This is a genomic window from Nonomuraea sp. NPDC049784 (genome assembly GCF_040659615.1).
Taxonomy (GTDB): domain Bacteria; phylum Actinomycetota; class Actinomycetes; order Streptosporangiales; family Streptosporangiaceae; genus Nonomuraea.
This window is the reverse complement of sequence record NZ_JBFAMX010000021.1, coordinates 1-50,668: the sequence shown is the minus strand read 5'-3', so window position 1 is coordinate 50,668 and position 50,668 is coordinate 1. Positions and strand designations below refer to the sequence as shown.

Sequence of the window (50,668 nt, the reverse complement as noted above, 5' to 3'; positions counted from 1 at the left end):
GCACCGAGCAGCAACTGAGCGATCACCTCGGCCCTGATCGAGCGTTCGCGGCCCCAGGTGTGGCCGTCCGCGGGTGCGTTCGCCCCGGCAGTGCGGCTGGTCCCGATCTGGAACGGGCCCAGCTCGACGGTTTCGCCGGTGGGGAACGCGTTCCAGAGCCTCCGCTCCGCCTTGGTTAATCGGCGCATGTGATCAGCGGCGGTAGCCGGCCATGCGCTCGAGGCGGGCGACCCGCTCGGACGTGGGCGGGTGCGTGGAGAACAGGCGGCCGAAGCCGGAGCCGCTGAACGGGTTCGCGATCATCATGTGGGAGGCGGAGGTCAGGCGGCTGTTCTCGGGGAGCGGAAGCCTGCGGGCGCCCATCTCGATCTTGCGGAGCGCCGAGGCCAGGGCGAGCGGGTCGCCGGTGAGCCTGGCACCCGATTCGTCGGCCTGGAACTCCCTTGTCCGGGAGATCGCCATCTGCACCATCCCAGCCGCCACCGGTCCGAGCACCATCATCAGCAGCGCACCCACGAACCCTGGACCCTCGTCGTCGTCCGAGCCGCCGAAGAACACGGCCACGTAGCTGAGCCAGGTGATCATCGTAGCCAGCGCGCCGGCCACAGAGGAGACGAGGATATCCCGGTTGTATACGTGTGACAGCTCGTGCCCGATCACTCCGCGCAGCTCCGCCTCGTCGAGCAGCTTGGTCAGGCCGTACGTCACGCACACCGCGGCCTGGCGAGGGCTTCTACCCGTCGCGAACGCGTTCGGCTGCACCGTCGGCGAGATGTACAGGCGTGGCATCGGCTGGCGTGCCTCGGTGGAGAGCTCTCGCACGATCCGGTAGAGCATGGGCTGCTCGACCTCGCTGACCGGCCTGGCACGCATGGCCGAAAGAGCGATGCGGTCGGAGAAGAAGTAGGCGATGCCGTTGCTCGCCAGAGCCAGCACGAGCGCGATCTGCACACCGGCGCCGCCGCCCAACCACGCGCCCGCCGCGACAATCAGCGCCGACAGGCCGCCGAGCAGAACGGCGGTGCGCAGACCGTTGTGGTGCAAGGCTCCCCCCTTCGTGGTCTGGGTTCACCTGGTCCAACGATGATGACCCGGTCCTTCGTTCCCCAACCGTCCCTCGCTCGTATCGCGCCGTGCTCGATCGGGGGCGCAGCGCGACCTCCGAGGCTCGGTTTCTCTTCCTGCTCAGGGGTCCCAGACGGGTGCGGCTTTCTCCTGCGTCTGGTTCGGGCCCTAACCGAAGGCTGAGAAGGAGGTCATGTCCAGGACCAGCTGTGGGGCGATCGAGAACAGGACTGCCGCCACCAGGGCGAGGCCTATGGCCAGCCACGTCGCCGGAGGCGGCCGGTGCTGGGTTGGTGCCGTCGCTCCTGCCGGGGTGAAGAGGCGTGCCGTCCAGACGGCGTAGTAGTAGAGGCCGATCACGGTGTTGACGGCCATGATCAGTGCCAGCCAGCCCGAGCCACCTTCGATGATCTCGCGGAAGACGAACACCTTCGCGAAGAGCCCGGCCAGGCCCGGTGGGAGACCTGCCAGGCAGACCAGGCAGAACGCGAGCGCAAGCCCTGCCGCCGGGCGCCGGAACGCCAGGCCGCGGTAGTCGTCGAGCTCGTTGCGGGTGGCGGTTCTGGAGACGAGCATGACCACCGCGAACGCACCGAGGTTCATGGCGGCGTAGATGACCAGGTACGCCATGGAGGCGCCGATCGCCCCCGTGGCCACGGTCTCCGGGGGCACGGCCGAGGTGACCGCGGCGGCGGGCCCGGCCTGCGCCGTGGCCGTCACTGCCAGGGGCGCCAGGATGTAGCCGGACTGCGCGACGGAGGACCAGGCCAGCAGGCGTACGGCGGAGCGTTGGCGCATGGCGAGCAGATTGCCTGCGGTCATGGTCAACGCGGCGATGATCCCCACGATGGGCGCCCAGGTGGCGGCCTGCCCGGACAGTCCGGTGACCAGCACGAGAATCAGCCCCGCGAACCCGGCCGCCTTGGAGATCACCGAGAGCAGCGCGGCCACCGGGACGGGAGCACCCTGGTAGACGTCGGCTGCCCAGGAGTGGAACGGCACCGCGGCGATCTTGAAGGCGAACCCCGCCACCACCAGAACGACGCCGACCGTGCCGACGGCGGGGAGGTCCTGGCCGGTCGCCAGCGCCGCACTCTCCGCCACGCCGGGCGCCGGGGCCTGGCCGCTGAACACGGCCGCCAGGCGGGACAGGTAGACCGTGCCCGCGATGCCGTACAGAAGCGACACGCCGAACAGCATGACGGCCGTCGACACGACGGACACGACGAAGAGCTTCACGGCGGCCTCGGAGGAGCGGCCGTCGTACCGCTTCATCGCGGTGAGGGCGAAGACCGGGAGCGAGACCAGTTCGAGCGCCACCACGAGCATGATCAAGTCTCGGGACGCGGGCAGTGTCACCGCGCCGACGAGGGTGCAGAGGAGCAGGAAGTACCACTCTCCGACCGGGATGCCGCCGGCCACCAGCTCGGTCATCGACATCAGTACGATCACCACGGCCGCGACGAGCACCATGCCCGCGAACACCAGCGTGAACCGGTCCGCCACGAAGGAGCACAGCCGGGCAGGTCCAGCGAGGTCGGGTGGAACGCAGAAAGTCGACTGCGGCCGGCCACCCTTGATCGCCTGGGTGACGACGAGGCCCAAAGAGACTAGGACGCCTGCCAGCGTGACCAGTCCCAGCACGGTCTTCGTGCGGGGGCGAGCCGGGAGGAACGCGTCCAGCATCAGCACCAGCCCGGCCACCAGCGCGAGCGCCAACGGAGGCGCGATCACGAAATAATCGATCTGCTGGATCATGAGGCGGCTCCCAGCAGGGTCTGGACGGCCGGTGTGGTGAGCGACAGGAGGAGCCCGGGCCAGAGCCCGAAGAGCAGGATCAGGACCACCAGCGGCGTCCATGCCAGCAGCTCGTAGCTCCTGATGTCATCCATCACCCGTCGGGCGCCGCCCAAGGGCCCGCCATCCCTCCCGGACCCGGTATCGCCCGAAAGAGCGCCGCCGCGCGCGGATCCGGCATCGCCTAGGGGCTCGCCGCCGGCTGCCGGCTCGTGCACGTCGCCCGAGGGCACCGGCGCCGGGCTCGGCTCCAGGGTGGCCGTCGCAGAGCGCTTCTCCGGCGAGCCGAGAGGTACGACGGGGCGTTCGTCGGGGGTGATGCCCTCCCACGGCCCCCCGTCCGGCAGGACGTCCGCGCCTCCGCCAGGCGTTCGCACGCCGGCGTGTCCCCTGGTGACTTCCTGGGGCCGGCCATGGGTGACGCGGGACAGCATGACGACGAAGTACGCGGCCGTCAGGACCGCGCCCAGTCCCCCGATCACCATGTACGTCAGGAACAGCGCGCGCGGCAGTCCGTTCGCCGGTTGGAACGCCCCGAACAGCGCCAGCATCTCGCCCCAGAACCCGGCCAGCCCCGGCAGCCCCAGCGAGGCGATCGCCGCGAACGTGAGCACCGACCCCAGGCGCGGCAGCGTCCCCAGCATGCCGCCACCCAGCGAAGGCATGTCGGCGGTATGGTAGCGGTCCTTGATCGCGCCGGCCAGGAAGAACAGCAGGCCGGTGATCAGGCCGTGGGCGACGTTCGCGAAGAGGGCGCCGTTGATGCCCACCGGGGTCAGCGTGGCGAACCCCAGCAGGACGAAGCCCATGTGACCGACCGACGAGTAGGCGATCATGCGTTTGAGGTCGCGCTGGGCGAGGCAGGCCAGAGCGCCGTAGACGATGCCCACCACGGCGAACGCACCCAGCCACGGTGCCACCACCGCCGCCCCCTCGGGGAGGATGGGGATGGCGATCCTGGCGAAGCCGTACGTGCCCATCTTCAGCAGGACCCCGGCGAGCAGCACCGAGCCCGCGGTGGGGGCCTCCGTGTGGGCGTCGGGCAGCCATGTGTGCAGCGGCCACATGGGGGTCTTCACCGCCAGGCCGATGCCGATCGCCACGAACGCCAGGACCTGCACGGATCTGGGCATACCGGCGCCGTGGGCCGCGCTCAGCGCCTCGATGTCGAGCGTGCCGGTCTGTGCCCACACGAGCAGTAGGCCGAGGAGCATCACGACCGAGCCGAGCAGCGTGTACAGGATGAACTTGATCGACGCCGCCCTGCGCCCCTCGCCGCCCCAGATGCCGATCAGGAAGTACATCGGGACGAGGACGATCTCGAAGAACACGAAGAAGAGCAGCAGGTCGAGGGCGAGGAACGTACCGATCATGCCTACTTCGAGCACGAGCAGCGTGAACACCAGCGCCCTCGGCCTCGCCCTCACGAACTCCCGCCGCGCGCCGCCCCAGCACAGATAGACGAAGCACAGGAACGTCAGCAGGGCCGTCAGTGTGATCAGCGGCAGGGAGATCCCGTCGACGCCGAGGTGGAAGCGCAGGCCCAGTCCCGGGATCCACGGCCGGTCCACCTCGAACTGCAGCCGTGCGCCCTGGCCGTAGTCGAACGTCGCCGCCAGCAGGACGGCGAGCGCCAGCGTGAGGCCCGACAGGGCCAGCCCGTACGTGTGCAGCAGGGGGCGGAGCCGGTGCGGCGCGAGGAGGAGCAGGAGCGCCCCGAGCAACGGCACGGCCAGCAGCGCGACAGTAAGCCAGCCCATCATGCGAACACCACCGCCCCCACCGCGATCAGCAGGACACCGGCCAGCACGCCGCTCACGTAGAGCTGGACGTTGCCGTTCTGGGCCAGTCGTAGCACTCCGGACAATCCGCGCGCCGACTTGCCGGACCCGCGCACCGCCCCGTCCACGACCACGTCGTCCGTTCTGACCACGAGCCTGGACAGCGCCAGGATCGGGCGTACGAACAGCGTGGCGTAAAGGCCGTCCACGTAGAACGCTCGCTCGCACGGCGCCCTCAGCGGCCCCAGCAGCCGGGCCGGGTCCGCGACGGGGTCGCTGCGCCAGAACGCGTACACGATCCCGGCGCCCAGCACGGCCAGCACGACGCTGATGGCCGCCACACCGAGGTCCAGGTGCAGCTCCCCGGCGAAGCCCAGCAGCAGGGCGGGGACGGCGAGGATGATGACGGGCACGAGCATCGTGCGTGGGGCCTCGGTGACGTCCATGACGTGGGCCATGCCTGGCGCCGGCTCCGGGAGCGCCACGGCCCGCGCCTCGCCGAAGAACGTGCGCAGCCATGCCCTGGTGGCGTACGCGCCGGTGACGGCCACGGTGGCGAGCGCGCTCCCGTACAGGAGGAGGGCGGCCGCGTCCGTCAGGCTCCCCTTGGACAGGGCGCCGTCCATGGCCAGCAGGATGCCGTCCTTGCTGAAGAAACCGCTGGCCGGAGGGATGCCCATCAACGCGGCGAAACCTATCGTCATCGTCACGAACGTCACCGGCAGCTCGCGGCGCAGGCCCCCCATCTGGGTCATAAGGTTGGAGCCGACGTGGTGGATCACCGCGCCCGCGCAGAGGAACAACAGGGCCTTGAACGCGCCGTGCGTCAGCAGGTGGAAGATGGCCGCCGTGTCCGAGCCCGCGGCCAGACCGCCCGCCATGTACGCGAGCTGGCTGATCGTGGAGTAGGCGAGCACGCGTTTCAGGTCGTCCTGGGCCAGCGCGGCCAGGGCGGCGCCCAGCATGCCGAGGGCCGCGATGACGGCGAGCACGTCGAGCGTGGGCCTGGCGGCGAGGAACGCCGGGAACAGCCTGGCCACGATGAAGATTCCGGCGGCGACCATGGTGGCGGCATGGATCAGGGCGCTGATCGGCGTCGGGCCCGCCATCGCATCGGGGAGCCACGTGTGCAGCGGGACCTGCGCGCTCTTGCCGGCCACCCCGGCCAGGAGGAGCATCGTGGCGGTCACGAGCGTGGTCGTGGACATGTCCGGCACCTTCTCCAGCACGTCGCTGACGCGGAAGCTGCCCGCCGCCAGGCCGAGTACGAAGATGCCGAAGAGGAAACCGACGTCGCCCAGGCGGGTGACGAGGAACGCCTTGATCGCCGCGCGCGAATTGCTCCGGTCTTCCCACCAATGGCCGATGAGGAGGTACGAGCAGAGGCCCATGATCTCCCAGCCCACGTAGAGGACCAGGAGGTCGCCCGCGTAGACCACCAGGAGCATGGCGCTGGTGAACAGGCTGATGAACGCGCTGTAGGAGGGGTAGCGCGGGTCGTCTTTGAGGTAGCCGACCGAGTAGACCTGCACGGCCAGGGCGACGAGGGTCACCAGGACGCCGAGGATGCTCGACAGGTTGTCGGCCTGCAGGATGAGCGTGATCGGGATGCCGCCGGTGACGATCGTGCCGTACGTCTGGCCTGTGGGTGGGGAGGTGGTGACGCCGTTGAGGAAGGCGAAGCCCGGACCCCAGGCGAGCCAGGCGGCGAGGACCGCTGAAACGGCTGTCGGGAGGACGGCGATCCAGGCTGCCCTGCTGTTGGCCCGCTCGTCCGGGCCGGAGGGACGCCGGTGGGGCCGGCGGGAGAGCAGCAGGCCCGCGGCCGCGGCCACGAAGGGCAGGAGCACGGCGATGAGCGGGAACGTCGTCATAGCCTGCCACCTCGCTTGACGGGCTGCTCGCCGCCGCGGCCGCCTTCGCTTTGTGCCCGTTCTGATGGGGCTGTTCGGTCGTGGTTGTGCTCGTTGCGCTCGCCCGTGGCGCGCGGACGGCCCTCGATCGGCTCGCCCGCATCGTTGAGCAGTCTGGCAGGCTCCGACGTACGTTCCTGGGCGTCGGCGTGGCTGCGTACCGGTGCCGTCGGAGAGGACGGGGGGTCGTCGGCGGGCTCGGCGAGGTCGCGGAGGAGGTCTATGTCGACGGTGCGGCGGTTGCGGAAGAGCGCCAGCACGATCGCCAGGCCCAGACCCACTTCGGCGGCTGCAATGACGATGACGAAGAGGGTGAGGACCTGGCCGCTGTGCAGGCGGTCGCCCAGCCACACGTCGAACGCGACCAGGTTGAGGTTGACGGCGTTGAGCATCAACTCGACCGACATCAGCACGAGGATCGTGTTGCGCCGGGCGAGCACGCCGTAGACGCCGACAGAGAAGAGCAGCGCGGAGACGACCGCCGGGTAGACGATGTGCACTAATGACCCCCGGTCTGATCGGGCGGCGGATTACCCCCGGTCCCGTCGGGCACCGCGTCGCCGGATTGGCCGGCTGTCGAGCGGTGCCCTGTCTCGGGGGGTGGTGCGCTTGCTCCCGTTCGGTCGCCTGGCGAGTTGCCGCCGGTCCGGTCAGGTGGTGAGCCTCCAGGGATATCGGTGCGGGACAGTACGATGGCGCCGATCAGGGCGGCGAGCAGGAGCACCGACAGGGCCTCGAACGGCAGCACCCAGGTGGCGAACACGCTGGCGCCCAGCTCCTTTGCCGCCCCTGAGCCGGGGCGCAGCGGTGTGTACGCCGTGCGGAATCCGTCGATCACTACCGTGACGAGGGTCGCTGCCGTTGCCACTGCCACCAGGGCTGAGACGAGGCGGTTGCCGCTGTCGAGGTCTGTGGACCGGCCGATGGGAGCGCGGGTGAGCATGATGCCGAACAGCAGCAGCACGACCACCGCGCCCACGTAGATCAGCACCTGGACCCAGGCGACGAACTCGGCGGTCAGAACGAGATAGCCGCCTGCCAGGGCGCCGAAACAGACCACGAGCCAGAGGGCGGCGTGGACGAGTTGTTTGGTCGTGACGACAAGCAGCGCCGATCCAACCGCTACCGCGCCCAGCAGCAAGAACACGATCTCTTGCCCGGTGGGTGACAGGTAGGAGGGCACTGCCTCGGTCACGACTCCTCCTCGGACTCCCCTGTTTCGTCAGGACCGAGCCGCCCGGGTGGTCGGATGGACCGTGGATCGGCCATCCTGCGTCTGCGGGGGCTCGTGGCAGAAGTTTGCTGCTCCGGCTCGGGCTCCGGTTGCGCTGCGCCCGAGGCTGTGGACAACTTTTCTGGGGACGGCTGGTCTGTGGATGAAGCCGTGCCCGGGGGTGGCTGCTCGGCGGAAGGGCTGGGGGTCGGCTCGCCCGGTGAGGCGGAGCGGCTGGGCGGCCGGCCCTCGGCGGAGGATGTGGGGGTCTCGTGCTCAGAGGAGGACGGGAGGGCGCCTGGAGGACGGATTCCCCGTACGTTCTGCATCGGCCGGCGTGGGCGTCCGCGGCCGCCCTGAGGGCCTGAAGGGGTGGCAGGACCCGGTTCGGGGGCGTCTGCGGCGGGCCCCGCATCCTGGGCAGCGGTCTCGGCCGGAGAAGGGCCGGCCTTGGGCATCGTCTCACCAGTGCCTGCCGTGGGCCCCCCAGTGTCTGGAGTGGGCTGCGTGCCTGCAGTGCCTGTGGCGCCTTGCGTTTCCGGTGACGCGGTCGCGCTTTCCCGCTCTTCCGCTTCTGGCGTGGGTTCTGGTTCTCGCGTGCTGGTTGTGGGCCGCGGGGTCCTTGTGGAAGGACGGTCTGCCGTACCCGATGGTGGGGCTTGGGTGGGCTTGGCGGCTCCTGGCGTGCGGGCGGCCGCGGGGCGGCGGGGGGCGGCGGTGAGTTCCTTGGGGGGTTCGGCGCCTGGGTCGTGGGCCGGAGGTGGAGGGACCGTCTGGGTCCAGGCGGCCAGCTTGTCCTTTTCGTGGATGAGGTTGCGGATGTCGCCTTCCGCGTACTCGAACTCCGGGGACCAGAAGAGGGCGTCGAAGGGGCACACCTCGATGCAGATGCCGCAGTACATGCACAACGAGAAGTCGATGGCGAAGCGGTCGAGGACGTTGCGCTGGCGGGGGCGGCCGCCCTCAGGGGCCGGGATGGTCTCCTTGTGGGAGTCGATGTAGATGCACCAGTCGGGGCACTCTCGGGCACAGAGCATGCAAGAGGTGCAGTTTTCCTCGACCAGGGCGATGACGCCTCGGCTTCGGGGTGGGAGGGCAGGTTTGACCTCGGGATACTGCTGCGTCACAGATTTGCGCAGCATGTGGCGAAGGGTGATGGATAGCCCTTTTGCCAGTCCGACTCCCGGTATCCGCGCCATGTTCAACATCATGACCCAACTCGCCTCGCAGGTGAACGAGTGGGGGCGTTGTCCCCAGCTTTTCCACAGTCATCCACAGGTTAGCGGGAGGTTATCCACAAGCTGTGCGCATGCCCGGTATGAACCGTGGCGGGGCGATAGTCTCTCGGCCATGCAGCAGAGCCATCAGGTCCGTCCCGGTGGCGGGGCGTGGGCGGCCGCCGTCGTGTGGGCCTGCCTACCCTTGTTCACGTGCGGGCTGGCGACCCCGTTCACGATCGGGTTCGCGGCGTTCTGGCTGCGGAGCATCTGGCAGGTCTTCGCGGCTTCCGCTTATCTGGTCTGCATCGGCTCGTTCGTGATCGCGGCGCTGGCGTACGAGACCTTCGAGGACATTCCTCAGCCGCTGTCCGGGCTGGCCTCGCTCGGGCTGGTGGTCAGCTGGATCGGCGGGGTCATCCATTCGGGAATCCTGGTGCCCGCCATGGCGCGGGCGCGGCGTTGGGCGGCTCTCGGGGGGCCGATGCGCCAGCCGCACATGGATCTGCATCAGCGGACCACGGCACCCTCCAATCAGCAGCGTCATCAGCAGTTCGAGTCCTACCAGCGGCAGCCCGGAGCGCCCGCGTCCCATCCGCGGCGGGCCGGGCAACCCGAGTCCTATCGGCGGCGGCCCGGAGAGTCTGAGCCCTACCGGCGGCCTTCTGGAGAGCACGGATCTCATCAGCGGCGTCCCGGGGAGCCTGAGTGGATCGGGCATTATCGGGTGCTCCAGTCGCTCGGGCGCGGGGGCCAAGGGGCGGTTTATCTGGCTGCCGCGCCCAATGGGGCGCGGGTGGCGGTCAAGGTGCTGCACGATCTCGTCGATGAGACGGCGCGGGCCAGGTTCGCGCGGGAGGTGGACGTGGCTCGGCGAGTGGCGACGTTTTCCACAGCCCGCGTGCTCGACGTGAACATCTCCGGGCAGCATGCCTACATCGTCAGCGAATACGTGGAGGGGCCCTCGCTGGAGCAGCTCGTCAAGAAGCACGGGCCGCGCGACGAGGACAGTCTGACCCGGCTGGCGTTATCCACAGCCGGGGCGCTGGCGGCCATCCACAAGGCGGGGATCGTGCATCGTGATTTCAAGCCGAGCAATGTGCTGATCGGGAACGACGGGCCTCGCGTGATCGACTTCGGGATCGCCCGGGCGCTCGATCAGGTGACGATGATGACGTCGGGGAAGATGGTCGGGACGCCGCCGTACATGTCGCCTGAGCAGTTGACCGGGGAGGCTGTCGGTCCGGCTTCCGATGTGTTCAGCTGGGCTGTGACGATCATGTTCGCGGCCACGGGGAGGCCGGCGTTCGGGGAGGACACCGTGCCTGCCGTGTTCAACCGGGTGCTCACCTTTCACCCGGACTTATCGCCGTTGCCGCCTGCGCTGCGGGGAGTTGTGGGGACGTGCCTGAACAAGCGTCCCGAGGATCGGCCTTCTGCTTCTGATGCGATGCTGGCGATCGTGCATTGAGCGATTCCCGGAGTTCCGGAGTCGGTCCCGGGTCCTGGGGCTGGTGGGTGTTGTGAGTGAGAGGCTCCCTGCCGGCGCCGTTGTCCGAGTCGGGGCTCATGGGTTGATCGTGGCGCTGGGGTCGGTGTGAGTGGCGGTGGGGTTCGGTGAGTGGCGCTGGGGTTGCATCGGTGGCGCTTGGAACTCCTGAGAGCAATGATCAGTGCTGTGCGCTGAGGGCTCGCGCGACCGTAAGGCTGTCCTCGTAGATGTGGTAGCGGGTGATGAGCCCGTCTTCGACGGTGAGGTGTAGCGCGAACGGTGAGGTGTACGCGATACCGCCGGCTCGTACCGTCTGCACGATCTCTCCAAATACGACGGCGTGTGTCCCGTCGACCAGGATTTGCCTCACCGACGTGCCGTTCAGCTCGGGCACGTGATGGGCCTCCAGTGACCGGAAATGGTCCGTCACGTCGGCGCGGCTGGACCGGGGCCGGATCCACGGCACCGCTGGATGCCCCTCAGCGGGCCAGTCGAGCTGCCAGTCGATCGGCTCGGCGAACAACTCCGCGGTGCGACGGTGATCGCCCTCGGCCATCCTGCGCAGCAGCTCTTCCACGACGTCACGGGTGTCACTACTCATGCCGCAAACTCTTTCGGTCCGCGGCACGAGTCGTCGATTACCACCGAGGTAAGGGCAGAACCCGCCGAAGTCTTGCTTCCTGTGGTTTTCCGCAGGACGAGTGGGCGGAGCACCGCATTCTGCCATGACTTGTCCGTCCCTAGCGTTGAGCCCATGATGCAGACGCTGATGAACGTGCTGGTAGCGGTGACCGTTGCGGCGGGGGGCCAAGGAGACGGTGTACGCCCCGAACTGGAGAAGATCGTGGAGGGCAAGGGGGCGACAGCCGCTCTGGCGCGGGTCTCCGACGGCCCCCGGGCCTGGTCCGGCGCCGTGGGAGTGCGCGATCTCGAGCGCGGTGGGCGGCCCTCGCCCAACGGTTACTTCCGGATCGGGAGCGTCACCAAGACATTCGTGGCGACCGTGGTGCTCCAGCTCGTGGACGAGGGCAAGGTGCGGCTCGACGATCCCATCGACCGGCACCTGCCGGGCCTGGTACCAAATGGGGAGCGCATCACGGTACGTCAGCTCCTCAACCACACCAGCCATCTGTACGACTACATGAGTGAGCCGGGATACTCGACCAACCGGTGGCGCGGAGATGCGCGGTTTCGCTCCTATCAGCCGCGCGAACTGCTCAAAGTGGCCTTCGCCAAGAAGCTCCCCCATGACGGCACGTGGCACTACTCCAACACCAACTACGTGGTGCTCGGGCTGCTGGTTGAGAAGCTGACCGGCAGGGCCTACGGGGAGGAGGTCACGCGCCGCATTCTGCGCCCGCTGGGACTGCGCCACACGATCGTGCCGGGCGACCGGGCGGGGGTGCCGTCGCCGCATGCCAACGGGTACGAGCCGGTGCCTCACCTGGTGGATGCGACGCGGATGAACCCCTCGCTCGACTGGGCGGCGGGCGAGATGATCTCGACCACGGCGGACCTGGAGCGGTTCATGTCCGCCTTGCTGAGCGGCAAGCTGACCAGCGCCGCATCACTGCGGGCCATGCGCACGACCGTGGAGACAGGAGCCGGATTCGCCTATGGCCTCGGCCTGCAAGCGTACACGCTGCCGTGCGGCAGGGTGTGGGGGCACAGCGGTGAGCTGATCGGGTACCTGACGTTCGCGTTCCGCTCGGACTCGGGCAAGTCGATGACGATGTCGATCAACCCCTCGACCCGCAACCCGTCCACCGAGGAAGTCATGAGCATCGCCACCAAGGCGTTCTGCGGGGCGTCAGGCTGAGGACCTTCCCAGAACCGGTCCGGCGACGACCTGATCGCGTGCCGCACTACACCGGATCCCCCAGCGGCTGCGCAGCCGTCGGAAAGGTCTGCTCGACGACCTAGGCCGAACCCGTGTTCGGTGCCGCGGTGGGCGATCGGGCGGCCGGGTCCGCAGCGGGCGGTACTGACGCGTTAAGGGGTGGCCTCGGCGGCGGCCTTGGTGAGGTCGAGGTACTCCTCGCGTGACACGCTGTGTACGGCCAGGAAGAGGTCGTGACGTTCCGCGAAGCGGTGCGCGCCCTCCGGGGACCAATGGCCCGGGAAATGGTGGAGGGGGCGGCAGGGGCGGTCCAGGATGAACAGGCCGGTCAGGTCCTCATATCGGTAGATGAGGAGACCGAAGGCTTCGCCCGGGGATTCGCCCATGGGCAGGGTGGTCGCGAGGTCGAGGCCTTGGAATATCTGGAGTCTGTTGGAGGAGGCGCCTTTGAGGGCTGAACCGCTCGCTGAAAGCAGGAGCGTGCCTCTTCTTACCTGCCGGCGGTGGACCCTTGCGAAGACGGGGCGTAGGACCAGCAGCGCAGGGCTGAAGGCCACCATCAGCCATTTGGCTTCGAGAATGTCCAGCAGAAATCGGCCTATTGAGGAGAGGCCGCGCCAGGCGCTCCACATTCCCAGGGACGCCAGGTAGGCCATTAGCCCTATGCCGATGACTCCCGCGCAAATGGCCACCGGCTTGCGCCATTTGGCCGGCGAGGGCGGCGGGAGGCCGCGGACGCGCTGCCAGCCGGGGGCGCGGCCCGCCAGGACCGCACGTACGCGAGCCGGGAAGTGGGAGCGGGCGTCCACGAGCGGGATGCCGGCCACATGGGCGAAGTGCGCCAGGTCGGGGCCATACCAGTCGCCTGGCAGGTCGAGCAGGACCAGGCCGTCCGCGTCCAGGGCCGCCACGCCGTGGACGATCTGAGTTTCGCCCTTCTTGCCGCTGGTTTGCCGGTGGCAGTCGTAGCGGTAGAGGCTGGCGGGTGTCACGCGTACGGAATGGCCCGAGGCACCGTCGGTGACGGTAAGAGTTCGGCCGTCCGACGTCAGGACGGTTTGCGGGCAGCGGCCGCCTTTTGTCGCGCCTGCTAATGGAACGAGTTGATTCAACGGTCATCCCCCAGAGGCCCCCTGTGCAGGTATGACGAATAAGGGAAACGTAAAGTTTCCACACACGACGCGGGTCTAGATGAGGACTTTGATGACGCCGGTCAGCGCCAATTGAGCCAGGGCCAGGGGGACCAGGACGGCCCACGCGAGTTTCTGGAGCTGGTCCTCGCGGAGCCGGGGGTACGTGACGCGCAGCCAGATCACGACGAACGACAGCAGGAAGACCTTGACCAGGGTCCACAGCCAGCCCGGGAGGAACGGGCCGTGCCAGCCGCCCAGGAACAGGACGGTGGTCAGGAACGACAGGACCACGATCCCGACGTACTCGGAGAGCATGAACAGCGCGAAGCGCATGCCTGTGTACTCGGTCATCGGGCCCATGATGATCTCGGACTCGGCGATCGGCATGTCGAACGGAGGACGGCGCAGCTCAGCCAGCCCGGCCAGGAAGAAGACGACGCCGCCGACCGCCTGCCACGGCAACCACCACCACTGCCATGCCTCGACGATGCCGGGGATCGACAGCGTGCCCGCAGCCATCGCGACGGAGGAGGCCGCCAGCACGAGCGGCAGCTCGTACGACATGAGCTGGGCGGCCGAACGCATGCCGCCGAGCACCGAATATTTGTTGCCCGAAGCCCAGCCGGCCATGATCGAGCCCAGGACGCCGATGCCCATGACGGCGAGGACGAAGAAGAGGCCGAGGTCGAGGTTCACGGCGACGCGGCCGCGGTCGATGGGGATGGCGATCAGCACGACCAGGTACGGGACGAGCGCCACGCCGGGGGCGATCATGAAGATGCGGCGGTCGGCCGCGGCCGGGATGACATCCTCCTTCTGCGCGAACTTGACCCCGTCGGCGATGAGCTGCGCCCAGCCGTGGAAGCGCCCCGCGTACATGGGGCCCAGCCGCGACTGCATGTGAGCCATGACCTTGTGCTCGGTCTGCCCGATGATCAGCGGCAGCACCAGGAACACGATGAGGATGACGACGAAGCTCAGCACCACTTCAAGCATCGGGCGGCCCCCAGTCGGCTGGGACTCCTGGTGGAAGCGTCTTGCGGCGGCTCGGGGCGCCATGTCCCGATTCGCCGGGCTCCTTGGCGCCGGGCCACGCCTTGGCCACGCGGGCGGCGAGGATGAAATCCTTGCGGAGCGGGTGGCCCTCGAAGCCGTCAGGCAGGAGAAGCGGCACGAGGTTGGGGTGGTCGTCGAAGATCACGCCGAACATCTCGTACGTCTCGCGCTCGTGCCAGTTCGCGCCCCGGTAGACACCTACCGCGCTGGGGAGGTGGGGGTTCTCACGCGGGACGCGGGTGCGGAGCAGCAGGCGTTCGCCGGCGGCCGGGTTGTAGACGTGGGCCACGACGACGAAGGAGTCCGGTGGGTCGTCGACGCCGGTCAGCCAGTCGAAGAACGCGTAGCCGAGGTCGTCCCGGACGTAGGTCAGGAGCTCTGTCCAGTCGGTGGGCGCCACGTCGACCGTGGTGTCGCCGTACGACTCCGAGATCTCGGCGCGGTCGCCGCCGAACCGCTCCGAAAGCCGGCGGGCCGGGCGGGCGGCGGGGTCCTCCGGGTTCACGCGTCCTCCGCGTGAGAGCGGGACCACACGTAGCGGTCGCTGAGCTTCTCTCCGGCGATCTTCTCCTGGAGCTTCATGATGCCGTAAAGGAGAGCCTCGGGCCGGGGCGGGCAGCCAGGAACATAGACGTCAACCGGGATGATCTGGTCAACCCCGTTGGTCACGCAATAGGAGTCCCAGTACGGGCCGCCGGTGTTGGAGCAGGCGCCGAACGAGATGACGTACTTCGGGTCGGGCATCTGCTCGTAGAGGCGCTTCACGGCTGGGGCCATCTTGTCGGTGACCGTGCCCGAGACGATCATCAGGTCGGCCTGGCGCGGGCCGTTCGCGAACGGGATCACGCCGAACCTGATGAAGTCGTGCCTGCTCGTCGAGGTCGCGATGAACTCGATGGCGCAGCAGGCCAGCCCGAAGTTGAACACCCACAGCGAATAGCGCCTCCCCCAGTTGAGCACGAAGCGCATCGGCTTGGGCGCCAACCTGGAGACGGGGCCCACCGTGGGCATCGGGAGATTCGTTGCTGCCATACTGTCCATTCTTACGCGAATCGCAGGTCAGGCAAAGGAAAGCACGCTAGGTCCAGGTGAGTACGCGCTTGCGCCAGGCGTACAGGATGCCCAGGGCGATGAAGCCCAGGAAGACGAACATCTCCACGAGCGTCGTCAGCCCGTAGCCTGGGGCGTCGAAGACCGTGGCCCACGGGAACAGGAAGACGGCGTCCACCGCGAACACCACGTACAGGTACGTGAAGACGTAGTAGCGGACCTGCGACTGCGCCCAGCCCTCACCGACCGGGTCGACCCCGCACTCGTACGTGGTCAGCTTCTCCGGGGTCGGACGGGTCGGGCGGAGGAGGCGGTTGGCCATCAGGGCTCCGGCCACGATGGCGACGCCTATGGCGAGTAGCGCGGCGACGAGTACATATGACCCGAAATAGCCGTCCATGCCGTGATCGTAACCCGACACACCATGGGCAAACACCCCACACGGAGTTACGCCCGCAAGCTGGGGCGGAGTCGGGGTTCCCGAGCACATGACCCGGGCCGGAAGCTATGGGCGGGATGGGGCCGTGAAGTGGTCAAAGTTTGAAGGCGTCTTGGCCTCGTTACCCAGCGCAGTCAAAGCCTCGGGAGTGATCATGCCAAAACGAGGTAAACAGGAAGATCGCCGACATACCCTGACATCCATGTATAAAAAGCGATTCTTCTCCGGAATCGCTCTGCTGGCCCTCTCGGCCTCCGGCTGCGGGCTGGCCACCTCTCCCGAGAGGAACGTCGTGGTCCCGGCAGAGCCGACGATGATCGACTTTGTCGATCCCTCGTCCATCGCCGGCCTGTCCACCAGAACGCTGACCGAGGGCCACTCCACCCGCGGCAGATACGTGCACATCAACTACCCCGAGCTCAAGAACGCCCCCGCGCTGAACGAAACCCTGCGCACCCAGGCCGAGCAGCAGTGGCGCGAATTCCGCGGACGGACCACGGACCCCTACGCCTACCCGCGGCCCGAGCTGAACGTGGAATGGCAGCTGGCCGCCGCCTCCTCCCAGGCGATCGCGGTACGGCTGCGCACCGGCATGTTCCTGGGCGCGAGCTGGGGCAACTCCACCCGTACGTACTGGTTCGACCCTCGTGACGGCAAGGCCGTGGAGTCCAGCGGGCTGCTCGACGGCAAGAACGCCCTGAACCGCCTCGCGGGACTGGTGAGGGAGCAGCTCAAGACGCGCGGGTCGCAGGTCGAGCGGGACGGGGTGACGGCGCGGGGCGACCAGTTCGACTCGATGGCCTTCAACCGGGGCGGAGACCTGGTGGTCGAGTTCGACGACTGCCAGATCGGGCCGTGCTCGCTGGGACGGCTGGCCGTGGCGGTCCCGGAGCGGCAGGTACGGCCGCTGCTGTCCGTGTTCGGGCGGCGGGCCCAGGAAAGCGTGGAAGGGCGGGCGCCGCTCGGCACGCCGGAGACGCCGTACGAGATGGCGCCGGGGACGATGCCCCCGTCGTCCGCGAGCATCCCGCCGGCTGCCAGCAACCGGGCCGGGACCGTGGACTGCGCCAAGGCCAAGTGCGTGGCGTTGACGTTCGACGACGGGCCTGGCCCTTATACCGGCAGGTTGCTCGACATTCTGCGGGAAAGTCGGGCGAGGGCCACGTTCTTCACGGTCGGCGTCAATGCCGCCGCCCAACCCGAGCTGATCAGAAGGATGAGCGCCGAAGGGCATCTGGTCGGCAACCACAGCTGGGCGCACAAGGACCTGTCGAAGCAGGCGCCCAGCAAGATCGTCGACTCCGTCGGGCACACCGAGGCCGCGATCGAGGCCGCCATCGGGCAGAAACCGACGCTTCTGCGTCCGCCGTACGGGGCCGTGAGCCAGGTCCTGCGCGACGTCGCAGCCCAGAGGGGGATCTCGCTGGTCAACTGGGATGTCGACACCAAGGATCAGCTCGAAGAGAAAGCCGGCGACATCGTGGACCTTGCCGTGCGTCAGGCGCATCCAGGTGCGATCATTCTCATGCACGACATCCACCGGGAATCCGTTGACGCGGTTCCGGACATCCTCGAAAGGCTGCGCGGGAAGGGTTACAGCTTCGTCACCGTTCCTGAGTTGTACGGCTCGACAGGGATGCAGGCCGGACGCCTCTACAGGTCGGGGAACGAGCTGCCGGGTAAGCAGCCCCTGACGTAACACACGTGTTGGGGGGACGTATAGTTGGCGTTCGTGACCCGAACCGCCCTCTTCGCCCGCCTGCATGTCGACCTCTGCAGGCTCGCGTCCGGGCTGTGTCGTCGTTCTCCCGCCTCAAACTGACGCCGACCGCGTTTACCCGCTCTTTGCGGGATGCAAACGCGTGACCTTCCGAGGATCTAGCATGGAAACAGAGAACGCGCCCAAGGCAACGCGCATTGGCGCGTCGAGGAGGACTGAGCTGTGACCGAGCGTAGCGAGGGCGCCAATGAGCACAGTCGAGCTTCGTTCATAGCGCCGGTGAAGGAGGCGCTGTGAACAAGCAGGTCCAGCAGCTCGACCGCGTGATCATCAGATTCGCCGGAGACTCCGGCGATGGCATGCAGCTCACCGGCGACCGCTTTACCGCGGGCACGGCGGAGTTCGGCAACGACCTGTCGACGCTCCCCAACTTCCCCGCCGAGATCCGCGCGCCCGCAGGCACTCTGCCCGGCGTGTCAAGCTTCCAGCTGCACTTCGCCGACCACGACATCCTCACCCCCGGCGACGCGCCGAACGTGCTCGTGGCCATGAACCCGGCGGCGCTCAAGGCCAACCTGGGTGACCTGCCCAGGGGCGCGGATATCATCGCGAACACCGACGAGTTCACCAAGCGCAACCTGCAGAAGGTCGGCTACGACGCCAACCCGCTGGAGGACGAGTCGCTCAGCGAGTGGCACGTGCACGCGGTGCCGCTGACCTCCCTCACCGTCAAGGCTCTCGAGGGCTTCGAGCTGTCCAAGAAGGACGCCGAGCGCTCGAAGAACATGTTCGCCCTGGGCCTGCTCAGCTGGCTGTACCACCGGCCGACCGAGCACACCATCACTTTCCTCGAGCAGAAGTTCGCGAAGAAGCCCGACATCGCCAAGGCCAACATCGCGGCCTTCCAGGCCGGGTGGAACTACGGCGAGACCACCGAGTCCTTCTCCGTCTCGTACGAGGTCAAGCCCGCCAGGCTCGCCCCTGGCGTTTATCGCAATATTTCCGGCAATCAGGCCCTGGCGTACGGTCTGATCGCCGCCAGCGTGCAGTCCAAGCTGCCGCTGTTCCTGGGCTCGTACCCGATCACCCCGGCCAGCGACATCCTGCACGAGCTGAGCAAGCACAAGCGGTTCGGCATCCGCACCTTCCAGGCCGAGGACGAGATCGCCGGCGTCGGCGCGGCGCTCGGGGCCGCGTTCGGCGGTGCGCTGGGCGTGACCACCACCTCCGGCCCCGGCGTGGCGCTGAAGGCCGAGACGGTCGGCCTGGCGGTCACCACCGAGCTGCCGCTGATCATCGTGGACGTGCAGCGGGCCGGGCCCAGCACCGGCATGCCGACCAAGACCGAGCAGACCGACCTGCTGATGGCCATGTTCGGCCGCAACGGCGAGTCGCCGGTGCCGATCGTGGCGCCGATGTCGCCGAGCGACTGCTTCGACGCGGCCGTCGAGGCTGCCAGGATCGCCATCAAGTACCGCACTCCGGTCATGCTGCTCTCGGACGGCTACCTGGCCAACGGCTCGGAGCCCTGGCGGCTGCCTGAAGTTTCCGACTTGCCGGACATTTCGCAGCCTTTCACCAGCGCCCCGAACGGCGCCGACGGCGAGTTCCTGCCGTACAAGCGCGACACCGAGACGCTGGCCCGCCCCTGGGCCATCCCCGGCACGCCGGGCCTCGAGCACCGCATCGGCGGCATCGAGAAGGCCGACGGCACCGGCAACATCTCCTACGACCCGAACAACCACGACCTGATGGTCCGCACGCGGGCCGCCAAGATCGCCGGGATCGCCGTTCCCACGCTGGAGGTCGACGACCCGGACGGCGACGCGAACGTGCTGGTCATCGGGTGGGGTTCGACGTACGGGCCGATCGCCGCGGCCGTCCGGCGGATCAGGAAGAGCGGCGGCAAGGTCGCCCAGGCCCACCTGCGCCACCTCAACCCGCTCCCCGCCAACACCGGCGAGGTCCTCAAGCGCTACGACAGGGTGCTGCTGCCCGAGATCAACCTCGGTCAGCTCGCCCTGCTGCTGCGGGCCCGCTACCTCGTCGACGTGATCAGCTACAACCGTGTGCGCGGGCTCCCGTTCAAGGCGGAGGAGCTGGCCGGAGTCATCCAGGACGTGATCGACAATGACTGAGCTCTTGAACGGGAAGGGCCTGTCGCTCGTTCCCAAGACCGACGTGAAGCAGAGCCTGAAGGACTTCAAGTCCGACCAGGAAGTGCGCTGGTGCCCGGGCTGCGGCGACTACGCGATCCTGGCGGCGGTGCAGAGCTTCCTGCCGGAGCTGGGGCTCAAGCGCGAGAACATCGTGTTCGTCTCGGGCATCGGCTGCTCGTCGCGGTTCCCGTACTACCTCAACACGTACGGGTTCCACTCGATCCACGGGCGCGCGCCCGCCATCGCGACGGGGCTGGCCGCCTCCCGGCCCGACCTGAGCGTGTGGGTGATCACCGGTGACGGCGACGCGCTGTCGATCGGCGGCAATCACCTGATCCACGCGCTGCGGCGCAACGTCAACCTGAACATCCTGCTGTTCAACAACAGGATCTACGGGCTGACCAAGGGCCAGTACTCTCCCACCTCTGAGGTCGGCAAGATCACCAAGTCGACGCCGATGGGGTCGCTGGACAAGCCGTTCAACCCGATCTCGCTGGCCATCGGCGCCGAGGCGTCGTTCGTGGCCCGCACCATCGACTCCGACCGCAAGCACCTGCAGTCGGTGCTGCGCGAGGCCACCGCGCACCGCGGCACGTCGCTGGTGGAGATCTACCAAAACTGCAACATCTTCAACGACAACGCGTTCGAGCAGCTCAAGGACCCCGGCGTCCGCGACGACATCACGCTGCGCCTGGAGCACGACCAGCCGATCGTGAGCGCCTCCAAGGCCGTCGTGCGCGCGGCGAACGGCGGCATCGAGGTCGTGGCGCGTGGCAGCGTGAGCGAGGACCAGATCCTCGTGCACGACGCGCACAACCCCGACCCGTCGGTGGCCTTCGCGCTCAGCAGGCTCGACGAGCCGGCGTTCGAGCACGTGCCGATCGGGATCTTCCGGCAGGTCGACCGGCCGGCGTACGACGTGCTGATGGCCGAGCAGCTCGAGGAGGCCGTCGCGCAGAAGGGTCCCGGCGACCTGAGCGAGCTGCTCATGGGTGGAGACACCTGGCGTATCGGCTAGTTGATGATTAGATGGAGCCGTCGGCCCGAACGGCTCCATCCCCCCACGGAGCGGCGAACGTTTAGGCCCGAGAGCGGTAGCTCGCGTGACCAGCGAGGGCCAAGTGAGCGCGACCATTCAACACGGAGGTCAATCCACGATGTCGTATTGGCCGGAGACCGTGGTGCTGGTGACAGGGGCGGCCGGATTCATCGGCTCGCATCTGGTGACGCGCTTACGAGCGCTCGGCGCTCAGGTGCACGCCGTCAGCCGCCGCCCCCAGCAGGCTCGTCACGGCGAGGTCTGGCACGTGGCTCATCTCAACGACGCCGGCGCGACGACACGGCTTTTCCGGTCGGTACGGCCCAGCCTCCTCTTCCACCTCGCCGGCGAAGTCACTGGTTCGAGAGGTGATGAGGTCCTCCGCACCACCCTGGAGAGCAACGTCATAGGCGGGGTCAACGCGCTGGCCGCCGCCCACGAATGCGGCGTCAAGACCGTCTTCACCGGCTCCATCGAGGAGCCGCGCCCGGGCAACGACCAGGCCCCGCCGTCGTCGGCCTACGCGATGTCCAAGTGGGCCGCCACCGGCTACGCGCAGCTCTACCATCGGCTCTGGGATCTGCCCGTCACCGTGCTGCGCCCCAGCATGGTCTACGGGCCGGCCCAGCCCGACATCACCAAGCTCGTGCCCTACGTGACACTCTGCCTCCTGCAGGGCCGGCGTCCCCGGCTTACCAAGGCCACCAAGCTCGCCGACTGGATCTACGTCGACGATGTCGTCGACGCGTTCGTCCTGGCGGGAGAGTCGGATAAAGCGACCGGACACACTCTCGATATCGGGACCGGTCTCAAGACCCCGGCCCATGGGATCGTCGAGAGGCTTTATCGGATCATCGGTGCGAGCACGCCACCCGAATTCGGAACGGCCCCCGATCGCCCGCACGATATTACGCAGGTGGGCGACATCACGCCTGCCGCGGACCGGCTCGGCTGGCGCCCTGTCACGGAATTGGACGAGGGGTTGCGCCGAACTGTCGATTGGTATCGATCGCAAGAATGTCACAAAGAATCGCACGCTTAGCCGCGTAGGCAGAATTCTGGGAGCATAGGGGTACTTATCTGGCCGGAGGAGCCCCTTTATGAGCCGTCTGAATGCCCTGCGCAGTCGTTTCGTGGACGCTCCGGACTCACTGGGAGCCAAGGCACGGGCGCGAAGGTGGCAGTGGTTCGCCGACCGGTTCCCGGACCTCGACCAGATGAACGTCCTCGACCTCGGCGGTACGGCCGGGGCCTGGATGCGCGCTCCGGTGAGGCCGGCGCACGTACACATCGTCAACCTCGAGCAGCCGCCCACCGACCTGCCGGCGTGGCTGCGAGCCGATGTCGCCGACGCCTGCGACCTCCCGCCCGCGATCCGTGGCGCACAGTACGACCTGGTGTTCTCCAACGCGGTGATCGAACATGTCGGCGGGCACCAGCGCCGGCAGCAGTTCGCCGACACCGTGCACGAGCTGGCCGAGCGGCACTGGGTGCAGACGCCCTACCGCTACTTCCCGGTCGAGCCGCACTTCCTGTTCCCGGGGTTCCAGTTCCTGCCGCTCGCCGCACGGACGACGATCCTGCGCCGCTGGCCACTCGTCCACACCCCGACCTCCGACCGGGACGCCGCCCGCATGATCGCCATGGAGGTCGAGCTGCTCAGCGTGACCGAGATGCGACACTACTTCCCCAAATCCCAGATCCGCTTCGAACGGCTCGCCGGGCTGGTGAAGTCGATCATCGCGATCCGCAGCTAGTCCGCGGCCAGCACGCTCGCGCCGCCGCTCTCCCAGGTGTTGCCTCGCCAGACGTTGCCCGGCCCATCGGAATCCCAGTACGACACCGGGCCGGCGGTGCCACCCTTCGGCCACACCCTCCGGCTGAAGACGTTGTCGATCACCTTGATATTCGACGACTTGCCCTTGACCCCGGCACCCGCGTAGAGCGACCAGCCGCCACCGGCCAGCAGGTTGCCCTCCACGGTGACGTTGCGGGTCACGCCGAAGTCCTGGAAGAGGGCGATCGCACCCGTCTGGTCGAGCGTGTTGATCACGGTGTTGTGCCGGATGATCAGCGAGGTACCGGCGGCTGCGGTGCCGGTTGACATGATCATGTCGGTGTGGTCCCCGGAGTAGTACTTCGGGTCGTGCACATAGGAGTCCTCGACCAGTCCTTGGTCGGTGAGGATGCCGTTGGAGATCGTGTGGATGTCCACGCGGCGCACGGTGATCATCTTGCCCTGGTTGAGGATGCCGAACTGGGTGCGCTGCTTGCCGTTGCCGAAGATCTCGCTGTCCTCGACCTTGAGGCCCGAGAAGCCCTCGCGCTGGAGGATGCCCCAATAGTCGGTCTGCCCGCGCACTCGGGTGTTGCGGATGGTCACATTGTCGGCCTCGACCGTGATGTCGCCGGTGATGTCCCAGCCGTCGATGACCTTGCCGTCTTCTCTGATGACGATAGAGCCGGTCTTCTTGACCATCTCGGTGCCGGCGGGAACGCCGGTGTTACCGGTTCCAGGCCAGCCACCGCTCGGCGGCGGCGCAGTCGTGGACGTCTTGGTAGGCGTCGGCGTCGGGGTCTCGGTAGGCGTCTTCGTAGGAGTCTCAGACAGGGTCTTCGTAGGCGTCACCGTCGGAGTCTCAGACGGGCTCCTCGTCGGAGCCGCGGTCGGCGTCTTCGTAGGCATGGCGGTCGGGGTCACGCTGGGTGTCGTCGTCAGGGTCACGCTGGGCGTCGTCGTCGGCGTCACGCTGGGCGTCGTCGTCGGCGTCACGGTGCGCGTGCTCGTCGGCGTCGCGGTGGGGGGCACGGTCGACGTCTTCGTGGACGTCTCGGTCGGAGTCGCGGAGGGGCTCGCGATCGGCGTCGCCGTACGGGTCGGTCTGCGCGTCGGCCGCGAGGTCGGCTTCTTGGTAGGCCGTCTGGGCCACCACCATGGGCCCTTGGTCCGGACCTTCCCAGGCTGAGGTTTGCCGGTGGTGGGACGTGGCCGGGCCCGCTGGCCACCGGCGGCGTGCGGTGAAGCGGCGACTCTCGCCCCGCTCGCGTCCGTCAGGACCGCCCGAGGCTCCAGCATGTCCGAGGCGACAATGCCGTATCCGCCGGCCAGCACCGCCACCGCGGAGACGCCGGCCAGGGATAACCACCCGATCCGCCTCTTACGCCTTCGATGCCTTGACACAGGCGACTCCTTCCGATCATGGCCACGCCGAGTCCCCCAAGGGGAGAGAGTAACCATGCCGGAAGCACTAAGAGGGGTTTTTAACGAAAAGGACTCGCTTTCCCCTCAATTCACAAGAAGCCCGACTTTCTCAGCTATCACTGAAAAAATCGACAAATGGTTGTCAGTCCGGTGTTACCGTCCCACCGTCTGCCCAGGTGTTACCCCGCCACAGGTTTCCGGGCCCGTCATTATCCCAATAAGAAACGGGCCCCGCAGATCCCCCTTTGGGCCACACCCTGCGGCTGAAGACGTTGTCGATCACCTTGATATTCGACGACTTGCCCTTGACCCCGGCACCCGCGTACAGCGACCAGCCACCCCCGGCCAGCAGGTTGCCCTCCACCGTCACGTCCTTGACCACCCCGAAGTCCTGGAACAGCGCGATCGCACCCGTCTGGTCGAGCGTGTTGATCACCGTGTTGTGCCGGATGATCAGTGAGGTACCGGCGGCGGGCGGCCCGGTCGACATGATCATGTCGGTGTGGTCGCCGGAGTAGTACTTCGGGTCGTGCACATAGGAGTCCTCGACCACACCCTGCTGGGTCAGGATCCCGTTGGAGATCGTGTGGATGTCGACCCGGCGCACGGTGATCATCTTGCCCTGATTGAGGATGCCGAACTGGGTGCGCTGCCTGCCGTTGCCGAAGATCTCGCTGTCCTCGACCTTGAGGCCCGTGAAGCCCTCGCGCTGGAGGATCCCCCACCAGCCCTTGGTGCCGCGGACTCGCGTGTTGCGGATGGTCACGTTGTCGGCCTCGACCGTGATGTAGCCGGTCACCTCGACGCCGTCGATGACCGTGCCGCTCTTGGTCACCCGCATGGGCCCGGACTTGCGCAGTTCCAGGTCCTTGGGCACACCCGTGTTGTCAGGACCGGGCCAGGTGGGCGGCTTCGACGGCGGAGGAGAGCCCGGCTGGGACGCAGCCGTGGCGGGCGGCTGGGTGACGACCGGCTTCTCCTGGGCGCCGGAACTCTGGCACCCGCTCAGCAGCATGATCAGGCCCACGCCGAGACACCAGCCTCCGGCGTACGACCTCACTCGCCCTTGGTCTTCCGACCGCCGACGAGATCGGCCAGCGCGGGTGGCGTCCAGCGCTTGGCGACCTGGCGGAGGTTGCTCTTCCACGCCTCACCGGGCCGTTGCTTGAACAGCGTGGTGTGGTCGGCGGTGATCTCGTCGTCGGGCCTGCCGTTGGAGTAGTAGTAGAGCGCCATCGAGCGCCGCGCCCGGTCCTGCGGACAGGTGAGCGGGTCCGGGTGCCCGTGGTTGGCGTCATCGGTCGTGGCGAACAGCACGAACCGGTTGAAGACCGGGAGGATCTTGCCCTCGCACTCGGTCATGTCCTTGTTCCACAGCTGCAGGTGCCCGCCGTAGCTCTCCTCCCAGTCCTTGTTGAGGTAGAGCAGGCCGTTGAGCCGGCGGTCGAGGTTGAGCTTCCGGCTCTTGTTGAAGTCGGCGTGCACTTTGAGGAAGCCACCCGGCCGGATCTGGTGCAGGCCGCCGCCTTCGAAGTGCGGGTCGGAGACCAGTTGCGTGATGCCGGTCAGCCGCTCGAGGAACTCGACGAACACACCGCTGTTGAACTCCGCCAGCAGGTGCCTGGTGGCCGGCCCCATGCGCTCGGTGTCGGCCAGCGCCAGCTTCACCTCGCGCGCGGTGTCGAACCGCTGCCAGGTGGCATCGCGCGGCTCGGGGAACTCCTCGAGCACAGGCTCCAGCACGTGGGGTGGCAGGAAGTCGTCGATGACCACGTGACGGAACGGCGAGGCCGTACGGAACTGCTCGGAATACTTGTCCGCCAGCGGGAAGAGCTCGTCCCGGCGAAAGGTGAAAGCCTGCAGATCCTGCATGAAGTGTGTCTCCGTCTCTACGACACCGGCCCCTACCCCCTCATCGCCTCAGCTGGACCATCTGTTACTTGTAACGATCCATTGCCGGGCCGCGATGGCGACATGTGACGTCCGGCCCTCCCCGCGTTGCGATCGTGATCGTGACCTACAACAGCGCGCCGGTCCTCGGCGGTTGCCTGGCCTCTCTGCCTGCGGGCGCTGAGGGGGTACGGCTGAGCGCCGTCGTCGTGGTCGACAACGCTTCCAAGGACGACTCGCTCCGCCTCGCGGAACAGGCCACCGGCCTGCCCATCCATCCCGTGCAAGTGGGCAGGAACGCCGGTTACGCGGCTGGGGTCAACGCCGCGATCGCGGCGCTCGACCTCCATGAGCTCGATGCGATCTTCGTGATGAACCCCGACTGCCGCCTTCGCCCCGGTTCGCTGGCCGCGCTGAGCAAGGCCCTCGACCGTCCCGGTACCGGCATCGCCGTCCCCCGGCTGGTCAGCACCGATGGCGTGCTCCATCACTCGCTCCGTCGCGTGCCGGCCGTACGCCGTGCGCTGGCCGAGGCGCTGATCGGCGGGCGTCTGGCGGGCCGCATCGGCACGCTGAGCGAGATGATCGTCGATCCCGGCCACTACGAGCGGCCGGGCCCCGCGGACTGGGCCACCGGAGCCGCCATGCTCATCTCAGCCGCGGCGCTCACCGAAGTCGGCCCGTGGGACGAGTCCTTCCTGCTTTACAGCGAAGAGACCGAGTACGCGCTGCGGGCCGCGGACGAGGGCTGGACGCTCTGGTACGAACCCGCCGCAGTGGTCGAGCACATCGGCGGCGAGGCGAAGACCAGCCCGATGCTGGCCGCGCTGCTCACGGTCAACCGCGTGCGGCTGTTCCGGCGGCGCAGGGGCAGGATCGCGACTGCGGGCTTCTATCTCGCCGTTCTGCTCGGCGAGGCGATGCGGGCCGCCACGGGCCGCCGCACGGCCAGGGCGTCGGTCGTGGCCCTGCTCAGACCCTCCCGCCGGCTGAGGACCCTACCCGGATGAGAGTCGTGCCCGGATGAGAGGAAAACCATGAGAGTCGAGCATCTGGCGCTGCAGGGCGTGCTGCTGTTCGTGCCGACGCCGAGCCACGACGATCGAGGCTTCTTCACCAGGACCTTCGACGCCGCGATCGCCGCGGAGCACGGGCTGGACCACACCGCGTTCGTCCAGGACAGCCAGTCACGCTCGCGCCTGGGCACGATCAGGGGGATGCACGGCCGCTCGGGCCGCGGCGAGGCCAAGCTGGTGCGGGCGGCGCACGGCGCCGTACTCGACATCCTGGTGGACGCGCGGCCGGCCTCACCGACGTTCGGCTCCCACATCACCATCCGGCTCGACGATGTGTCGTTCGCGAACCTCTACGTGCCCCCGGGGATCCTGCACGGCTACCAGGCGCTGACCGAGCATGCCGATGTCTGCTACCGCATCGACAGGGAGCACGACCCCGCCGAGGACCTGGCCGTCCGCTACGACGATCCCGACCTCGCGCTGCCCTGGCCGTTGCCGGTCGCCGCGATCAGCGAGCGCGACCGGTCGGCGGGTTCCTGGAAGGAGCTCAGGAGCAGCTTGTTCGCCTGATCTCCGCGCTCGAACCGCAGCAGCGCCCCGGCCGCGCCGACGAGCAGGAACATCACGCTGGTGATGCCGGGGAAGGAGAGCAGGTCGAAGGTGGCCGCACCCAGCAGCGGGATCACCAGGCAGGCGGCGATGGTCAGTCCCAGGTTGCGTACGTTCGGGTCGGTGCTCAGCCGGCGAACCCAGAGGGCGACGACGATCCCGCACACGATCACGCCGACGAAGCCCAGCACGCCGACCACCCCGGTCTCGACCAGTGACAGCAGGTACTGGTTGTCGAACACCTGATGCTTGAAGGGATACCAGGTGCCGAGCCCACGGCCGAAGATCGGACTCTTGGCGACCTCCCGCATCGCGAAGGGGTAGTCGTGGGTGCGGTAGATGATGCTGCTGTCCTCGCCGGCGCCGGCGAACAGGTTGTAGAACGTGCCAAGCAGGCCCGGCGCCAGGACCTTCATGAACCCCAGGAACACCACGAACGCGCCGATGGTGACGATCCGGCGCCGGTTGGACCAGCCGAGCAGGAGTATCAGCCCCGCCCCCGCCAGGCCGAGCACGGCGGTCCTGGAGACCGAGAACATCAAGCCGGCCGCGATGATGACGGCGCAGATCCACCAGCGAGTCGCGGCCTGACCGCGGCTGCGCGCCTGGAAGCCGAGATGCGCGGCCAGAGGCAACAGCATCGCCGACACCGCGCCGAACTCGATCGGGTGCCCGAGCGTGCCGGCGACGCGGCGCAGGTCCGATCGGGAGATCACGGTCGGCACCTCCTCGACGGAGGAGTGGCGGAGCCCGGGGATCTGCATGTACTTGGTGAGGTCGAAGTCGAACCTGAACTGCAGCAGGGCGACGATCGCCGCGAACGTGCCACCGATCACGACCGCCTTGAGCACGAAGTCGAGGCGCTCGCGACTGCCGATCCCGTCGCAGACCACCAGCAGCAGGCTCACGTAACCCAGGTAGAGCACGAACGTGTGGTCGGCGAGGTTGAGCTCGTCGGAGGGCAGGTACAGGTAGGTCGTGTACCCGTAGACGGCCAGCAGCAGCATGCCGTACACGAAGATCGAGGTGCGGACCGGGTTGCCGCCCTTGGCCACGCCCGCCGTGCTGATCATCTGCGCGCACACCCACACCACGCCCAGCGCCAGAGCCATGATCTCGGCGGGCGTGAGCGACAGTGGAAGCCCGGCCACCGCCAGGCGGGCCGGGAGGATCAGCAGGAACAGGACGAACAAGCAGACCAACGTGGCGCCGTCGGCGCGGCGCGGGAGGACGGTCGCGCTCATCCTTCGAGTCCAGCCAGTGACCGCGTTCCGTTGCTGGTGACCGGCTCGAGCCGCCTGGGCTCACCCATGGCCGGGCGGCGCGCCCGGCGATGGCGGGCGAAGCTCTCGGCTGCGAAGGCGGCGAACAGGCTCATGAAGAACGCCAGCGCCCCGGTGACCACCGCGGCGCGCATCCGGCTGCCCTTCTTCTCGTCGGGTTGGGTGGGCGGCACCACGACGGTGGCGCCCACGTAGGTGGTGGGCGGCGCCTTGACCTGCTGCTGCCGGTCACGCAGCTCCTGCTGGGCCAGCGCGGTGACCTTCACGACGATGCCGTGGGCCAGCTCAGCGCTCGGCGCCTCGCAGGTGATGACGATGAAGGGGGTCGCCGGCATCATCTCGGGGTTGGTCCCGCCGCTGGTGATCTTGAGTGTGACGTCGCCACCGATCGGCGCCCCGACCTTGGCAGCCATCTGAGGGGTGTTCAGCGCCTGGATGAGGATCGACGAGGTCATGCTCAACCCCTGGTCGAAGGAGACCAGGGGGTTGGTGCGCGGGTTGGGGAACTTGGGGTCGCTCGGCACGCTGCCGCCGGTGACCGGCAGGGTGAGAACGAGCGCCGAGCTTGAGATGAAGGTCTTGGGCGCCACGGCGAACACGCCGACGGCTCCTACGACCGTGAGCAGGAAGGCCGGAATCGTCACGTACCAACGCTTGAACAGAACTGTCGCCGTCGCCCAGAAGTCCATGGCGGGCCTCATCCCTCGCCGTCGTCCTGGTTCGCCTTCCTGGGCCCGGGCACGGGAGACAGGGGCTCCCCCCGGTAGGCGGGGAACTCCATGGTGGCGGAGCTGTCCTCGTCGAGTTCCGGTAACTCGACTGGTTCGCCGACCGGCGCTTCCACCGGCGCTGAGGGTGCTGCCACGGGAGCTGAGGGTTCCGGCCGCTGCAACGGCTTGGGCGCGCGCCTGATCACCACGCCGTAGGCGATGCCGAGGCCCAGGAACAGGCAGAGCACGGCGCCGCCGATCGCTCCCTGCCAGTTCACGCTGTAGTCGGCCTCGGGTGTGGACGGCGGCACGATGTCGGTGGAGGTGATGAAGGTGTTCGCCGGAGCGCCGAGCGTCTTCTGCCATTTGAACAACTCGGTCGCCACACGCTGGCGTGCCGCCATGAGCACGGCCGAGGCCTGCCGCGGAGACTCGCTCTGGACCCTGATGTAGATGTAGGGCCCGTTGATGTCCAGGACGTTGGGGTTGGTGCGCCCGTCGTCGATCGTGATCTCCGTCGGGCCGTCCTTGGGCGCGCCGAGCTGCGTCCAGACGTCCTGCGTGTTCATCGCCAGGATGACGATGCTGGCCCCGGTCTTGAGCGCGTCGTTGAAGGAGAGGAAGGGGTTGGTGAGCCCTTGCTTGGTCTTGTCGGTGGAGACGGTGCCTCCGTTCACCGGCGTGGCCAGGACGAGGGAGACGTCGGTCGTGTAGTGCGCCGGGATGACGGCGTACACCACAACGCCCACCAAGATCGAAAGAAGGATCAGCGGCGGGCCTATGAATTTTCGTCGGAGAAGACCAAGAAACGCCTTCCAGAACTCCATTTTGGCACGTTCCCCCGCATCAGCAATGCTTGCCCTATAGCGGACCATCGCCCAACCACGGGCAGACGTTACATCCCCACAGAACGGTTACATCGCACGGAGTCGGAGCGATAGACCAACGACTACGGCGACGGGGGTTTCCAGTGGGGCTGACAGTAGAGCGTCCGGCAACGCGGGAAAGGCTCGCCGGACTCGACGGCTTACGGGGCCTGGCCGCGTTGTTCGTCGTCCTTCACCATTGCTGGTTGCTGTCCTTCCCCGGATTTCCGGTCAACGACGCGCCCGGGTGGACGGGATGGCTGCTCTACGGCCATTTCGCGGTCGTGGTGTTCATCGTCCTGTCCGGCTTCTCGCTGGCGGTCTCACCCGCCCGGTCCGGCTGGCGGCTGGGTGGCATCCCCACGTTCTTCAACCGCCGCGCCTGGCGCATCCTGCCGCCGTACTGGGCGGCGCTGCTGTTCAGCCTGGTGATCGCGTGGACGGTCATCCCGCAGCCCGGGCAGCAGACGCCCACCGGGCAGTCGGCCCTCATCTACGGGCTGCTTCTGCAGGACGTCTTCGGCTCCCCCAGCCCCAACGGGGCTCTGTGGTCGATCGCCGTCGAGGCGCAGCTCTACCTGGTGTTCCCGCTGATGCTGCTGGTCCTGCGCAAGATGGGCGCGGCGGTGATGCTCGGCATCGTGACCTTGATCGTCGTGGCGGTGGGCGCGCTGGCGCCTTCCGTACCAGCCGTGGATCTGCTGATGCGGCTGACTCCCCAGTTCGCCGCGCTCTTCGCCATGGGCGCGGTCTGCGCCGGCATCGTGCGCGCGCAGGAGCGTACGAGCCGCCTGGCCTGGCACTGGTTCGCGGCGGCCGCCGCGGTCCCAGTGCTCCTGCTGATCGTGGTGGCCGGGCCGGTATGGGTGGTCGCGAACTTCTTCTGGGTGGATCTGGCGGTCGGCCCGGCGGCCGGGTTGTTGCTGACCGGTGTGGCGACGGGCAAGCCGGTGTGGCTCGTACGGCTGCTCGACACTGGTCCACTGCGGCGGCTGGGCTCCTTCTCCTACAGCCTCTACCTGATCCACTCACCGCTCGTCGTCATGGTGAACCGGCTCGTCGTCGCCCCGCACGTGCCACCCGGCATGCCGGCGTTCCTCCTCACACTCGCCCTGGCCGTGCCGGTGAGCGTGGGGGCGGCGTGGTTGTTCGCCTCGCTCTTCGAACTGCCCTTCCAACGGCACCGGAGCTGGAAGGGCCTACGCGACGCCGTACGTGCCCGGTTGGTCAGGTGAGCTTGGCCAGCGCTTCAGCCTCGTATTCCGCTGCGAGCTCTTCCGGGATGCGCGTCAGGTCGTCGGCGCGGTAGAAGTCACGCAGGGTGGTGCCACGACAGGTGGCGTCCACGTTGGGCGCCGCCGCGCGGGACCGGACGTCGTCGATGTGGACGGTGCGGAAGTCGATGCTGAAGCGGGTCCTGCCGGAGGTGTTGGCGACGGTGGAGTGCAGGTGCGCCCCGGAGAAGAGCATCATGCCGCCCGGCTCCGGCACCAGCCGGAGCTCGGTCTCGAGGTCGAGCGCCTCCTCCGGCTTGGGCTGCTCCCGGGTGTCGCTGTAGATGTGCTGCGCGGCGGTGGGCCGGCTTACAGCGGTCCATTCCGCGTAGTCGTAGCGGCCGCTGCCGTTGCGGACGGGGCGGTCGAAGTACTGCGGGTGCAGGGCGAAGACGTTCTCCGGGACCACCTCGTAGACGGGGATCCACCAGTTGACCTGGCAGAACGGCGCGGCGTACCAGCAGTCGCGGTGAGCGTGGTAGGCGTAGGAGATGCCGGAGTCGAGGTAGTGATCGGCAGTGGAGGTACGCAGCCTCGGCACGTCGAAGTAGGTCTTGTCCAGCGTCATGCCCAGCTCGTCCAGCAGCGCGGCGATGATCTTCTTGCTGGTGGGGTGGTGGATGAAGCGCGGCTTGAGGTCCGCGAGCAGTGCGGCGAACTCCTCGACCGGCATCTCGTGCTGGGCGGTCTGGGGGTCGCGGCCCTCGAACGCCTCCTCGATCAACTCGCGGGCGAACTCGATCAACTTGGTCGAGGCGGGCGTCGCGGAGTAGAGGAAGACGTCCCCCTGGAAGATCTTTTGACGCCGAACATCATCGTTAATTCGGCTATTGGCTAATATGACGGACATAGCGAGATATTCCCCCTCGCGTTGTTCTTTTACCTTCTCTCGCGGTAGCCCACTGGATCGTTACAGGGTAATTACAGGGGGAGCTGTGTCTCTGTGTCCGCCCTGCCCACGTAGACCGAGTAGTCCGGGTGATCGAAGCGGTGCAGCGCCTGGATGTTGTCGTTCCAGGGGGCGGGAACCGCGCGCTTGTGCCGCAGACCGTTGATCGGGGCCAGCTTCATCAGCTTGTTGTCCTGGTTGAACTCCCGGATCGCGCTGAGCTCGCCGACATAGTCGTTGTGGATGATCTGGTCGTCGTCGCCGACGGTGTCGTCGAGGTAGCAGAACACGCGGGGCAGGAAGTACTTGTGGTCGCCCCTGAACAGCCTCAGCGCGGCCGCGGTCGAGGAGTAGAAGTCCACGTCGATGGAGACGAACCCGATCGGCGCCGGCCGCTCGTTGTCGAGGAACTCGCCCACGGTGTCCTCGATGTCCCCCAGGATCAGACTCGCCGTTCCCAGACGTGCCCGGAGCGCGTCGACGTCCATGACGAAGTCGCCTTCGCGCCAGATGTAGGGCAGGTCCCGGTAGTCGGTGGGTTTGGGCAGCCCGGCACCGGTGTCGAAGCCGTAGACGTCGATCTTCACGCCCGACGCGGCCGTCGCCAGCGCCGCCATGCGGTTGAGCTCGACCATGCCCGCGCCGCCGGCGACGCCGAACTCGATCACGCTGATCCGGCCGACGCCGAGGCGCCTGGCCAGTTCGGCTGCCTGCTGCACGCCGTACGCGTAGTGCGGCCTCGGGTAGAGGTCGAGCGAGCAGCGCAGCTCGTACGAGCCGAACGGCAGACGTCGCATGATGGCCAGCAGGATCCGGCCCGGCTGCATGAGCAGCCGCACGATGCGAATCAACACGGGGAGATCACCCTTTCGAGGAGACGAGTCGGGTGGCCAACCCGGCGAGTTTGCGGCTGCGGTGCGCCAGCATCTGCTGCTGCCGGCGCCAATAGGTACGCAGCAGCACGGCGTTGGCGCGGCTGCGTTGCTCCGCCGACAGCTCCGTGATGCGCAGGGCCCTATGCATCGCCCGGAACTGCAGCGTGGTGGCGAAATGCGCGGTCCAGGCCGGGACGCCGAGCGCCGCGGCGATCCCGGACAGGCGCCGCTCGCGCAGGTTGCGGTGCGCGAGCACCTCCGGCACGTGACCCCAGGGCGCGGTCAGCGCGAGCATGGTCGCGTAGACCTCGTCCTCACGAATCATCAGCGGTCGCGGCACGGCGGTCACCCGCTCCCGCCGCATCAGGCCGTAGAGGGGATCGAGTCCGTGGTGCTGGGTGGTGACCACGTCCCACAACTCGTCCAGGCGGTCGATGGGATCGTCGGAGAGCATCCGGGTGCCGCGGTAGAGCGGCTCGTGGACCCTCCCGTCCGCCCCGGTGTACCTGACGTCCGAGGTGACCAGGATGAGCCGCTCGTCGGCCAGGAAGGGCTCCAGGGTCCGGGAGACGTAGCCCGGTTCGAGCAGGTCGTCGTCGCCCATCCAGCGGAAGAACTCTCCCCGAGCGCGCCGGAGCACCTCCACGAAGTTCCCGACCACGTGCAGATCGCGTGACTGCCGGTAGTAGGCGATCCGGCTGTCCTGCCTCGCCAGCTCGCGGCAGAGCTCCTCTGTGTCGTCGGTGGAGGCGTTGTCCGAGATCACCACCTCGAGCTCGGTGTGATCCTGGGCGAGCGCCGATCGCACGGCCGCCTCCAGGCGGTCCGCACCGTTGCGGACCGGAATTCCGATGGACACCAGCATCGCTTCTCCTCGAGGTCATCGCGCGCGGGCGGGAAGCAGCCGCACCAGGCGATCGCTCACAATGTGGAACTGGTCGCGGGTCACCACGACCAGCACGTAGGCCAGCAGGCCGCCTCCACCCGCCACGACGAGCTGGATGAAGAAGCTCCCCTGGGTCAGCATCGCGAGGCCCAGCATGACGCCTGCGCAGATCAGCGCACCGGCTGCCGGCCGGACGAGGCCGGGCAGGACCGGCGCGAGCCGTACCCCCGCCCGCTGCACGGCGAGCATGGCGAGCGGAAGTGCGACCACCACCGCGGCGGCCGCCTGCCCGATCGCGGCGCCCCGGATGCCGTCGAGATTCGTGCCGACGATGACCGCCGGGATCATCGCCGCCGCGTGCCCGAGGTTCATCCAGACCGTCGAGCGGGTGGCGCCCTGCCCGTTCAGGATGTCGAGGGCGAAGGCTGTGAGCATGCGCACCACCATCAGGACCGCCAGGAACCGCAGCACGCCGGCGGCCTGCTCCCACTCCGGACCGTAGATGAAGATGATCAATGAGTGCGCGAGCACCGCCATGAAGACGGCCAGCGGCAGCACCATGGCGATGAGCAGCGGCACGGTTCTCTGGACGCCGAGCGACAGGGACTCCTCGTCACGTTCGGCCAGCCGGGAGAAGCCGGCGATCGACACCATGCGGATGGCGCTGCCGATGATGCCGGGCACCCAGCTCGACACGTTGAACGCCATCAGGTAGAAGCCCAGCCACTCGTCGCCCATGATGTTGCCGACGATGATGTAGCCCACGTTGAGCAGCATGACCTCCAGCGCGATCCCCGCCGCCGAGGGAATGCCGAACCTCAGCAGCCTGGCCGCGATCTGCCGGTCGAACCCGAACCGGTAGGGCAGCCGCGCGTAGATCAGCATGAAGACGCCGGTGACCACGGCACCCGCCAGCTGCCCCCAGGCGAAGCTGTACGCCCCCGCGCCGTTGACCGCCAGGATGATCGCCACCGGCGCGTTGACCAGGAAGCCCGCGAGGACGGCCTTGGCGTTCTTGCCCGTACGGAACCAGCGCAACAGGGCCGCGCTGCGCACCGCCGTGACCGCCTCGACGAGGATGACCGCGGTGAGGATCCGCACCACGGACGTGGCCTCCTCGCTGCCCGCCAGCATCGAGAAGTACGGCGCGCCGGCCCAGAAGATCCCGTACAGGCCCAGCGCGGAGATCATCGTCAGGGTCGTGGCCGTGGGCGCTATGTCCTCCAGCCGCCCACGCCACTGCACGACGGCCGACATGACGCCGACGTCCTTGATCACCATGACGAACTGGGTGGCCGCGAGCGCGACGGCATAGGTGCCGAAGTCCGCCGGCGCGAGGAGCCTGGCCAGGATCAGGCCGAGGATGAACGAGCCCGCGCGGGTGACCAGTGTGCCGATAAGGCTCCACACCGCCCCCCGGCCCGCCTTGCGCCCGATGTCACTGATGTCTGGGCCCGTTTGCTCCACCATGCCCGCCTAACTCGGCTCGCTGATCCGCTCCAGCCAGATCTCCCGCCAGAACGGGACGAACGCGCGGGGGCAGTTGGATTTGTAGAAGCCGTCACAGACGATCCCCTCGAGCGCGATGCAGGGGTTCTTCATCTCCAGCATCTTGCCTGTCTTCTCGTCGATGCAGCGCTCGACGCGGGCGGTCACGCGGGCGACGCGCCCGCACGAACGCGCCATGTCCTCCTCGAAGCCCAGACCGCGGTTGAATCCCTTGGTGCTCAGCGTGGCGACGATCTCTTCCTTGGACTTGATCCGGACCAGCTCACCCGGCTGAAGGTCGATCGTGCCCGTCGGGGTGGGGCCGGTGTGCGGACCCGGTCGCACGAAGCCCCACGCCAGGCCGCCCCTGATGCGCAACCAGCGTGGGAACTTCCTGGAGAGTCTCTGGTAGCGGTTGAACAGCCCGAAGAAGAGCGTGCGGAGGGTCGATGCGATTCCGGCGTTCCCCACCTGGACGTCTGTGACGTACTGCCCCAGGTCACGGAACGGAAGGCGCTCGGGGGCGGCGCGCAGCAGCTCCGTCGCCTGGCAGCGGAAGCGTTCCTCGCCGTCCGGCGCCGCTTCCTTCCGGGTGTTGACCTCCAGGATGGGCAGCAGCGGCCGTTCGACGCGGACCGGCTCCGAGGTGGGCGGCCCGTCCACCCGCCTGAGCCAGGCGGACTTCCAATAGAGCAGGCAGGCGGTCTGGCAGCCGCCATGGGCCGATCCGTCGCAACGGGCGGCCGTCAGGTGGACGGCGTCGTCCATCCGCCTCATCCCGGTCCCGCTGATCGTGTCGCAGAGCTTGTTGGCCACCTTCTGCACGGTGAGCCGCTGCCCGCAGAACCTCAGCATCTCCGGCATGAAGGGGAGGCTGTCCAGCTCGCCCTTCTCATCGAGGGTGGCGAGGATCTCCTCCGCGCTGAGGACCTCAACCACGTCGCCGACTTTCAGCGCCAGATTCAACCCATACACTCCTTCACCAGGCCCGCGTTCCGCAGGGCATGTGCCGCTTCCGCCAATGCCTGGAACGGCACGTTCGACCGTTCCGCGATGTCCAGCAGGCTGTTCAGGCCGTCGGAAAGGTTCAGCACCCACAACATCGCCATCTGCGCCTGTTTCGTGTCACTGCGCCCGCCAAGTGACCCGTACAGGCCGCGCGTCCCCAGCTGGGGCTCGCCGTACGGACTGAGGTTCTGGTAACGGCGGTTGCCCTCCAGGACCCGCACGGCCGTCCACAGCGTCTCCAGGGTGTCCTCCATCGCCTCGGGGCGCACGAAGTCGGGCGTATCAGCCGAGGTGTGATATTCCGGGTAGCTTCCGTAGGGCGTCCTGGTCAGCGAACCGACGGCGAGGTTGAACCCCGGCGAACAGTACTGCCGCTCGTCGTAGCCGTAGGGAGAGAAGTCCAGGATGGTGTGCGGCCTGTCCTTCAGCACATGCGCGAAGACCTGGTCGATCTCGGCGTCGCCACGCCTGCTGCGCTTGTAGGTGATCGCGCCGCTGTCTCCCGCGCAGGCCAGGGTAACGCCGTGACTGATCCGGCCGGTGTTCTCCCGGTTCAGCGCGAGCCAGGTGATCGCGCCGATGGTGCCGGGCGCGAAGATGAACCGATAGGTGTACCAGGGATCGGTCAGCCGCCGCGCCAGCGCGACGGCCACCGCGACCCCGGCCAGGTTGTCGTTGGCCAGCGAGGGATGGCAGATGTGGCAGGAGATCAGCACCTCCTGGGAGCTGCTGCCGCGGATCACGTGCTCACCGTAGGTCAGGTGTCCGTCGGCGAGCGTGGCGTCGATCTTGACCCTGTACGGCCCGTCCGTCAGCCCGTCCAGGGTGTTCTGGCTCAGGCAGAAGCCCCAGGTCTCGGCGTAGTAGCTGGTCCGGTACGGGATCAGGTCCGGCTGGTCGGGCAGGGTGTGCAGGTGCGGGCGCAGCTCCTCCAGGGACATGGTCGCCTCGACCGGCACGCTGTATCCGACGACGTGCAGGTTGGAGTCCTGGAAGTCGACCACCTTGTTGCCCGCGGCGTCCATGATGTAGGCGTCGCGGATGTTCCATTCCCGGGGGATCGTCCAGTCGAGGACTCCGGTCCCTGTCGGCACCTCGGTGATCTCCAGCGGAATCGACTCGCCGATGATCTCCAGGGTGCGCCGCAGCCCGGCGCCGGTGATGCTCCGGCACAGCGGGTAGAGCCGCCGTACCAGGTCGTGCATCTGCGTCCCGGTAATCGGCCCGGTCATGGTCGTAGGGTGTCGTCGACGGTGCCGGCCGCGCGCCGGTCGGCGAGCCGGGCAAGCCTGGTGAAGCGGCGTTCGAAGTCCTGCTTGGTCAGTCCGTATTCGCGGTAGGCGTCGATCAGCTCCACTGCCCCCGCCTTGACCGTCCAGCGGGCCTCGTAGCCCAGCGCGGCCCTGATCCGGGAGAAGTCGACGCGGTAGGAGCGCGGATCGGCTCCCGTCTCGCCGGTGATGGTGAGCGTCGATCCGGGCACCGCGGCGACGACCTCGGCCGCGATCTCGGCGACGGTCACGTTGTTGACCTCGGTGCCCACGTTGAAGGCCGTCGCGTGCACGGCTTCGCGAGGGGCGACGAGAGCGGCCGCGAAGGCCTCGGCGATGTCCCTGGCGTGGACCAGGGGGCGCCAGGGGGTGCCGTCGGACAGCACCCGGACCTCGCCGGTCAGGTGCGCGTGGCCCACCAGGTTGTTCAGCACGATGTCGGCACGCAGCCTCGGAGAGAAGCCGAAGGCGGTGGCGTTGCGCAGGAACACCGGCGTGAAGTGGTCGTCGGCCAGCTCGGCCAGGTCGTCTTCGACCCGCACCTTGGACTCGGCGTACGGCGTCACCGGGCGCAGCGGCGCGTCCTCGTCCAGCAGGTCTTCGCCGCCGGACGCGCCGTAGACCGAGCAGGTGGAGGCGTACAGGAAGCGGCGCACGCCCGCCTCCTTGGCCAGCCGGGCCAGCCGGACGGAGGCGTGGTGGTTGATGTCGTAGGTCAGGTCGGGCGCGAGCGCGCCGAGCGGGTCGTTGGACAGCGCGGCCAGGTGGATCACCGCGTCGAACCCGGCCACATGGTCAGGACCCGCGTCACGCAGGTCGACGGCGTGCGCCTCGATCGTCTCGGGCGCCGGGCCGAGCAGGCAGTCGGCGAACAGGCCGGAGTCCAGGCCGACCACCTGGTGCCCGGCCTCGGCCAGCATGGGGGCCATCACGCTGCCCAGGTAGCCCTGGTGGCCGGTGAGAAGTACCCGCATCAGTTCTCCAGATCGACGGTCAGCTTGGAAACGTGGAACGCCTCGGCATAGCGCGTGTGGCACTCGATGCCGCGGATGCGGGCCAGGCCCAGGAACGCCTCGCGGTCGTACCAGGGCCTGTGCCGCTGGGAGGCGTAGTGGCGCTGGAGCAGGTCCACCTTCAGCTCCGCCACCTCCTGCGTGAGCGGCTGGAACACGGCGGGCGCGGCGAGGTCACCGTCCCATTTGACGATCTCGTAGCCGAGCGTCAGGTGGTCGCGGAAGGCCGTGGGCACGAGCTTGGCGAGCCCTCGGTGGTCCTGGTGGGCGTCACCCCGCCAGGGCGCGAAGATCAGGCCGGGCTCGGTACGGGCGCGCAGCTCCTCCACCGCGGCCTTGGCCTCCTCCCACCTGGCCGGCAGGTAGCCGTCGGGCAGCTTCAGCACGGTGACCCGGAGATCCGCGCCCGGGCAGAAGTCCGCCAGCGCCGCGCGCTCCTCGTACTCCCGCTCGGTGCCGCCGCCGGACAGCACCAGCGCGTCCACGCGGATGCCGGGGCGGGCGGCGCAGATCGTCAGCAGGCTGCCGCCCGCCCCGATCGCCAGGTCGTCACAGTGGGCGGCGAGCGCCACGATGCCGGTGAGCCGCCCTGGGCTCAGACCGATCACCGGGACCGTTCCCACAGGGCCCACGGGCGCTCACCGCGGGAGTAGGCCTCGTCCAGTTCCATCCGCTGGTTCACGGTGTCGGTCGGCCGCCAGTAGCCGCGGTGCGGGTAGGCCAGCAGGCGTCCGCGCTTGGCCAGCTCCACGCAGCCGTCGGCGACCAGGTCCCCGTTCTCCGGGATGTGCTCGAAGACCTCCTGGGTCAGCACGAAGTAGCCGCCGTTGACCCACACCGGCATCTCGCTGACCGGCGAGATCCCCCCGACCAGGCCGTCCTCACCCACGTCCACGCAGTGGAAGGTCTGGGACGGCGGCACGACCATCATCGAGGCGGCCGCGCCCGCTTCGACGAAGCGGGCGATGATGTCGGGCAGCGGCGCGTCGGTGAGCACGTCCGCGTAGTTGGCGAGGAACATCTCGTCGCCGTCCAGGTAAGGGCGGACGCGGCGCAGTCGTTCGCCGATCGGGGAGTTGGTCCCGGTCTGCACGAACGAAATGGACCAGTCGGAGATGTCGCTCGACAGCAGCTCGACCTTGCCGCCACGTAACACGAAATCGTTGGACGTGGCTTCCTGGTAACCGAGGAAGAAGTCCTTGATGTGGTGGGCGCCGTAGCCCAGGCACAGGATGAACTCGTTGTGCCCGAAGTGGGCGTAGTACCGCATGACGTGCCAGAGCAGCGGTCGCGGGCCGACGAGCGCCATCGGCTTGGGCACCTCGCCCGGCACCCCGGTCCTCATGCGCGTGCCAAAGCCTCCGCAGAACAGGACGACCTTCACACGACCTCCAGGTGTGGGATCGGGAAGACCAGACGGCCTCCCCATTCCTGCACATAGGAGAGCTGAGCGGTGAGTTCTTCGCGCAGGTTCCACGGCAGGACCAGCACATAGTCGGGACGATCTTGAGCGATGCGCTCCGGCGGAGCGATCGGGATCCGGGTGCCCGGAGTGAACCTGCCGTGCTTGTAGGGGTTGCGGTCGACCGTGTAGGCCAGCAGGTCCTGGCGGATGCCGCAGTGGTTGAGCAGCGTGTTGCCCTTCCCCGGGGCGCCGTAGCCGACGACCGTCTTGCCTTCTTCGGCGGCGGTGATCAGGAAGCGGAGCAGGTCGCGGCGGACGCGTGCGACCCGGTCGGCGAAGTCGGCGTAGCCGGAGAGATCGTGAAGTCCGGCGGCCTTCTCCCGCGCGAGCACGTCGAGCACCCGCTCGGACGGGCTCCCCGACGGCCGCGCCCACAGCCGGATGGATCCGCCATGGGTGGGCAGCAGCTCGACGTCCACCAGCGTCAGCCCGCCACTGGCCAGCGCCCGCTGCGCGGAGGCGACCGTGTAGTACTGGAAGTGCTCGTGGTAGATCGTGTCGTACTGGTTCAGCTCCATGAGCGTCAGCAGGTGCTGGACCTCGATCGACACCCATCCGTCATCGGCCACCAGGGCGCGCAGCCCTTCGGTGAAGCCGATCACGTCGGGGATGTGCGCGTAGACGTTGTTGGCCACGACCAGGTCGGCGGGACCGTTCCCGGCCCGCACCGTGGCGCCCGTCTCGGGCGTCAGGAACGTGGTGAGCGTCGGCACGCCCTTGTCCTTGGCCGCCTGCCCCACGTTGGCCGACGGTTCGATGCCCAGGCACCTGATGCCGCGTTCAACCACGTGCTGCAGTAGGTAGCCGTCGTTGCTGGCCACCTCGACCACGAACGACGGCTTCAAACGTTCCACAGCGTCGTCGACGAATTGCCGTGCGTGCTCCACCCAGGAGGCGGAATAGGACGCGAAGTAGGCGTATTCGGTGAATGTCTCTTCAGGCGTGATCAGCGGCGGTATCTGAGCCAGCCAGCAGCTGGTGCAGACCCGCAGGTGAAGTGGATAGGTGAGCTCGGGCTGGTCGAGCTGCTCCTCGGTGAGGAAGAGTTCACAGGGCGGTGTCGCCCCGAGATCCACCACGCCGACCAGGTCAGCCGAGCCACACAGCCGGCACGATGTTTTCAACAATGGGCCCCACCCGAAAAAGACAAAATTTCCCCCTTTGGCAACCCACAGCCGTACTTCGGGTGAGCGCCTAGGAGTGTTACAAGTGTCTTCATGAAACGCCTGAGCATCGATGGAGCATTGCTCTACACCCCCCGCATCCACAGCGATCCACGGGGCGATTTCCTGGAAGCCTTCCGCGCCGCCGACCTGCGGGAGGCGCTGGGGCACTCGATCGAGCTCGCCCAGGCGAACTGCTCGGTCTCCAGGCGTGGCGTGCTGCGCGGCGTCCACTTCGCCGACGTCCCGCCAGGTCAGGCCAAATACGTCATGTGCGTCTCGGGCGATGTGCTGGACGTCGTCGTGGACGTGCGCGTGGGCTCGCCCACCTTCGGCCAGTGGGAGGCGGTGCGGCTGGACGACATGTCGCGCTGCGGGATCTACCTCGCCGAGGGTTTAGGGCATGCCTTCCTGGCGCTCAGCGAATCGGCCACGGTCGTCTACCTCTGCTCCACCGCGTACGACCCGGCGCGTGAGCACGGCATCCACCCGCTGGATCCGGATCTCGGCATCGAATGGCCGCTCGACGTGGAGCCGCTCCTCTCGGCCAAGGACGCCGCGGCGCCCACGCTCAAGCAGGCTCTTGATGCAGGGATACTGCCATCGTGGTGAGCGTCGTGATACCGGCCCACAACGAGGCCAAGGTGATCGGCCGTCTGCTGGACGGCCTGCTCGGTGAGGCCGCGCCGGGCGAGTTCGATGTCGTGGTGGTGGCCAACGGCTGCACCGACGGCACGGTCGCCGTGGCGCAGCCGTACGATGTCCGCGTTCTGACGACGCCGGTCCCCTCCAAGCGCGAGGCGCTGCGGATGGGCGATGAGGCGGCGCGTGGATATCCCCGGCTGTACGTGGACGCCGACATCGAGCTGAGCACCGCCTCTGCTCGCGCCCTGGCAGCCGTGCTGGCCGCACCGGACGGGCCGCTCGCCGCCGCACCCGAGCGGGAGCTGGCGCTGGCGGATCGCCCATGGCCGATCCGCGCCTATTACGCGATCTGGACCCGGCTGCCGCACGTGCGTGCCGGGCTGTTCGGCCGGGGCGTCATCGCGGTGACCGACGCGGGCAATGCACGCGTCCGTGCCCTGCCACCGGCGATGGCCGACGACCTGGCCGCCTCGCTCGCGTTCTCACCTGACGAGCGCGTGATCGTGGCCGGCGCCCGTGCGGTGATCCAGACTCCGCGTACGCTCGGCGATCTGCTGCGCCGCCGGGTGCGTGCCATGACCAGCGTGAGCGAGCTGGAGCAGACCACGGCCACGGCCGGGGAGCGCACGGGTGTACGCGATCTGATGGCCATCGTGGCCGGAGAGCCACGCCTGGTGGGCGCGGCGGTCGTCTTCGCCATGGTGGCCGTGCTGGCCAGGCGGAGAGCCGCCCGCGCGATCCGCGCGGGCGACTACACCACCTGGCTGCGGGACGAGAGCAGCCGGGCTAACTGACCGGCGTGTTCATGTCGGTGGCGATCTGTGCCGCGGTGAGCGCCTTGTTGTAGATGCGCACCTCGTCGATGAGACCGCTGAAGTACTCACCCGAACCACTGTTGCCGCCGATGCGCAACGGACTCGTCCCGGTACGCAGGTTGCCACCCGTCGGATTGGTGGCCACCTGCGTACCGTTCACGAACATCCGCAACGCCGACCCGTCATACGTGGCCGCCACATGACTCCACGCATTCAGCGGCAGATTGCTCGCAGCAGGCGCGTTCGCCCCCGACGACGTATAGATGAACGCCGCCGGACCACTGCTACCGCTCCCCATGATCGCGTAAGCCAGATCGGCGCCGAACTCCTTCATCAACACCGTCCGCCACCCCGACACGCTCGCCGGACGCACCCACGCCTCCAACGTCATCCCGCCGGTCAACCGCAACGAGCTCGAATCAGCCACCGTCACCCAACTCGACGTGCCGTTGAACGACAACGCCTGACCGAACTTGCCCGCCGACCAGGTCGCCGAGGTGGCCGTGCCGTTGTTTCCGTTGCCGGAGGCGTCGGCGACGGCGGTGCCGGTGCCCGCGTTCATTCCGTAGGCGGCCACCAGGCCGGTGACCGTGGGCGGCTGGGTCACGACGGCCGACGCCTCGTTGGACGACGGACTGGTGTTGCTGGACCCGTCGAAGGCCACGACGCGGTAGTAATACGTGCCCGCCGCGACACCCGAGTCGGTGAAGGACGTGCTCGCGGTCGAGCCCACCTGATTGGCGCCGGATGGGGTGAATCCGGCGGTGGCGGACCGGTGGACGGTGTACCCGGTCACGCCCACGTTGTCGGTCGAGGCCGTCCAGCTCAGCTGGGCGCTGCCCTGGCCGCCGGTCGCCGCCAGCGAGCCCGGCGCGGTGGGCGCCTGAGTGTCGGGCGGTCCCTGCTGGCCGACGGGCGTGTTCATGTCGGTGGCGATCTGTGCCGCGGTGAGCGCCTTGTTGTAGATGCGCACCTCGTCGATGAGACCGCTGAAGTACTCACCCGAACCACTGTTGCCGCCGATGCGCAACGGACTCGTCCCGGTACGCAGGTTGCCACCCGTCGGATTGGTGGCCACCTGCGTACCGTTCACGAACATCCGCAACGCCGACCCGTCATACGTGGCCGCCACATGACTCCACGCATTCAGCGGCAGATTGCTCGCAGCAGGCGCGTTCGCCCCCGACGACGTATAGATGAACGCCGCCGGACCACTGCTACCGCTCCCCATGATCGCGTAAGCCAGATCGGCGCCGAACTCCTTCATCAACACCGTCCGCCACCCCGACACGCTCGCCGGACGCACCCACGCCTCCAACGTCATCCCGCCGGTCAACCGCAACGAGCTCGAATCAGCCACCGTCACCCAACTCGACGTGCCGTTGAACGACAACGCCTGACCGTATTTGCCGGTGACGGCCCATGTGGTGTTCGCGGCGGTGCCGTTGTTGCCCTTGCCGGAGGCGTCGCTGACGGCCGTGCCGGTGCCCGTGTCCATCGCGTACGCGGCCACCAGGCCGTCCGGTGCCTGTGACCGCTGGTAGGTCGCGGTGTAGGTCGTCGCGGTGGCGGGCGCGGTGATGTTGTGGTTGGCCGCGCCGCCGTCGGACCAGGAGGTGAGCGTGTAGCTGAAGCCGTCGGCACTCTGCGGCGAGGGCGCGGAGATCGAGTTGTGCGAGCCCACGATCACCGTCCGGGTGAAGGGGGCGACGGTCTGCTCACTGTTGAAGCCGAGTTGCAGCCCGGCGGGCGCGGTCTGGAAGGTCAGGTTCACCGTCTTCGGCTGAAGTGTCACGCTCTTGGTGTCGGTGAGGCCGTGCGCGTCCGTCACAGTCAGCCTGAGCTCCAGGTGAGCGGGATATTCGTGGTCCGGAGGGGCGAAGGACCCGCTCGTGCCGGTGAACGTGGTGATCTCGTGCTCGTGGCAGGTGCTGGGGCAGTGATGCATGATCAGCTTCCACGACATCCGCGCCCCCGGAATCGTGCCGTCCTGGGCGTCCGTGCCGGTGCCGGAGAACGAGATCGTGTCCCCGACCGCCCAGGTGAGGGAGGATGACGGGGAGTCGATGGTCGCGGTCGGCGGCGTGTTGTTCACGTTGACCGTGACGGTGGCGTCTCCCTGGCCGCCACGCCCGTCGTCGGCTCGCAGCTTCACCACGTAGGAGCCCGGCTGGGTGTAGGTGAAGGACGGGGTGGCCGAAGTGGAGTCGTCGAAATCGCCGTCGCCGTCCAGGTCCCACCGGAAGGTGAGCGGGTCGCCGTCGGCGTCCGCGGATCCGGCGGAGGTGAAGTTCACCGCGAGCGGAGCGTTGCCCGACGTGGCGCTCGCGCCGATGACCGCGGTCGGCGGGACGTTGTTGTAGATGTAGCGGATGATCTGCCCGTTGGTGAAGTCGACCGCGAAGAGGTCTCCGCCGGGGCCGGTCTGCAACTCCACGGCGGGGATGCCCGAGTCGAACGTGGTGACGGTCGCCGGGTCGGGCAGGCCATTGGCGCCCTTGGTCATGACCCAGACGCACGATCGGCTGTAGTCGGAGAAGAACATCGCGCCGTCGTAGGCGTCGGGGTAGGAGCCGCCGTTGTAGAAGGCCACGCCGCTGGAAGAGGAGCCGCCGGACGGGCACGGGTCGTTCGGCGCGGGCTTGGAACCGTGGTTCCAGGAGAAGTACGGCGGCGTGTGAGCCCCCGCCCCCGCCGCGTACAGGTTTTCGCAGAGGGTCAGGTTGAGATTGTCATAGCCGCCCTGCCTGGCGGAGCCCTCGTAGCAAGGCCAGCCGAAGTTGTTCACCGGGCCGGTGGGGTCGGCGATCCGGTTGATCTCCTCCCACGTGTTCCAGCCCACTTCACCGGCCCAGACCTCGCTGGTGCCCGGCCGGATGGTGAAACGGAACGGGTTGCGCTGGCCGTAGGCGATGATCCTGGCCACGTTGGGATCGCTGCTGCCGGCGTTCGGGTTGCCGGGGGCGGCCGCGCCGGTGTCCGGGTCGATCCTGATGATGCTGCCGTTGAGGCCCGCGGGGTCACCGCCGGTGCGCAGGTCCTGCGAGCGCAGCGCGCCGCCCTCGGCCGCCGGCGGGGTGAGCGCCGTGCCGACCGGCGACGGCGGGTCGCCGCAGGGGTTGTCCGGGGTGACGTCCGAACTGGTCAGGTTGTCCTGGCCGTAGTCGGCGAAGTTGAAGCTGGCGCCGTCGCCGCCGCTGGCGTAGAGCATGCCGTCGGGGCCGAACTTGAGGTCGCCGACGGAGTGGCTGGGATGTTGCTGGCACCAGTCGGTGATCAACGGGGTCTCGGCGCCGGTCGGGGAGATCACCGACAGGCGTCCTGTGATGAGGCAGCCGTCACCGGTGGCACCGGGCGGGGTCGGGCAGGGGTCACCGCTCACGCCTGCCGTCCCCCAGCGTGGCGCGGTGCCACCGGGCACCGCGTCGTAGGAGTACAGGACGTAGATTCGCGGATCGGCCGGGAAATCGGGGTGCAGGGCCATGCCGAGGAGCCCGCGGTCCCAGAAGTTGTGCACCTGCGTGCGCAGGTCGGCGTAGATCGTCGGCGTGGTGTCGGTGATGGAGCCGAAGACCTTGATCAGGCCGCTCTTCTCGGCGACGAACACCCGGCCGTCCGAGGCGAACTCGATGTTGGTCGGGTTGGTCAGTCCGCTGAAGACGACCTGTTTCTGGAAGCTGCCCGGCAGCGCCTGCGCGGCGGACGGCGCGATGAGCGCCAGGCCGGTGGTGAGCAGCAGGACGGACAGGAGCGCATGGCGAAGCCGCCTCAACACGAGAACCCCCCTTGAGCCGGAACTCCCCCGAGCCCTGAACTCGATCTATCGCACTGATTCAGGCGGAAGTCACGAGGCCTGTCCACATGTGGCCAGCCACGCGTAGAGCAACCATCCCAGCTCGTACGGCCGGCACTCCCGGTCAACGGCAACCGGCGGATAGACCCGGTCCAGCACGCCGAGGCGCATTCCCCGATGCACTCCCGTCGCCGCCGCCCGCAGGCCGCGCACCAGTTTGCGCGGATCCGCCCTGGCCTCCTTACGCCACGTCAGGGCGAGCTCGTCGAGCACGAAGGCGGGCCGCTCGATCATCCAGTCGAGTCCCTTGGAGATCTCCGCCACGTAGGCGGTGCCCCCCGCGTCGGCCAGATCGAGCAATGCCATCGGCCCCATCGACAGCTGATGAACGCTGTAGACCGGATAACCCTCGACCACCGACCCGGTGCGGGCGTCGTAATGCCACCACCACTCCCCCTGCGGCCCCTGGGCCTGGCAGATGCCCAGCGCCACCTGCTCGGCCGCGCGCAACGCCTCGGCGTCCCCGGCGGCGGCGTGCAGCCTGGCCAGCGCCTGCAGCGGGTAGACCTGATCGGCGAAGCAGCCCACGTGGGCGCGGTAGCGGGGGACCAGCGGCCCCTTCCCGAGCGCGTGCGGGTAGAGCCGGTTGCCCGCCAGCCCGCCGAGCAGCCGCTCACGGGCGCGCTCGACCCGGCCGTCGGTCAGACCGGCCGCGACCAGAGCGGCCAGCGCCCACGCCGCTTCGACGGTGTAGATCTGGGCACCGGCGTCCAGCTCCGCGAGGCGGCTCAGCGCCAGATCGAGATCGGCGTGCCCGGCCTCCGCAGCGGCCCAGCAGATCAGCGCGGCATCGCCGGCCCCCGTCACTTCCGGTAGCCGTTTCACCAGGTTGCCCACCAGGTCGAGGAGGGTGTCACCGGCCAGTGCCGCCCGCTGCCGCTCCTCCTCCAGGTACGCCACGCCGAGCGCGACGATCGCCGAGTAACGGATGCTGCGCCCTTCGGGCACCGCCGCCCACGTCCCGTCGGCATCCTGGTGGCCGCGGCGGGTGAACACGAACTCGCCGTCGGCGTATCCCGGCGGCAGCCCGCGCACCGCCAGGTCCACCATGCCGGTCACGAAGTCCTGATGTCCGGAGCTCAGCAGAGCGATCCGGTGATCCGTCACGTCGTCTCCTCGATCCTGCGTTTGACACCGGCCCACTCCCGGACGACCAGGAGCAGGAATCTGCCGTTGGTCCGCACGTAGCGCGGTCCGAGCCGCAGCGGCTCCTGCAGCATGCGGTAGAGCCATTCCAGGCCCAGGCGCTGCCAGCGCAGCGGCGCCCTGCGGGTGCGCCCGGCGAGCACGTCGAACGAGCCGCCCACGCCGTGGATGATCCGCGCCTGGGTGCTCTCGCCCCACTCGCGGATGAAGATCTCCTTCTTCGGCGAAGTGATGCCCAGGAACAGCAGGTCGGCCTGGGACTCGGCGATCTCGGCGGCGACCTCGGCCGAGTCCTCCGCCGGGAAATAGCCGTCACGCGAGCCGGCGATGCGCAATCCGGGATAGCGCAGCCGTACCTCTGCCAGAACTCCGGCCAGCACCTCATCGGTCGCGCCCAGGAAATAGGCGCGGTAGCCGCGCCGGCCTCCCTCGGCCATCAGCTCCGTGAACAGGTCGATGCCCGCCACCCGCTCGGGAAGCCGGTGACCGAGCATCCGCGCGGCCCAGACCACCGCCTGCCCGTCGGCCAGCACGAGATCGCTGTCGAGAACGGACTGCCGCAACGCGGCGTCCGTGCGCATGTTGACCACCTTGGCGGCGTTCACCACACCAATGGTGAGCCGTCTCTTCTCCGAGACCGCCGCCACGCACTGCGCGATCACCTGGCTCATGGTGAGGGCGTCCAGTGCGGTGCCGAATAACGTTTTCCTGGAAGCCTGCTCCGGCGACCTCGTCATCCATCCCCCTGGGTGTCCATGACATATCGGTCCCAGCTTCGGAAACGTGACATCACGGGAGAACCAGCTCGGTGAGCGTCGCGCGATGGTCCGTCCGGGGCATCCGCAGGGTCTGGAAGCTCCGGATCGCGATACGGCGATCGGCCAGCACATGGTCGATGGCCACCTTCGGGAACAACCGCGGCTGCTCGTAGTAGGGCCAGGTCATGGACAGCCCCTTTCCGGTGACGTCGGCGGCGTCCCGGTAGCCGGTGGCGATCAGGTCACGGAGCACCGCGTGGTCCAGGGTGGAGTTGAAATCTCCGGCCAGTACCCGCAGCCGCCCGCCGGCGGGTGGCAGTGCCCGGATGCTCGATGCCCAGCACGCCGTACGCCAGCCCTCGGAGGGCGCGCACGCGTGGACCGCGACGAGGTCCAGCTCCCGCCCGCCCGGCAGGGTGACAACGGCGGGCAGGTGGCGCGGACTCCCCTCGAAGGCGGGGGCCGCGATCGGCGCGTCCGCCGGCCGCAGCGGGTAGCGCGAGTAGATCGCCGCGCCCTCGGAGTCCGTCCCCGGCAGGACGATCTTGTACGGCAGCAGCCTCCCCAGCCCGAGCTCCTCCACCCGTTCCCTCATCAGGTCGGTGAACTCCAGCAGGTTCAGCACGTCCGGCCGATCGCGCTCGACCGCGTCGACCAGTACGGGCGGCAGCACGGAGGAGTGCAGCAGATTGACGGCCATCACCCGCAGCACCGGACCTTCGGCGGGCGGGTTGCGCTCCGGCACCGCGCGTGGCAGGACGGCCACAGCGAAGGCGCCGGTCACCATGAGGGCGGCCACCAGCAGCGTCCCGGCGCGCTGGAAGGCCGCGAAACCCAACGGCACCAGCGAGAGGGCAGCCGCATAGGGAGTGAACGACACCAGCTGGGACCAGAAGAACTTCGGCTCCCATCCGCACAGGCGCAGGCTCGCCCACCCGGCGAGCGCGGCCACCATGAGCCACAGCACCGAGTCTCCTAGACGACGCTGCACTGGCGCCCACGCATCAGCACCGGCCAGGCCGCGTGCAGCGCCTGGCGCCAGTGCCGGATCGGCTCCCCCCGGGTGTGCGCGAGCACGCTGTTGGCCGGGCGCTTGGCCGGGAGAGGGTAGGCGGTACTGGGGATGGGGCGCACGCGCTCCGGGTCTGCGCCGAGCAGCTTGAAGATCTCCTTGGCGAACCCGCACCAGGTGGTCTCGCCCGCGCTGGTGCCGTGGTAAACACCCGGGGAAAGGTCAGACTGCGCCAAGCGGACGAGGTAGTCCGCCAGGTCGGCCGTCCAGGTCGGTTGCCCGCGCTGGTCGTCCACCACGTCGACCGTGGGCCGCTCCCGCGCCAATCGGATCATGGTCTGCGCGAAGTTCCCGCCCTCAGCCCCGTACAGCCAGGCGCTGCGCACCACGTAGTGCCCGTGCTCCAGCGCGGCGCGCTCCCCCGCCAGCTTGGTCCGCCCGTACGCGTTGAGCGGGCCCGTCAGGGCGTCCTCGCGGTATGGCCCCTTGGCGGTCCCGTCGAAGACGTAGTCGGTGGAGACGTGCACCAGCCGCGCCCCAGCCAGATGACAGGCCTCGGCCAGCCAGCGCACCGCGTGCCCGTTGACCGCCAGCGCCTCGGCCTCGTGCGTCTCGGC

Annotated in this window: 48 protein-coding genes and 1 pseudogene; 14 read left to right on the top strand and 35 right to left on the bottom strand. The window is 68.3% G+C overall.

Going from position 1 to position 50,668, the window contains the following annotated elements:
- From AB0J09_RS08295 to AB0J09_RS08260, 8 genes and pseudogenes are all read right to left on the bottom strand, one after another.
- A partial coding sequence (locus AB0J09_RS08295) for a hypothetical protein (protein WP_360687113.1) occupies positions 1 to 188 on the bottom strand: 188 nt, incomplete at its 3' end.
- A gap of 4 nt (positions 189 to 192) precedes the next feature.
- Positions 193 to 1,044 (bottom strand): zinc metalloprotease HtpX, encoded by an 852-nt coding sequence (htpX, locus tag AB0J09_RS08290; protein WP_360687110.1) that lies wholly within the window; start codon positions 1,042 to 1,044, stop codon positions 193 to 195.
- Positions 1,045 to 1,233: 189 nt separating this feature from the next.
- The gene (locus tag AB0J09_RS08285; protein ID WP_360687107.1) at positions 1,234 to 2,823 is read right to left on the bottom strand and encodes an NADH-quinone oxidoreductase subunit N; all 1,590 of its coding nucleotides are present in this window, start codon (positions 2,821 to 2,823) and stop codon (positions 1,234 to 1,236) included.
- Positions 2,820 to 4,622, bottom strand: coding sequence for an NADH-quinone oxidoreductase subunit M (locus AB0J09_RS08280; RefSeq protein WP_360687119.1), 1,803 nt, complete (start codon positions 4,620 to 4,622; stop codon positions 2,820 to 2,822). The genes AB0J09_RS08285 and AB0J09_RS08280 overlap by 4 nt, the downstream gene beginning before the upstream one ends.
- Positions 4,622 to 6,517, bottom strand: coding sequence for an NADH-quinone oxidoreductase subunit L (locus AB0J09_RS08275; protein ID WP_360687104.1), 1,896 nt, complete (start codon positions 6,515 to 6,517; stop codon positions 4,622 to 4,624). Before AB0J09_RS08275 ends, AB0J09_RS08280 begins: the two co-directional genes overlap by 1 nt.
- A gap of 248 nt (positions 6,518 to 6,765) precedes the next feature.
- Positions 6,766 to 7,056 (bottom strand): annotated as a pseudogene (gene nuoK, locus AB0J09_RS08270) (NADH-quinone oxidoreductase subunit NuoK); the annotation flags it as partial.
- Positions 7,056 to 7,751, bottom strand: a complete 696-nt coding sequence (locus AB0J09_RS08265; protein ID WP_360687101.1) for an NADH-quinone oxidoreductase subunit J — start codon at positions 7,749 to 7,751, stop codon at positions 7,056 to 7,058. The pseudogene nuoK and the gene AB0J09_RS08265, both read right to left, overlap by 1 nt.
- On the bottom strand, positions 7,748 to 8,806 hold the full coding sequence (locus tag AB0J09_RS08260) for a 4Fe-4S binding protein (protein ID WP_360687116.1): 1,059 nt from the start codon (positions 8,804 to 8,806) through the stop codon (positions 7,748 to 7,750). Before AB0J09_RS08260 ends, AB0J09_RS08265 begins: the two co-directional genes overlap by 4 nt.
- 160 nt (positions 8,807 to 8,966) lie before the next feature.
- Between AB0J09_RS08260 and AB0J09_RS08255 the strand changes: the two genes are divergently transcribed.
- The gene (locus AB0J09_RS08255; RefSeq protein WP_360687098.1) at positions 8,967 to 10,457 is read left to right on the top strand and encodes a serine/threonine-protein kinase; all 1,491 of its coding nucleotides are present in this window, start codon (positions 8,967 to 8,969) and stop codon (positions 10,455 to 10,457) included.
- A gap of 199 nt (positions 10,458 to 10,656) precedes the next feature.
- Here AB0J09_RS08255 and AB0J09_RS08250 read toward each other — a convergent pair whose 3' ends face one another.
- Positions 10,657 to 11,079, bottom strand: a complete 423-nt coding sequence (locus AB0J09_RS08250; RefSeq protein WP_360687095.1) for a nuclear transport factor 2 family protein — start codon at positions 11,077 to 11,079, stop codon at positions 10,657 to 10,659.
- A gap of 153 nt (positions 11,080 to 11,232) precedes the next feature.
- On the opposite strand from AB0J09_RS08250, the gene AB0J09_RS08245 reads away from it, so the two are divergent.
- Positions 11,233 to 12,297 (top strand): serine hydrolase domain-containing protein, encoded by a 1,065-nt coding sequence (locus AB0J09_RS08245; protein ID WP_360687092.1) that lies wholly within the window; start codon positions 11,233 to 11,235, stop codon positions 12,295 to 12,297.
- A gap of 173 nt (positions 12,298 to 12,470) precedes the next feature.
- On the opposite strand, the gene AB0J09_RS08240 is transcribed toward AB0J09_RS08245, so the two are convergent.
- The 5 genes from AB0J09_RS08240 to ndhC all read right to left on the bottom strand — a co-directional run bounded on the left by AB0J09_RS08240 (position 12,471) and on the right by ndhC (position 15,957).
- On the bottom strand, positions 12,471 to 13,310 hold the full coding sequence (locus AB0J09_RS08240; RefSeq protein WP_360687089.1) for a hypothetical protein: 840 nt from the start codon (positions 13,308 to 13,310) through the stop codon (positions 12,471 to 12,473).
- A 195-nt stretch (positions 13,311 to 13,505) separates the two neighbouring features.
- A complete protein-coding gene (gene nuoH / locus AB0J09_RS08235) occupies positions 13,506 to 14,447 on the bottom strand; it encodes an NADH-quinone oxidoreductase subunit NuoH (RefSeq protein WP_360687086.1) in 942 nt (313 codons plus the stop codon).
- Complete coding sequence (locus AB0J09_RS08230; protein ID WP_360687083.1) at positions 14,440 to 15,012, bottom strand: NADH-quinone oxidoreductase subunit C; 573 nt, start codon at positions 15,010 to 15,012, stop codon at positions 14,440 to 14,442. Before AB0J09_RS08230 ends, nuoH begins: the two co-directional genes overlap by 8 nt.
- Entirely contained in the window at positions 15,009 to 15,476 is a 468-nt protein-coding gene (locus AB0J09_RS08225; protein ID WP_345002214.1) for an NADH-quinone oxidoreductase subunit B family protein, read from the bottom strand. The genes AB0J09_RS08230 and AB0J09_RS08225 overlap by 4 nt, the downstream gene beginning before the upstream one ends.
- A gap of 109 nt (positions 15,477 to 15,585) precedes the next feature.
- On the bottom strand, positions 15,586 to 15,957 hold the full coding sequence (gene ndhC, locus AB0J09_RS08220) for an NADH-quinone oxidoreductase subunit A (protein ID WP_344998413.1): 372 nt from the start codon (positions 15,955 to 15,957) through the stop codon (positions 15,586 to 15,588).
- 241 nt (positions 15,958 to 16,198) lie between these two features.
- Between ndhC and AB0J09_RS08215 the strand changes: the two genes are divergently transcribed.
- From AB0J09_RS08215 to AB0J09_RS08190, 6 genes are all read left to right on the top strand, one after another.
- Positions 16,199 to 17,695 (top strand): polysaccharide deacetylase family protein, encoded by a 1,497-nt coding sequence (locus AB0J09_RS08215; protein WP_360687080.1) that lies wholly within the window; start codon positions 16,199 to 16,201, stop codon positions 17,693 to 17,695.
- 33 nt (positions 17,696 to 17,728) lie between these two features.
- The gene (locus tag AB0J09_RS08210; RefSeq protein ID WP_360687077.1) at positions 17,729 to 17,818 is read left to right on the top strand and encodes a putative leader peptide; all 90 of its coding nucleotides are present in this window, start codon (positions 17,729 to 17,731) and stop codon (positions 17,816 to 17,818) included.
- Positions 17,819 to 18,009: 191 nt separating this feature from the next.
- Complete coding sequence (locus AB0J09_RS08205; protein ID WP_360687074.1) at positions 18,010 to 19,854, top strand: 2-oxoacid:acceptor oxidoreductase subunit alpha; 1,845 nt, start codon at positions 18,010 to 18,012, stop codon at positions 19,852 to 19,854.
- Positions 19,847 to 20,893 (top strand): 2-oxoacid:ferredoxin oxidoreductase subunit beta, encoded by a 1,047-nt coding sequence (locus AB0J09_RS08200; protein WP_360687072.1) that lies wholly within the window; start codon positions 19,847 to 19,849, stop codon positions 20,891 to 20,893. The genes AB0J09_RS08205 and AB0J09_RS08200 overlap by 8 nt, the downstream gene beginning before the upstream one ends.
- Before the next feature lie 160 nt (positions 20,894 to 21,053).
- Complete coding sequence (locus AB0J09_RS08195; protein WP_360687069.1) at positions 21,054 to 21,956, top strand: NAD-dependent epimerase/dehydratase family protein; 903 nt, start codon at positions 21,054 to 21,056, stop codon at positions 21,954 to 21,956.
- Positions 21,957 to 22,014: 58 nt separating this feature from the next.
- Positions 22,015 to 22,671, top strand: a complete 657-nt coding sequence (locus AB0J09_RS08190) for a class I SAM-dependent methyltransferase (protein ID WP_360687066.1) — start codon at positions 22,015 to 22,017, stop codon at positions 22,669 to 22,671.
- On the opposite strand, the gene AB0J09_RS08185 is transcribed toward AB0J09_RS08190, so the two are convergent.
- Positions 22,668 to 23,393 carry a hypothetical protein gene (locus AB0J09_RS08185; protein ID WP_360687063.1) on the bottom strand — a complete coding sequence of 242 codons (726 nt, stop codon included), beginning with the start codon at positions 23,391 to 23,393 and terminating at the stop codon, positions 22,668 to 22,670. The genes AB0J09_RS08190 and AB0J09_RS08185 overlap by 4 nt on opposite strands.
- Between AB0J09_RS08185 and AB0J09_RS08180 the strand changes: the two genes are divergently transcribed.
- Positions 23,365 to 23,880, top strand: coding sequence for a hypothetical protein (locus tag AB0J09_RS08180; protein ID WP_360687060.1), 516 nt, complete (start codon positions 23,365 to 23,367; stop codon positions 23,878 to 23,880). The genes AB0J09_RS08185 and AB0J09_RS08180 overlap by 29 nt on opposite strands.
- A gap of 378 nt (positions 23,881 to 24,258) precedes the next feature.
- Here the strand turns inward: AB0J09_RS08180 and AB0J09_RS08175 are convergent, their stop codons facing one another.
- Together AB0J09_RS08175 and AB0J09_RS08170 are read right to left on the bottom strand one after the other, a co-directional pair.
- Positions 24,259 to 25,143, bottom strand: coding sequence for a hypothetical protein (locus AB0J09_RS08175; RefSeq protein WP_360687057.1), 885 nt, complete (start codon positions 25,141 to 25,143; stop codon positions 24,259 to 24,261).
- 29 nt (positions 25,144 to 25,172) lie between these two features.
- Positions 25,173 to 25,988 (bottom strand): 2OG-Fe(II) oxygenase, encoded by an 816-nt coding sequence (locus tag AB0J09_RS08170; RefSeq protein ID WP_360687055.1) that lies wholly within the window; start codon positions 25,986 to 25,988, stop codon positions 25,173 to 25,175.
- A gap of 104 nt (positions 25,989 to 26,092) precedes the next feature.
- Between AB0J09_RS08170 and AB0J09_RS08165 the strand changes: the two genes are divergently transcribed.
- A complete protein-coding gene (locus AB0J09_RS08165) occupies positions 26,093 to 27,016 on the top strand; it encodes a glycosyltransferase family 2 protein (RefSeq protein WP_360687052.1) in 924 nt (307 codons plus the stop codon).
- Between the two features lie 27 nt (positions 27,017 to 27,043).
- Entirely contained in the window at positions 27,044 to 27,592 is a 549-nt protein-coding gene (rfbC, locus tag AB0J09_RS08160; RefSeq protein ID WP_360687049.1) for a dTDP-4-dehydrorhamnose 3,5-epimerase, read from the top strand.
- On the opposite strand, the gene AB0J09_RS08155 is transcribed toward rfbC (AB0J09_RS08160), so the two are convergent.
- From AB0J09_RS08155 to AB0J09_RS08145, 3 genes are read right to left on the bottom strand one after another with little or no spacing between them, the layout of a single operon-like run.
- Entirely contained in the window at positions 27,481 to 28,875 is a 1,395-nt protein-coding gene (locus AB0J09_RS08155) for an O-antigen ligase family protein (RefSeq protein ID WP_360687046.1), read from the bottom strand. The genes rfbC (AB0J09_RS08160) and AB0J09_RS08155 overlap by 112 nt on opposite strands.
- Positions 28,872 to 29,603, bottom strand: coding sequence for a hypothetical protein (locus AB0J09_RS08150; RefSeq protein ID WP_360687043.1), 732 nt, complete (start codon positions 29,601 to 29,603; stop codon positions 28,872 to 28,874). Before AB0J09_RS08150 ends, AB0J09_RS08155 begins: the two co-directional genes overlap by 4 nt.
- A gap of 8 nt (positions 29,604 to 29,611) precedes the next feature.
- Positions 29,612 to 30,376, bottom strand: coding sequence for a hypothetical protein (locus tag AB0J09_RS08145; RefSeq protein WP_360687040.1), 765 nt, complete (start codon positions 30,374 to 30,376; stop codon positions 29,612 to 29,614).
- A 218-nt stretch (positions 30,377 to 30,594) separates the two neighbouring features.
- Between AB0J09_RS08145 and AB0J09_RS08140 the strand changes: the two genes are divergently transcribed.
- Positions 30,595 to 31,725, top strand: a complete 1,131-nt coding sequence (locus tag AB0J09_RS08140) for an acyltransferase (protein WP_360687037.1) — start codon at positions 30,595 to 30,597, stop codon at positions 31,723 to 31,725.
- Here AB0J09_RS08140 and AB0J09_RS08135 read toward each other — a convergent pair.
- The 10 genes from AB0J09_RS08135 to AB0J09_RS08090 all read right to left on the bottom strand — a co-directional run bounded on the left by AB0J09_RS08135 (position 31,718) and on the right by AB0J09_RS08090 (position 41,783).
- The gene (locus tag AB0J09_RS08135; RefSeq protein ID WP_360687034.1) at positions 31,718 to 32,614 is read right to left on the bottom strand and encodes a hypothetical protein; all 897 of its coding nucleotides are present in this window, start codon (positions 32,612 to 32,614) and stop codon (positions 31,718 to 31,720) included. The two genes, AB0J09_RS08140 and AB0J09_RS08135, sit on opposite strands and share 8 nt — an antisense overlap.
- 71 nt (positions 32,615 to 32,685) lie before the next feature.
- The gene (locus tag AB0J09_RS08130) at positions 32,686 to 33,507 is read right to left on the bottom strand and encodes a hypothetical protein (RefSeq protein ID WP_360687031.1); all 822 of its coding nucleotides are present in this window, start codon (positions 33,505 to 33,507) and stop codon (positions 32,686 to 32,688) included.
- A gap of 7 nt (positions 33,508 to 33,514) precedes the next feature.
- Positions 33,515 to 34,393 carry a glycosyltransferase family 2 protein gene (locus AB0J09_RS08125; protein WP_360687028.1) on the bottom strand — a complete coding sequence of 293 codons (879 nt, stop codon included), beginning with the start codon at positions 34,391 to 34,393 and terminating at the stop codon, positions 33,515 to 33,517.
- Positions 34,394 to 34,408: 15 nt separating this feature from the next.
- A complete protein-coding gene (locus AB0J09_RS08120; protein WP_360687026.1) occupies positions 34,409 to 35,884 on the bottom strand; it encodes an oligosaccharide flippase family protein in 1,476 nt (491 codons plus the stop codon).
- 6 nt (positions 35,885 to 35,890) lie between these two features.
- Positions 35,891 to 36,868, bottom strand: coding sequence for a hypothetical protein (locus AB0J09_RS08115; protein ID WP_360687024.1), 978 nt, complete (start codon positions 36,866 to 36,868; stop codon positions 35,891 to 35,893).
- On the bottom strand, positions 36,865 to 38,142 hold the full coding sequence (locus AB0J09_RS08110) for a DUF4910 domain-containing protein (RefSeq protein WP_360687021.1): 1,278 nt from the start codon (positions 38,140 to 38,142) through the stop codon (positions 36,865 to 36,867). The genes AB0J09_RS08115 and AB0J09_RS08110 overlap by 4 nt, the downstream gene beginning before the upstream one ends.
- Positions 38,139 to 39,155, bottom strand: coding sequence for an SDR family oxidoreductase (locus AB0J09_RS08105; protein ID WP_360687018.1), 1,017 nt, complete (start codon positions 39,153 to 39,155; stop codon positions 38,139 to 38,141). The genes AB0J09_RS08110 and AB0J09_RS08105 overlap by 4 nt, the downstream gene beginning before the upstream one ends.
- Positions 39,155 to 39,802, bottom strand: coding sequence for a PIG-L deacetylase family protein (locus tag AB0J09_RS08100; protein WP_360687015.1), 648 nt, complete (start codon positions 39,800 to 39,802; stop codon positions 39,155 to 39,157). The genes AB0J09_RS08105 and AB0J09_RS08100 overlap by 1 nt, the downstream gene beginning before the upstream one ends.
- On the bottom strand, positions 39,799 to 40,539 hold the full coding sequence (locus tag AB0J09_RS08095) for a glucose-1-phosphate cytidylyltransferase (protein WP_360687012.1): 741 nt from the start codon (positions 40,537 to 40,539) through the stop codon (positions 39,799 to 39,801). The genes AB0J09_RS08100 and AB0J09_RS08095 overlap by 4 nt, the downstream gene beginning before the upstream one ends.
- Positions 40,540 to 40,574: 35 nt before the next feature.
- Entirely contained in the window at positions 40,575 to 41,783 is a 1,209-nt protein-coding gene (locus AB0J09_RS08090; RefSeq protein WP_360687009.1) for a class I SAM-dependent methyltransferase, read from the bottom strand.
- Between the two features lie 93 nt (positions 41,784 to 41,876).
- On the opposite strand from AB0J09_RS08090, the gene rfbC (AB0J09_RS08085) reads away from it, so the two are divergent.
- Both rfbC (AB0J09_RS08085) and AB0J09_RS08080 read left to right on the top strand, forming a co-directional pair.
- On the top strand, positions 41,877 to 42,434 hold the full coding sequence (gene rfbC, locus AB0J09_RS08085) for a dTDP-4-dehydrorhamnose 3,5-epimerase (RefSeq protein ID WP_360687006.1): 558 nt from the start codon (positions 41,877 to 41,879) through the stop codon (positions 42,432 to 42,434).
- Entirely contained in the window at positions 42,428 to 43,261 is an 834-nt protein-coding gene (locus tag AB0J09_RS08080) for a glycosyltransferase family 2 protein (protein WP_360687003.1), read from the top strand. Before rfbC (AB0J09_RS08085) ends, AB0J09_RS08080 begins: the two co-directional genes overlap by 7 nt.
- Here AB0J09_RS08080 and AB0J09_RS08075 read toward each other — a convergent pair.
- The 5 genes from AB0J09_RS08075 to rfbD all read right to left on the bottom strand — a co-directional run.
- Positions 43,254 to 47,057, bottom strand: coding sequence for a LamG-like jellyroll fold domain-containing protein (locus AB0J09_RS08075; RefSeq protein WP_360687000.1), 3,804 nt, complete (start codon positions 47,055 to 47,057; stop codon positions 43,254 to 43,256). The two genes, AB0J09_RS08080 and AB0J09_RS08075, sit on opposite strands and share 8 nt — an antisense overlap.
- Before the next feature lie 69 nt (positions 47,058 to 47,126).
- Positions 47,127 to 48,242: a hypothetical protein gene (locus AB0J09_RS08070; RefSeq protein WP_360686997.1), complete on the bottom strand. Its 1,116-nt coding sequence runs from the start codon at positions 48,240 to 48,242 to the stop codon at positions 47,127 to 47,129.
- On the bottom strand, positions 48,239 to 49,018 hold the full coding sequence (locus AB0J09_RS08065) for a WecB/TagA/CpsF family glycosyltransferase (protein ID WP_360686994.1): 780 nt from the start codon (positions 49,016 to 49,018) through the stop codon (positions 48,239 to 48,241). The genes AB0J09_RS08070 and AB0J09_RS08065 overlap by 4 nt, the downstream gene beginning before the upstream one ends.
- Before the next feature lie 52 nt (positions 49,019 to 49,070).
- Positions 49,071 to 50,006 (bottom strand): endonuclease/exonuclease/phosphatase family protein, encoded by a 936-nt coding sequence (locus tag AB0J09_RS08060; protein ID WP_360686991.1) that lies wholly within the window; start codon positions 50,004 to 50,006, stop codon positions 49,071 to 49,073.
- 8 nt (positions 50,007 to 50,014) lie between these two features.
- A partial coding sequence (gene rfbD, locus AB0J09_RS08055) for a dTDP-4-dehydrorhamnose reductase (RefSeq protein ID WP_360686988.1) occupies positions 50,015 to 50,668 on the bottom strand: 654 nt, incomplete at its 5' end.

What these genes read in the sequence shown, in the direction of transcription:
- AB0J09_RS08280 (WP_360687119.1), bottom strand. Translation starts at nt 4,622, where the DNA reads ATGGGCTGGCTTACTGTCGCGCTGCTGGCCGTGCCGTTGCTCGGGGCG.
- AB0J09_RS08285 (WP_360687107.1), bottom strand. Translation starts at nt 2,823, where the DNA reads ATGATCCAGCAGATCGATTATTTCGTGATCGCGCCTCCGTTGGCGCTC.
- rfbC (WP_360687049.1), top strand. Translation starts at nt 27,044, where the DNA reads ATGAGAGTCGAGCATCTGGCGCTGCAGGGCGTGCTGCTGTTCGTGCCG.
- rfbC (WP_360687006.1), top strand. Translation starts at nt 41,877, where the DNA reads ATGAAACGCCTGAGCATCGATGGAGCATTGCTCTACACCCCCCGCATC.
- AB0J09_RS08125 (WP_360687028.1), bottom strand. Translation starts at nt 34,393, where the DNA reads ATGCTGGTGTCCATCGGAATTCCGGTCCGCAACGGTGCGGACCGCCTG.
- AB0J09_RS08095 (WP_360687012.1), bottom strand. Translation starts at nt 40,539, where the DNA reads ATGAGGACCGGGGTGCCGGGCGAGGTGCCCAAGCCGATGGCGCTCGTC.
- AB0J09_RS08105 (WP_360687018.1), bottom strand. Translation starts at nt 39,155, where the DNA reads ATGCGGGTACTTCTCACCGGCCACCAGGGCTACCTGGGCAGCGTGATG.
- AB0J09_RS08180 (WP_360687060.1), top strand. Translation starts at nt 23,365, where the DNA reads ATGACGATAGAGCCGGTCTTCTTGACCATCTCGGTGCCGGCGGGAACG.
- AB0J09_RS08250 (WP_360687095.1), bottom strand. Translation starts at nt 11,079, where the DNA reads ATGAGTAGTGACACCCGTGACGTCGTGGAAGAGCTGCTGCGCAGGATG.
- AB0J09_RS08150 (WP_360687043.1), bottom strand. Translation starts at nt 29,603, where the DNA reads ATGGACTTCTGGGCGACGGCGACAGTTCTGTTCAAGCGTTGGTACGTG.
- AB0J09_RS08260 (WP_360687116.1), bottom strand. Translation starts at nt 8,806, where the DNA reads ATGCTCTGTGCCCGAGAGTGCCCCGACTGGTGCATCTACATCGACTCC.
- AB0J09_RS08200 (WP_360687072.1), top strand. Translation starts at nt 19,847, where the DNA reads ATGACTGAGCTCTTGAACGGGAAGGGCCTGTCGCTCGTTCCCAAGACC.
- AB0J09_RS08110 (WP_360687021.1), bottom strand. Translation starts at nt 38,142, where the DNA reads ATGACCGGGCCGATTACCGGGACGCAGATGCACGACCTGGTACGGCGG.
- AB0J09_RS08255 (WP_360687098.1), top strand. Translation starts at nt 8,967, where the DNA reads ATGTTCAACATCATGACCCAACTCGCCTCGCAGGTGAACGAGTGGGGG.
- AB0J09_RS08190 (WP_360687066.1), top strand. Translation starts at nt 22,015, where the DNA reads ATGAGCCGTCTGAATGCCCTGCGCAGTCGTTTCGTGGACGCTCCGGAC.
- ndhC (WP_344998413.1), bottom strand. Translation starts at nt 15,957, where the DNA reads ATGGACGGCTATTTCGGGTCATATGTACTCGTCGCCGCGCTACTCGCC.
- AB0J09_RS08120 (WP_360687026.1), bottom strand. Translation starts at nt 35,884, where the DNA reads ATGGTGGAGCAAACGGGCCCAGACATCAGTGACATCGGGCGCAAGGCG.
- AB0J09_RS08170 (WP_360687055.1), bottom strand. Translation starts at nt 25,988, where the DNA reads ATGCAGGATCTGCAGGCTTTCACCTTTCGCCGGGACGAGCTCTTCCCG.
- nuoH (WP_360687086.1), bottom strand. Translation starts at nt 14,447, where the DNA reads ATGCTTGAAGTGGTGCTGAGCTTCGTCGTCATCCTCATCGTGTTCCTG.
- AB0J09_RS08065 (WP_360686994.1), bottom strand. Translation starts at nt 49,018, where the DNA reads ATGACGAGGTCGCCGGAGCAGGCTTCCAGGAAAACGTTATTCGGCACC.
- AB0J09_RS08275 (WP_360687104.1), bottom strand. Translation starts at nt 6,517, where the DNA reads ATGACGACGTTCCCGCTCATCGCCGTGCTCCTGCCCTTCGTGGCCGCG.
- AB0J09_RS08245 (WP_360687092.1), top strand. Translation starts at nt 11,233, where the DNA reads ATGATGCAGACGCTGATGAACGTGCTGGTAGCGGTGACCGTTGCGGCG.
- AB0J09_RS08225 (WP_345002214.1), bottom strand. Translation starts at nt 15,476, where the DNA reads ATGCGCTTCGTGCTCAACTGGGGGAGGCGCTATTCGCTGTGGGTGTTC.
- AB0J09_RS08215 (WP_360687080.1), top strand. Translation starts at nt 16,199, where the DNA reads ATGTATAAAAAGCGATTCTTCTCCGGAATCGCTCTGCTGGCCCTCTCG.
- AB0J09_RS08155 (WP_360687046.1), bottom strand. Translation starts at nt 28,875, where the DNA reads ATGAGCGCGACCGTCCTCCCGCGCCGCGCCGACGGCGCCACGTTGGTC.
- AB0J09_RS08135 (WP_360687034.1), bottom strand. Translation starts at nt 32,614, where the DNA reads ATGTCCGTCATATTAGCCAATAGCCGAATTAACGATGATGTTCGGCGT.
- AB0J09_RS08185 (WP_360687063.1), bottom strand. Translation starts at nt 23,393, where the DNA reads ATGGTCAAGAAGACCGGCTCTATCGTCATCAGAGAAGACGGCAAGGTC.